Origin of the sequence: Paraburkholderia sp. UCT70 (genome assembly GCF_050434085.1) — a bacterium.
Taxonomy (GTDB): Bacteria; Pseudomonadota; Gammaproteobacteria; order Burkholderiales; family Burkholderiaceae; genus Paraburkholderia; species Paraburkholderia tuberum.
Genome location: NZ_JBNPVZ010000003.1, coordinates 229,482 through 285,825, shown reverse-complemented (window position 1 = coordinate 285,825; position 56,344 = coordinate 229,482). Strand labels below are relative to the sequence as shown.

51 protein-coding genes and 7 pseudogenes (1 of these 58 running past the window's edge) are annotated in these 56,344 nt (G+C 64.6%); 22 read left to right on the top strand and 36 right to left on the bottom strand.

The features are described from left to right. Positions 1-607 carry the final stretch of a CHAD domain-containing protein gene (locus OKW41_RS19110; protein ID WP_429573608.1) on the top strand. Its footprint begins 923 nt before the window's first position, so 607 of the gene's 1,530 nt are visible here — the last part of the coding sequence; its start codon lies beyond the left edge, outside the window; its stop codon occupies positions 605-607. A 91-nt stretch (positions 608-698) separates the two neighbouring features. Here the strand turns inward: OKW41_RS19110 and OKW41_RS19105 are convergent, their stop codons facing one another. The 3 genes from OKW41_RS19105 to OKW41_RS19095 form a co-directional block, all read right to left on the bottom strand. Beyond that, positions 699-1,100 carry a hypothetical protein gene (locus OKW41_RS19105; protein WP_429573607.1) on the bottom strand — a complete coding sequence of 134 codons (402 nt, stop codon included), beginning with the start codon at positions 1,098-1,100 and terminating at the stop codon, positions 699-701. A 120-nt stretch (positions 1,101-1,220) separates the two neighbouring features. Next, entirely contained in the window at positions 1,221-1,394 is a 174-nt protein-coding gene (locus tag OKW41_RS19100) for a hypothetical protein (protein WP_013093753.1), read from the bottom strand. 209 nt (positions 1,395-1,603) lie between these two features. Beyond that, complete coding sequence (locus OKW41_RS19095) at positions 1,604-1,765, bottom strand: hypothetical protein (protein ID WP_429448521.1); 162 nt, start codon at positions 1,763-1,765, stop codon at positions 1,604-1,606. A gap of 8 nt (positions 1,766-1,773) precedes the next feature. Here OKW41_RS19095 and OKW41_RS19090 point away from each other — a divergent pair. Then, positions 1,774-2,025 (top strand): annotated as a pseudogene (locus OKW41_RS19090) (LysR substrate-binding domain-containing protein); the annotation flags it as partial. Between the two features lie 37 nt (positions 2,026-2,062). Here OKW41_RS19090 and OKW41_RS19085 read toward each other — a convergent pair. From OKW41_RS19085 to OKW41_RS19070, 4 genes are all read right to left on the bottom strand, one after another. Beyond that, entirely contained in the window at positions 2,063-2,260 is a 198-nt protein-coding gene (locus OKW41_RS19085) for a DUF3562 domain-containing protein (protein WP_429573606.1), read from the bottom strand. 124 nt (positions 2,261-2,384) lie between these two features. Beyond that, entirely contained in the window at positions 2,385-3,419 is a 1,035-nt protein-coding gene (gene pstS / locus OKW41_RS19080; protein ID WP_429573605.1) for a phosphate ABC transporter substrate-binding protein PstS, read from the bottom strand. 249 nt (positions 3,420-3,668) lie between these two features. Next, entirely contained in the window at positions 3,669-5,384 is a 1,716-nt protein-coding gene (locus tag OKW41_RS19075; protein WP_429574341.1) for a thiamine pyrophosphate-binding protein, read from the bottom strand. Positions 5,385-5,823: 439 nt separating this feature from the next. Further along, positions 5,824-7,563, bottom strand: coding sequence for a methyl-accepting chemotaxis protein (locus OKW41_RS19070; RefSeq protein WP_429573604.1), 1,740 nt, complete (start codon positions 7,561-7,563; stop codon positions 5,824-5,826). 438 nt (positions 7,564-8,001) lie between these two features. On the opposite strand from OKW41_RS19070, the gene OKW41_RS19065 reads away from it, so the two are divergent. From OKW41_RS19065 to OKW41_RS19050, 4 genes and pseudogenes are all read left to right on the top strand, one after another. Then, positions 8,002-9,078, top strand: a complete 1,077-nt coding sequence (locus OKW41_RS19065) for an LLM class flavin-dependent oxidoreductase (protein WP_429573603.1) — start codon at positions 8,002-8,004, stop codon at positions 9,076-9,078. 18 nt (positions 9,079-9,096) lie between these two features. Next, positions 9,097-9,912 carry a class II aldolase/adducin family protein gene (locus OKW41_RS19060; protein WP_429573602.1) on the top strand — a complete coding sequence of 272 codons (816 nt, stop codon included), beginning with the start codon at positions 9,097-9,099 and terminating at the stop codon, positions 9,910-9,912. Next, positions 9,912-10,502, top strand: a complete 591-nt coding sequence (locus OKW41_RS19055; RefSeq protein WP_429573601.1) for a cysteine dioxygenase — start codon at positions 9,912-9,914, stop codon at positions 10,500-10,502. Before OKW41_RS19060 ends, OKW41_RS19055 begins: the two co-directional genes overlap by 1 nt. Then, positions 10,502-12,110: pseudogene (locus OKW41_RS19050) on the top strand (rhodanese-related sulfurtransferase). Before OKW41_RS19055 ends, OKW41_RS19050 begins: the two are co-directional and overlap by 1 nt. 52 nt (positions 12,111-12,162) lie before the next feature. Here OKW41_RS19050 and OKW41_RS19045 read toward each other — a convergent pair. Further along, a complete protein-coding gene (locus tag OKW41_RS19045) occupies positions 12,163-13,074 on the bottom strand; it encodes a LysR family transcriptional regulator (protein ID WP_429573600.1) in 912 nt (303 codons plus the stop codon). A gap of 200 nt (positions 13,075-13,274) precedes the next feature. On the opposite strand from OKW41_RS19045, the gene OKW41_RS19040 reads away from it, so the two are divergent. The 3 genes from OKW41_RS19040 to OKW41_RS19030 are packed head-to-tail and all read left to right on the top strand — an operon-like array spanning position 13,275 to position 16,651. After that, positions 13,275-14,231 carry an ABC transporter substrate-binding protein gene (locus OKW41_RS19040; RefSeq protein WP_429573599.1) on the top strand — a complete coding sequence of 319 codons (957 nt, stop codon included), beginning with the start codon at positions 13,275-13,277 and terminating at the stop codon, positions 14,229-14,231. 47 nt (positions 14,232-14,278) lie between these two features. Continuing rightward, a complete protein-coding gene (locus OKW41_RS19035; RefSeq protein WP_429573598.1) occupies positions 14,279-15,490 on the top strand; it encodes an acyl-CoA dehydrogenase family protein in 1,212 nt (403 codons plus the stop codon). A 57-nt stretch (positions 15,491-15,547) separates the two neighbouring features. Further along, complete coding sequence (locus tag OKW41_RS19030; protein ID WP_429573597.1) at positions 15,548-16,651, top strand: LLM class flavin-dependent oxidoreductase; 1,104 nt, start codon at positions 15,548-15,550, stop codon at positions 16,649-16,651. An 86-nt stretch (positions 16,652-16,737) separates the two neighbouring features. On the opposite strand, the gene OKW41_RS19025 is transcribed toward OKW41_RS19030, so the two are convergent. The 4 genes and pseudogenes from OKW41_RS19025 to OKW41_RS19010 form a co-directional block, all read right to left on the bottom strand. Further along, positions 16,738-17,775 carry an ABC transporter substrate-binding protein gene (locus tag OKW41_RS19025; protein ID WP_429573596.1) on the bottom strand — a complete coding sequence of 346 codons (1,038 nt, stop codon included), beginning with the start codon at positions 17,773-17,775 and terminating at the stop codon, positions 16,738-16,740. A gap of 65 nt (positions 17,776-17,840) precedes the next feature. Beyond that, positions 17,841-18,607 (bottom strand): annotated as a pseudogene (locus OKW41_RS19020) (ABC transporter ATP-binding protein). Next, positions 18,601-19,689, bottom strand: coding sequence for an ABC transporter permease (locus OKW41_RS19015; RefSeq protein WP_429573595.1), 1,089 nt, complete (start codon positions 19,687-19,689; stop codon positions 18,601-18,603). The pseudogene OKW41_RS19020 and the gene OKW41_RS19015 overlap by 7 nt, the downstream one beginning before the upstream one ends. Continuing rightward, entirely contained in the window at positions 19,676-20,668 is a 993-nt protein-coding gene (locus OKW41_RS19010; protein WP_429573594.1) for an ABC transporter substrate-binding protein, read from the bottom strand. The genes OKW41_RS19015 and OKW41_RS19010 overlap by 14 nt, the downstream gene beginning before the upstream one ends. A 162-nt stretch (positions 20,669-20,830) precedes the next feature. On the opposite strand from OKW41_RS19010, the gene OKW41_RS19005 reads away from it, so the two are divergent. Next, on the top strand, positions 20,831-21,334 hold the full coding sequence (locus OKW41_RS19005) for a flavin reductase family protein (RefSeq protein WP_429573593.1): 504 nt from the start codon (positions 20,831-20,833) through the stop codon (positions 21,332-21,334). Positions 21,335-21,354: 20 nt separating this feature from the next. On the opposite strand, the gene OKW41_RS19000 is transcribed toward OKW41_RS19005, so the two are convergent. Beyond that, the gene (locus OKW41_RS19000; protein WP_429573592.1) at positions 21,355-21,756 is read right to left on the bottom strand and encodes a hypothetical protein; all 402 of its coding nucleotides are present in this window, start codon (positions 21,754-21,756) and stop codon (positions 21,355-21,357) included. Positions 21,757-21,933: 177 nt separating this feature from the next. Here OKW41_RS19000 and OKW41_RS18995 point away from each other — a divergent pair, with 177 nt between their 5' ends. Beyond that, positions 21,934-22,440 carry a PRC-barrel domain-containing protein gene (locus OKW41_RS18995; protein WP_429573591.1) on the top strand — a complete coding sequence of 169 codons (507 nt, stop codon included), beginning with the start codon at positions 21,934-21,936 and terminating at the stop codon, positions 22,438-22,440. 80 nt (positions 22,441-22,520) lie between these two features. On the opposite strand, the gene OKW41_RS18990 is transcribed toward OKW41_RS18995, so the two are convergent. Beyond that, complete coding sequence (locus OKW41_RS18990; protein WP_429448555.1) at positions 22,521-22,760, bottom strand: hypothetical protein; 240 nt, start codon at positions 22,758-22,760, stop codon at positions 22,521-22,523. A 349-nt stretch (positions 22,761-23,109) separates the two neighbouring features. Here OKW41_RS18990 and phaZ point away from each other — a divergent pair, with 349 nt between their 5' ends. Then, positions 23,110-24,408 carry a polyhydroxyalkanoate depolymerase gene (gene phaZ / locus OKW41_RS18985; protein WP_429573590.1) on the top strand — a complete coding sequence of 433 codons (1,299 nt, stop codon included), beginning with the start codon at positions 23,110-23,112 and terminating at the stop codon, positions 24,406-24,408. Positions 24,409-24,475: 67 nt separating this feature from the next. On the opposite strand, the gene OKW41_RS18980 is transcribed toward phaZ, so the two are convergent. The 3 genes from OKW41_RS18980 to OKW41_RS18970 form a co-directional block, all read right to left on the bottom strand. Next, positions 24,476-24,790, bottom strand: a complete 315-nt coding sequence (locus OKW41_RS18980) for a hypothetical protein (protein WP_429448559.1) — start codon at positions 24,788-24,790, stop codon at positions 24,476-24,478. A gap of 137 nt (positions 24,791-24,927) precedes the next feature. Then, positions 24,928-25,674, bottom strand: coding sequence for an acetoacetyl-CoA reductase (gene phbB, locus OKW41_RS18975; RefSeq protein ID WP_429573589.1), 747 nt, complete (start codon positions 25,672-25,674; stop codon positions 24,928-24,930). A 64-nt stretch (positions 25,675-25,738) separates the two neighbouring features. Further along, positions 25,739-26,086, bottom strand: coding sequence for a polyketide synthase (locus OKW41_RS18970; protein WP_429448563.1), 348 nt, complete (start codon positions 26,084-26,086; stop codon positions 25,739-25,741). A gap of 203 nt (positions 26,087-26,289) precedes the next feature. On the opposite strand from OKW41_RS18970, the gene OKW41_RS18965 reads away from it, so the two are divergent. After that, entirely contained in the window at positions 26,290-27,129 is an 840-nt protein-coding gene (locus OKW41_RS18965) for a universal stress protein (protein ID WP_429573588.1), read from the top strand. A 23-nt stretch (positions 27,130-27,152) separates the two neighbouring features. Beyond that, positions 27,153-27,656: a universal stress protein gene (locus OKW41_RS18960; RefSeq protein WP_429448565.1), complete on the top strand. Its 504-nt coding sequence runs from the start codon at positions 27,153-27,155 to the stop codon at positions 27,654-27,656. 68 nt (positions 27,657-27,724) lie between these two features. Here the strand turns inward: OKW41_RS18960 and OKW41_RS18955 are convergent, their stop codons facing one another. The 3 genes from OKW41_RS18955 to OKW41_RS18945 form a co-directional block, all read right to left on the bottom strand. After that, positions 27,725-28,186, bottom strand: a complete 462-nt coding sequence (locus OKW41_RS18955; protein ID WP_429448567.1) for a universal stress protein — start codon at positions 28,184-28,186, stop codon at positions 27,725-27,727. A 100-nt stretch (positions 28,187-28,286) separates the two neighbouring features. Continuing rightward, entirely contained in the window at positions 28,287-28,568 is a 282-nt protein-coding gene (locus OKW41_RS18950; protein ID WP_429573587.1) for a PIN domain-containing protein, read from the bottom strand. Further along, a complete protein-coding gene (locus OKW41_RS18945) occupies positions 28,565-28,810 on the bottom strand; it encodes an AbrB/MazE/SpoVT family DNA-binding domain-containing protein (RefSeq protein WP_429573586.1) in 246 nt (81 codons plus the stop codon). The genes OKW41_RS18950 and OKW41_RS18945 overlap by 4 nt, the downstream gene beginning before the upstream one ends. Positions 28,811-29,361: 551 nt before the next feature. On the opposite strand from OKW41_RS18945, the gene OKW41_RS18940 reads away from it, so the two are divergent. After that, entirely contained in the window at positions 29,362-30,270 is a 909-nt protein-coding gene (locus OKW41_RS18940) for a histidine kinase (protein WP_429574340.1), read from the top strand. A 33-nt stretch (positions 30,271-30,303) separates the two neighbouring features. On the opposite strand, the gene OKW41_RS18935 is transcribed toward OKW41_RS18940, so the two are convergent. From OKW41_RS18935 to OKW41_RS18925, 3 genes are all read right to left on the bottom strand, one after another. Then, a complete protein-coding gene (locus OKW41_RS18935) occupies positions 30,304-30,774 on the bottom strand; it encodes a universal stress protein (RefSeq protein ID WP_429573585.1) in 471 nt (156 codons plus the stop codon). A gap of 50 nt (positions 30,775-30,824) precedes the next feature. Then, positions 30,825-31,826, bottom strand: coding sequence for a universal stress protein (locus tag OKW41_RS18930; RefSeq protein ID WP_429573584.1), 1,002 nt, complete (start codon positions 31,824-31,826; stop codon positions 30,825-30,827). Between the two features lie 158 nt (positions 31,827-31,984). Then, positions 31,985-32,974: a zinc-dependent alcohol dehydrogenase family protein gene (locus OKW41_RS18925; RefSeq protein ID WP_429573583.1), complete on the bottom strand. Its 990-nt coding sequence runs from the start codon at positions 32,972-32,974 to the stop codon at positions 31,985-31,987. Positions 32,975-33,308: 334 nt separating this feature from the next. On the opposite strand from OKW41_RS18925, the pseudogene OKW41_RS18920 reads away from it, so the two are divergent. Then, positions 33,309-33,458 (top strand): annotated as a pseudogene (locus tag OKW41_RS18920) (DUF3564 family protein); the annotation flags it as partial. Here the strand turns inward: OKW41_RS18920 and OKW41_RS18915 are convergent. From OKW41_RS18915 to OKW41_RS18890, 6 genes and pseudogenes are all read right to left on the bottom strand, one after another. After that, positions 33,456-33,770: pseudogene (locus OKW41_RS18915) on the bottom strand (sigma factor-like helix-turn-helix DNA-binding protein); the annotation flags it as partial. The pseudogenes OKW41_RS18920 and OKW41_RS18915 overlap by 3 nt on opposite strands. A 10-nt stretch (positions 33,771-33,780) precedes the next feature. Continuing rightward, positions 33,781-33,975, bottom strand: a pseudogene (locus OKW41_RS18910) (DUF4142 domain-containing protein); the annotation flags it as partial. A 113-nt stretch (positions 33,976-34,088) separates the two neighbouring features. Beyond that, positions 34,089-35,507 (bottom strand): FAD-binding oxidoreductase, encoded by a 1,419-nt coding sequence (locus tag OKW41_RS18905; protein ID WP_429573582.1) that lies wholly within the window; start codon positions 35,505-35,507, stop codon positions 34,089-34,091. Positions 35,508-35,646: 139 nt separating this feature from the next. After that, positions 35,647-37,194: a UxaA family hydrolase gene (locus OKW41_RS18900; protein WP_429573581.1), complete on the bottom strand. Its 1,548-nt coding sequence runs from the start codon at positions 37,192-37,194 to the stop codon at positions 35,647-35,649. A gap of 49 nt (positions 37,195-37,243) precedes the next feature. Continuing rightward, positions 37,244-38,530 carry an MFS transporter gene (locus tag OKW41_RS18895; RefSeq protein WP_429573580.1) on the bottom strand — a complete coding sequence of 429 codons (1,287 nt, stop codon included), beginning with the start codon at positions 38,528-38,530 and terminating at the stop codon, positions 37,244-37,246. Positions 38,531-38,648: 118 nt separating this feature from the next. Continuing rightward, positions 38,649-38,804 (bottom strand): annotated as a pseudogene (locus tag OKW41_RS18890) (mannitol dehydrogenase family protein); the annotation flags it as partial. 334 nt (positions 38,805-39,138) lie between these two features. On the opposite strand from OKW41_RS18890, the gene OKW41_RS18885 reads away from it, so the two are divergent. Next, a complete protein-coding gene (locus tag OKW41_RS18885) occupies positions 39,139-39,849 on the top strand; it encodes a FadR/GntR family transcriptional regulator (RefSeq protein ID WP_429448583.1) in 711 nt (236 codons plus the stop codon). Between the two features lie 44 nt (positions 39,850-39,893). Here OKW41_RS18885 and OKW41_RS18880 read toward each other — a convergent pair whose 3' ends face one another. The 6 genes from OKW41_RS18880 to OKW41_RS18855 all read right to left on the bottom strand — a co-directional run bounded on the left by OKW41_RS18880 (position 39,894) and on the right by OKW41_RS18855 (position 49,396). After that, complete coding sequence (locus OKW41_RS18880; protein WP_429573579.1) at positions 39,894-40,373, bottom strand: isoaspartyl peptidase/L-asparaginase; 480 nt, start codon at positions 40,371-40,373, stop codon at positions 39,894-39,896. 27 nt (positions 40,374-40,400) lie between these two features. Next, positions 40,401-41,696 (bottom strand): MFS transporter, encoded by a 1,296-nt coding sequence (locus OKW41_RS18875; protein ID WP_429573578.1) that lies wholly within the window; start codon positions 41,694-41,696, stop codon positions 40,401-40,403. 149 nt (positions 41,697-41,845) lie between these two features. Further along, positions 41,846-43,654: an alpha,alpha-trehalase TreA gene (gene treA, locus OKW41_RS18870; protein ID WP_429573577.1), complete on the bottom strand. Its 1,809-nt coding sequence runs from the start codon at positions 43,652-43,654 to the stop codon at positions 41,846-41,848. 353 nt (positions 43,655-44,007) lie between these two features. After that, positions 44,008-45,504 (bottom strand): alkaline phosphatase family protein, encoded by a 1,497-nt coding sequence (locus tag OKW41_RS18865; protein WP_429573576.1) that lies wholly within the window; start codon positions 45,502-45,504, stop codon positions 44,008-44,010. 346 nt (positions 45,505-45,850) lie between these two features. Then, positions 45,851-47,767: a potassium transporter Kup gene (locus tag OKW41_RS18860; protein WP_429573575.1), complete on the bottom strand. Its 1,917-nt coding sequence runs from the start codon at positions 47,765-47,767 to the stop codon at positions 45,851-45,853. Between the two features lie 360 nt (positions 47,768-48,127). Next, the gene (locus OKW41_RS18855) at positions 48,128-49,396 is read right to left on the bottom strand and encodes a glycosyltransferase (protein WP_429573574.1); all 1,269 of its coding nucleotides are present in this window, start codon (positions 49,394-49,396) and stop codon (positions 48,128-48,130) included. A gap of 366 nt (positions 49,397-49,762) precedes the next feature. Between OKW41_RS18855 and OKW41_RS18850 the strand changes: the two genes are divergently transcribed. The 5 genes from OKW41_RS18850 to OKW41_RS18830 are packed head-to-tail and all read left to right on the top strand — an operon-like array spanning position 49,763 to position 55,084. Beyond that, positions 49,763-50,458 carry a TetR/AcrR family transcriptional regulator gene (locus OKW41_RS18850; RefSeq protein WP_429573573.1) on the top strand — a complete coding sequence of 232 codons (696 nt, stop codon included), beginning with the start codon at positions 49,763-49,765 and terminating at the stop codon, positions 50,456-50,458. Continuing rightward, entirely contained in the window at positions 50,455-51,420 is a 966-nt protein-coding gene (locus tag OKW41_RS18845; protein ID WP_429573572.1) for an HlyD family secretion protein, read from the top strand. Before OKW41_RS18850 ends, OKW41_RS18845 begins: the two co-directional genes overlap by 4 nt. Beyond that, positions 51,417-52,397 carry an ABC transporter ATP-binding protein gene (locus tag OKW41_RS18840; protein ID WP_429573571.1) on the top strand — a complete coding sequence of 327 codons (981 nt, stop codon included), beginning with the start codon at positions 51,417-51,419 and terminating at the stop codon, positions 52,395-52,397. The genes OKW41_RS18845 and OKW41_RS18840 overlap by 4 nt, the downstream gene beginning before the upstream one ends. Before the next feature lie 32 nt (positions 52,398-52,429). Then, positions 52,430-53,545 carry an ABC transporter permease gene (locus OKW41_RS18835; RefSeq protein ID WP_429574339.1) on the top strand — a complete coding sequence of 372 codons (1,116 nt, stop codon included), beginning with the start codon at positions 52,430-52,432 and terminating at the stop codon, positions 53,543-53,545. Between the two features lie 12 nt (positions 53,546-53,557). Then, positions 53,558-55,084, top strand: coding sequence for an efflux transporter outer membrane subunit (locus tag OKW41_RS18830; RefSeq protein WP_429573570.1), 1,527 nt, complete (start codon positions 53,558-53,560; stop codon positions 55,082-55,084). 1 nt (position 55,085) lies between these two features. Here OKW41_RS18830 and OKW41_RS18825 read toward each other — a convergent pair whose 3' ends face one another. Next, the gene (locus OKW41_RS18825) at positions 55,086-56,303 is read right to left on the bottom strand and encodes a benzoate/H(+) symporter BenE family transporter (RefSeq protein ID WP_429573569.1); all 1,218 of its coding nucleotides are present in this window, start codon (positions 56,301-56,303) and stop codon (positions 55,086-55,088) included. Positions 56,304-56,344 lie beyond the last annotated feature (41 nt).

Sequence of the window (56,344 nt, the reverse complement as noted above, 5' to 3'; positions counted from 1 at the left end):
GCTCGAACACGCCGGAGCCGACGGCAATGCGGACGAGATCCGGCCCGTCAGAGAGGCGTGCGAGCAGATTGCCGTCAACAACCGGCAGCGCGCGGCTGCCGCGGTCGAGTCGGTTCGCTACACGCGGCTCGCGCTCCAGTTCGCGCTCTGGTTGAACTGCAAAGGTTGGCGAGATGAGATGTCCGACGAACAGCGCAACGCAATCAGCGGCCCGGTGAAGTCATTCGCCGCCGATGTCCTGCGTCGTCGGCACAAGAAACTGATCAAACGTGGCAAGGGTTTGGCCGATCTGGACGATCACCGTCGTCACCGCGCCCGCATCGCGGCGAAAAAAGTTCGATACGCCACCGAGTTCTTTGCGTCGCTATGCCCGAAGCAGGCCGTTCGCCATTATGTCGACGCGCTCACCGCGCTTCAGGATGATCTCGGCTGGCGCAACGATGCCGTCGTCGCCGATCAGCTTCTGAAGTCGTTGTTGAAAACGTCGCCGGAAGCAGCCTCGGGCGCGGCCTTCGCACGCGGCTTCCTCGCGTCGCGCGTCGCGGCCGATCATCAGACATTGAAGAAGCTGTGGAAGCGCTTCAAACTGCTTTCGTCACCGCACTGAGGCGAACAATTCACCGCGATCTATCCCGGCACGAACGTGTCACGCGCAACACTCATCGTGAGGTCTCACGATGTTCGAGATCGAAATCTTATTATCCGAACAAACGCGACCACACCGCGCGTATGCGGCGCGCGCGGTCCTCGAACAGGTACGACGCAGCGAGCGCGAACAGGCCTGACATGACCCCCGTCGCGACGTGTTCGAGAACATGAGAGCGGTAGTGGCTCAAATGAGAGTAGGCATCGCCGATAGCGGTCAGGCAACCGACGAGCAGCGCGTTGCTATAGCGATTCCCGTACCACTTCGCCGCCGGCGTGAAGGTGAGCAGCAGGGCGAGCACACCGGTGAGCAGCCCGGTTTTGAATGCGATCGCCCAGTGCGTGAGGCTCATGATGTTGCCCCAGCTCCCCGGCATACAGGTCATGCACGCGCTGGTTGGCTGCCAGAAACGCTGGATAAACAGTTTGAAGCGGCGTTTCCATGCGCTTCCCATGAAGTACTCCACGATATCCAGCGCGAGATTTCACGCAGACATGGTACATCGCGAGCGTGCCGTAGCGTGGCGTGTGATGAGCGTTCCCACCTGATGAATCCGACAGGCAAACGCCAAAGGCTATGACGACCGATCGCGATTACGCGCACGCGTGGCGCCCGTAATCACGGCAATGCCGAGCAGGATCACGGCCACGATTGCGATGATGTGCTGCGCGACATGCAGCGCCATCAATCCCCACGCGACGCCGCCAATGAAAATGATCCATCCGACCAGATAGATGAGCAGGGTCATCGATTTCTCCTTGTGGTTTCGGCCAATGGCGCCGGTTGCCTGCGCTGCAAAAATTACCGTGCGCTCCGATGATCCGTTGACGGCATTTCTAGCGGCGCATGGCGCGGTGCACACGACGCCCTCGCCGCAAAAGCAATCACCGGGTCTATTTCCGAGCACATTGCGCGCCTGGCGCCGTCTCGCGTTATGTGGGGCATAGTCTGTGCACGTCATCCAGATATCCTGAGGTCGATCACTATGCTCAGGAGGCGCAAGAGCGTCACCACAGCGGCCAGAATCGCAGCGAGATGCAACCCTTCGGCAAGATGATTGAGCTCCGGCCGCACCATCGAACCGAACAGCCCACGTTGATCAGAAAAATTGCCGGCCAACCGAAGCGGTCGACAATTCTGAAGCGCTGCGACGGGCGGTGTTGCGCGGCATGGGCATCGCAATGCTGCCCGAGATTCTGGTGGCCGCGGATCTGCGAGCGAAGCGGTCGATCGAAGTGCTGCTGGCGTTTGCCGCGCCCGAGCGGCCACAGAATCTGCTGTATCTGCGTGAGCGACAGACGTCGCCGAAGCTTCGGAGCTTTATCGAAATCATGGTCGAGCGCTTCGGCGCGGAGGCGGCATCGCACAACGGCGATTGACCAAAAGCAGACGAGCCTGAACGCTCGGCACCGAGTCTCAATGCGAATCCCGTTGCCGCCTGCGCAGGTCGTCCCGCACACGACGAGCGACCAGCACCGTCAGGTAGTCCGTGATTCGTGCACCTTCGCTGTATTCAATCCACGTCTGCGCGTACATCTGCGAGACCGTTTCCTCGGGAGTCTCGATAGCGGCGGCAATCTGCCTGATGACATCCTCGACGTTGCGCGTGACCATGGCTTGGTCCGAGCGTGCGGTGATAAAAGACCGTTACACACACGTTACCCGCCTCCGCGCGTCAGTCAATTGACTTCGCCCATGCTCGATCACGAGCTGTTTGAGGCGGGTTGCGCCGAGGCCATCACTGAAACACCGGTTTTCCCGATGCGTCCTTGACCTTGGTCTTCCATTGCGCGCGGATTTCCGACACGACCGAATCCGGCAGCGATATGTAGTCGAGATCGCTGGCGGCCTGCCCGCCGTTCTTGAACGCCCAGTCGAAGAACTTCAGCGTTGCCGCGCCTTGCGCCGGCTTGTCCTGCGTCGCATGCAGCAGCACGAAGGTCGCGCCGACGACCGGCCACGCGTCCTTGCCGGGCTCGTTCGTCAGGATCTGGTAGAAGGACGTCTTCCAGTCCGCGCCCGTGGCGGCCGCCTTGAAGGTTTCGGTCTTCGGCGCAACCACGGTACCGGCCGAATTCTTCAGGCTGGTATAGATCATGTTGTTTTGCTTCGCATATGCCCACTCGACGTAACCGACCGCGCCCGGCAGGCGTTGCACGAACGCGGCAACGCCGTCATTGCCCTTGCCGCCCGTACCGGTCGGCCAGTTCACCGTCGTGCCTTCGCCGATCTTCGACTTCCACTCCGGGTTCACCTTCGACAGAAAGTTCGTCCAGATGAAGCTCGTGCCCGAACCGTCGGCGCGGCGCACCACGGCGATGTCCGAATCTGGCAGCTTCATACCCGGATTCAGCGCGGCGATCGCCGGATCGTTCCATTTCTTGATCTTGTTCAGATAGATGTCGCCAAGCACGGCACCCGACAGAATGAGTTGACCCGGCTTCACGCCGGGCAGGTTCACGACCGGCACGACGCCGCCGACCACGGTCGGGAATTGGAACAGGCCAGTCTTCGCCAGTTCGTCGTCCTTCATCGGCGCATCGGAACCTGCGAAATCAACGGTCTTCGCGAGGATCTGCTTGATGCCGCCCGCTGAACCGATGCCTTGGTAGTTGACCTTGCCGCCTCCCGCCTTTTGGTAGGCGTCAGCCCACTTGTTATAGATCGGGGCCGCAAAAGTGCTGCCCGCGCCGGTGATGTTGACGGTTTGCGCTTGCGCGGCCGCGAGCGGTAGAGCAACGGCAAGAACTGCAATTCCTCGTTTGAACAGCATGGTTTGCCTCCACGAGATTGACTGACCGGTTCAATGGTTACAGCAAGCTACGCGCCGCGATCCCTCACTTGCGCATTCCGCAGGCCCGGCGTGCCTCATCGCCGCGTCGAGCCTTGCCATCGGCTCGAACGTCTAAACTTAGGCGGTTCGAATGACATTTCGTTGACAACTGCGGCGCGGCGTTCAGACGGTCTGATTGCGGCGTCGTTCAGCAATGCGGTTGGCTTTGTCGCGTTGAAGGATGGAATCTCACGGACAGGCTTCGGCTTCTGCATAGTACCGGTTCGGCGCGGGAAAAACTCCGGTGATGACTTCGATCAGAAAGGGGCCGTCATATTGACAAGCTTCACTCAATACGCCATCAAGCTCGTCGATGCGCTCAACCGCGCGCGCGGCCACACCGATCGATGATGCAAAAGCCGACCAGCTATGACAGGGCAACTTGGTGAACTGCTCTGAAATCGAACCACTCCTGATAGCGTCGATATGGATTGCGCCATGCGCGGCGTTATTCAGAACCACGTAGATTACCTTCACGCCGTATCGAGCCGCAGTCTGAATCTCCATGCCGTGCATCATCATGCAGCCATCGCCCGTCACCACGACACACGGGCGTTCTGGGGCCGCGAGCTTGACGCCGATTCCGGCTGCGATGGCCCAGCCCATCGGGGCGAGCGAGCTCGACGAAAAGTAGTTGCCCTTACCTGACGACAGCCAGTAATGGGCCATGAAGATGCGGTGGGCTCCGGAATCCACCACGACGTTGCTGTCCTTCGGCAGCATCCGGCACAAGTGCTTAACTACGTCTCCAGGATATAGCGCTTCGTCACCGCTGGAATCTCGGGCTCCTAACTGCTCGAACCGGTGGTCGTACAGGGGGGTCTCGTTGATCTCGGCAATCCACCCCTTTCTTCTTTGCAGTGCCTGCGGCAGCCCGGGAGGGTTGTCCGCGGCTTTCTGGGCCAGCAACCGGAAGCTCGCGGAAATTCCGGAGAAGATTCCTTGACGCGAAATGTGCCCCATCGCCGGTGAATCGAAGCTGTCATCAAAGATGAATAGCTCCTTCCCCCCTGTCAGCCTCCTGCTCCAGTTCATGCTGTCTCGCTGGTTCAGGTCGCTACCAAACACGACTAGTACATCAAGTTCGTCGGAGTTGATCACCCGTGCAGCGCGCGAATGACTTGAAAATCCGTACACACCTAGTGCAAGGGCATGTTGCTCAGGAAATGCACCTTTTCCCGATAGTGTCGTTGCGACTGGAATGTGAAAGCCTTCGGCAACCTCGAGAAGAAGCTTTGCAGTTTCCGCATCATTGCCGCGACTTCCGACCAGAAACGCGACTCTCTTCGACTGAAACAGATACTGATCGCACAGCGCATCCAGAGCGGCGCGGTTCGCGGGCACTTCGCACGCGTTAAATTCGCGGTGAGCGTAGGGTTGCCGTGCCACGTCCTGACCGGGCAGGACGTCCTGCTTTTGAACGTCTACGGGAATACTGATGAATGACTGCGCTCGACGCATCCAGTTCAACCCTTCGGTCGCACGACGCATCTCGGCCTGAGTATTTTCCTTGTTCTTTAGCTCGACGATATCCGTCACCAGACTTCTGACCACGCCGCTTTCAAAAATGCCTCCGGGCGTGGCATCCTGGAACGCCCCTTTACCTTCAGCATGCGACGAGATCCCGCCGGCAATATAGAGCATCGGAATCCGGTCTGCGTGAGCGGCCGCCATGCCGGGAACGAAATTCATCGTGCCTGGGCCGGAAATCCCTGCGCAAACGCCGAATTTCCGGCTGGCGCGGGCATAGCCATCGGCCATGAAAGCACTGCCAGTCTCATGAGCGCCTACGATTCCGCGAATCAAAGGGGAGTTGTCGATTGCGTCCAGCAGCGGATAGATCAGTTTTCCCGGGACCAGGAACACGTGGTCTATTCCGGCGGACTCCAACGAGTTCACAACCATTGTCGAGACATTGAGCGGAGCGTTTGATCCCATAGTTTTGGTTACGATCTCACGAGTTACCGTTAATCGAATCTCACCGCTGCGCATCTGCCCGTCACGCGCTGCATGTCGGAGCGGCACGAGACGAGATCGGCGATGGCCAGTGCGGAGACGGCGAGACGACATTCAAGGCGCTGCACGTCGAGTGCAGTCGCGCATCACGCTATTTCCTCGAACCCGCTTGACCGGCGGGCCCGGGTGTCTCCGTCCACAATCACACGCCCTGGCTGCACTGTTGATCATCCACGCTGCCTCCGTGCCTGAGGCAGTCGCCGCGGCGAATTGATAGCCGTCCGGCGCACGTGTATCGCGGATCTTCGCCCGCTCGACTCCCGCGGGGCTGGCACGCGCCGACGGTATGAATCGACGTCATCCAGCACCCGGAACCGGTCGGAATCGCTCAGAATTTCTGCCAGTCCGTCTCAGTCGCGGCGGCGACGACTACCGGACCTTCTGAAGAGGGGACTGGTCTCCTCGCAACCTTTGCCGGTGTTACAGCAGAGGACGGGGCGCGGTTCAGGGCCGTCCGTTGCGGTACTGCCGCTTGCGTCGTCGCTCGCGATGAAGCAGCCTTCTCGCCGTTGACCTTGAAAAATGCGACCGTCTTGCGCAGGCTTTCCGCTTGCCGTGCCATTGTCTGGGCTGCCGCCGACGCCTCCTCGACAAGCGCAGCGTTTTGCTGTGTGACCTGGTCCATCTGGTTGACTGCCTGATTGACCTGTTCGATACCCGTGCTTTGCTCGCTCGATGCCGACGAGATTTCGCCCACGATGTCGGTCACGCGCTTCACTGACTGCACGATTTCCTTGATCGCACCGCCCGCTTCTTCGACGAGCATCGAGCCTGCCTCCACCCGGCTGACAGAGTCCGAGATCAACTCCTTGATTTCCTTCGCGGCAGTCGCACTGCGCTGCGCGAGCGTGCGGACTTCGCCCGCAACGACAGCGAAGCCCCGTCCCTGTTCTCCCGCGCGGGCCGCTTCGACCGCTGCGTTCAGCGCGAGGATGTTGGTCTGGAAGGCGATGCCTTCGATGACGCCGATAATCTCGGACATCGTGGCCGAGCTGGTGGAGATGTCACGCATTGTGTCCACCACGCGCCCGACGATCTCGCCGCCATGTTGCGCGACGCTCGAGGCTGTGCCGGCGAGCGTGGCAGCCTGCGTTGCATTGTCCGTGTTGTGGCGGACCGCCGCAGTCAGTTCCTCCATGCTGGAAGCCGTTTCTTCGAGCGACGCCGCCTGTTGCTCCGTGCGACTCGACAGATCCAGATTGCCTTGTGCGATCTGCGCACTCGCAGTCGCAACACCTTCGGCGTTCTCGCGCACCTCTGATACGACCTGCACCAGGGCGTCGCACATGGCTTTCAGCGACGCCATCAGGCTGTTCGTGTCGCCTGGCCGCAGGGCGATACTGATGTTCAGGTCGCCGGCCGCCACGCTTCTGGCCACAGCAGCAGCCGTCGCCGGCTCCGTACCCAGTTGCCGCGTTACGCTACGCATCATCCATATGCCAATTCCCACGCCGATCGACACGGACATCGCCACGAAGATCAGCATCAGATTTCGACCCTGCTCGTACACGGCATCGTTGGATTCAGCTGTCCGTTGCGCGTCGGCCTGTTTCAGGGCAACCAGATTGCCCATCAGCACGAGGGTCTTGAAGCCTTTGTGGTGGTACTCGCCCAGCATGTATTCGGTCAGGCTGTCCCGATCCCCTAACGCCGCCGCGTTGATCTTGCCTTTCATTTCATTGAAGGCCTGGATGTAGTCCTGCCAACCTTGATCGAGGTCGGCGAACGTAGCCTTGCCTTTGTCGGTATAGACGAGCGGCTCCGCCTGATTGAGGTGCTCACGTGCCGAGGCAAGGGCCTTGTCAGCCTGATCGAGCGAGCCAGCCCGCTGTGCGGCCGTCGTGGCCAGAACCGCGTTGCGCAGATAGGTGCCGACTCGCAGTACGTCGGTGTTGGCCTGCTGTATCAGGTTGAGCCCGACAAGGTCCTGCCGATACGTCTTGTCTGCGTTCGCACTGATCTGCGCCATGTTGCGCAGCCCGATCCCGCTGACAACAGCGCTGATGATCGAAACCAGGATGAAAGCGCTGATCAGCTTGGCGCCGAGTTTCATATTGCCGAAAGTCATAGTTCGCTTTGTTGAGAATGTCAGAACCCGAACGGATAAGCCGGTTCATCACCGCTTTGGCGCCCGCTGTAACACAAGGCCATGCCGATGCGAAACGCAGTGCCGGACGTAACTGGTTATCGGCAACACGCTCCATTTCTTCAGATGAATAACGGGGTCATCGCAAAGATTTTTTTACATCCCTGAAAGAGAGCAGGAGTGCTCTATTCTGAGCCGATGAAAGTGCCGATCGGTGCACGCACTCGTGCCGCCCGCACTTGTTTGGTGCGAAGCTTTCGGTCGCCCCTAACATGCACGCTCTATATCTTTAGCTAAATATAATATTTATCGTTTGCATAACGCGGTGATAGCCTGAATTCGTCCCGCAGGCGTGCACCGCATCACGTCTGCTTCCGCTTCCATTTCTCCATCGAAACGAATATCCGGAAAGGAGCTACCGTGAGCGTCGAATTCATCGGCATGATCCAGCAACGCAAGGTCTCGGAGACGCATGCTCCGCAAGGTCCCGCGATCGACACCGATTACGTGCGCGGATTCGCGCAAGCCCACGAAAACGCGGGCTTCGACCGCATCCTCGTGCCCCACAGTTCGACCAGTCCCGACGCGACCATCACGATCGCCTATGCGGCGAGCGTGACGTCGCGCGTGCATTTCATGCTCGCACATCGGCCGGGCTTCGTCGCGCCGACTTTGGCCGCGCGTCAGCTTGCGACGCTCGATCATTTTTCCGGCGGCCGCCTCGCGGTGCACTTCATCTCCGGCGGCAGCGACGAAGAGCAGCGGCGCGACGGTGACTTTCTGAGCCATGACGAGCGTTACGCGCGCACCGACGAGTATCTGCAGATCTTGCGCCGGGTCTGGACCGAAGAGCGCCCGTTCGATCACGAAGGCCGTTTCTACCGCTTCGAAAAAGCCTTCTCCGATGTGAAGCCGAAACAGACGCCCCACGTGCCGATCTTTTTCGGTGGTGCGTCGGAACCCGCGCTCGCAGTCGCGGGCAAATACGCGGACGTCTACGCGCTGTGGGGCGAATCGAAACAGCAGGTCCACGAGCAGATCATGCGCGTGCGAGCCGAAGCCGCGAAACATGGCCGTAGCGTGCGCTTTTCGGTGTCGTTCCGGCCGATCCTCGCGTCGACGGAAAAAGCCGCGTGGGAGCGCGCCGAACACATTCTCGACGAGACGCGCCGGCTGCGCGTCGAGCAAGGCTTCGCGCGCGGCGGCCCGCAGCAAAGCGAAGGCGCGCGGCGTCTGCTAGCGGCGGGCGGCGACGGCGTGCGCGCGGACGAGCGTCTGTGGACCGCGGTCGCCAGGGAGATCGGCGGCCGTTCGAATTCGACGGCGCTCGTCGGCACACCGGCACAGGTCGCACAAACGCTCGCCGAATATCAGGCGCTCGGCGTCACGACGTTCCTGATCCGCGGCTTCGACCCGCTCGAAGACGCGATCGACTACGGCCGCGAACTGATTCCCGCCACGCGCGAACTAACGTCGCGCGCCCGCCATGCGGCGTAACCGGAGCGCGACGACCTCATGAGCACCGTACTCGCCGATACGCCCTCGCTTGCGTTGCGCTCCACCCCGCTGCGCAAATTCTGGTTCGACGACGAAGCCGAGCCGCCCCGCTCGCTCGCGCAGGAGCGCCTGCACCGGCAACAGCGCCTCGCCGGCGCGTTCCGTCTATTCGCGCGTTACGGCTTCGCGCAAGGTCTCGCCGGTCACATCACCGCGCGCGATCCCGAATGGACCGATCATTTCTGGGTCAATCCGCTTGGCCGGCATTTCGGCCGCATTTGCGTGTCGGATCTGTTGCTCGTCAACAGTCACGGCGAGATCGTGATCGGCGACGGTCCCGTCAATCAGGCCGCGTTCGCGATTCATGCGGCGATTCACGACGCACGTCCCGACGTGGTGGCCGCCGCGCACACGCATTCCCTGTATGGCAAGGCATGGTCGACGCTCGGGCGCAAGCTCGATCCATTGACGCAGGATTCCTGCGCGTTCTACGAAGACCATGCGCTGTTCGGCGACTTTCGCGGCGTCGTGCTCGACACCTCCGAAGGCGCGCGCATTGCGGACGCGCTCGGCTCGCACAAGGCCGTGATCCTGAAGAACCACGGCGTCCTGACGGCCGGTCCTTCCGTGGAAGCGGCCGCGTGGTGGTACATCGCGCTCGACAACGCGTGCCATGCCCAACTGCTCGCGCAGGCGGCCGGCACGCCGCAGCCGATCCCGCACGACATGGCGGCCCTCACGCATCAGCAGGTCGGCCGCGCGAACGGCGCGCGACACGCGTTCGACAGCCTGTATGAAGGGCTCGTCGAAGCCGAACCGGAACTGCTCGACTGATGGCCATTCACAAACTGCGGCGCTTTGTCGGCGACATCGCGGCACTCGTCGATTCCGGCGTGAACGAAACCGCATTGCTCGAACAAGGCGCACACGCGCTGCGCGAACTGATCCGAGTCGACGACTGGCTGCCGGACGCATACGTGCAGCCGTCCGTCGAGCGCTATCGACAATTCCTGTTGTATGCCGATGCGCGCCAGCGCTTCAGCGTCGTCAGCTTCGTGTGGGGACCGGGCCAGCAGACGCCGATTCACGACCATACGGTGTGGGGCTTGATCGGCGTGCTGCGCGGCGCTGAACTCGCCGCGCCGTACACCCGCGACGAAGGCACGCTGCGTCAGACGGGCGCCGAAGTGCGCCTTGAAGCCGGCGACGTCGAAGCGGTATCGCCGGCGATTGGCGACATTCATCGCGTGCGCAACGCCTACGACGACCGCACGTCGATCGGCATTCACGTGTACGGCGCGAACATCGGCGCGGTGCGCCGCTCGACGTACACGCCCGATGGCCTGCCGAAGCCTTTCATCTCCGGTTATTCGAACGACACCCTCCCCAACCTGTGGGACCTCAGCAAGGAACAGCATCACTGATGACGACCTATCCGGTTCGCACCTACGAAGACGTGCGCGAAGCGCTGCTCGCGCGCCGTGAGATCGCGCTGCTGGACGTGCGCGAAGAAGACCCGCATGCGCAGGCTCATCCGCTGTTCGCGGCCAATTTTCCGCTGTCGAAACTCGAACTCGACGCCTATACGCGTCTGCCGCGCCGCGACGTGCCGATCGTTCTGCTCGACGCCGGTGAAGGACTTGCCGCGCGCGCCGCCGACAAGCTGACGGCGCTCGGCTATACACAGGTCGCGTTGCTCGCGGGCGGCCTCGACGGCTGGATTCGCGCCGGCGGCGAGGTGTTTCGCGACGTCAACGTGCCGAGCAAGGCGTTTGGCGAATTCGTCGAAGCGCATCGGCACACGCCGTCTTTGTCGGCCGAGGCCGTCGAGACGCTGCTCGCCGATGGCGACGACGTCGTCGTGCTCGATGCACGGCGTTTCGACGAATACCAGACGATGAACATCCCCGGCAGCGTCAGCGTGCCCGGCGCCGAACTCGTGCTGCGCGCGCGTGCGCTCGCGCCGGACCCGAACACGCGCGTGATCGTCAATTGCGCGGGACGCACGCGCAGCATCATCGGCGCGCAGTCGCTCGTCAACGCGGGGTTGCCGAATCCGGTGGCGGCGCTGCGCAACGGCACGATCGGCTGGACGCTCGCGGGACAGTCGCTCGAACATGGCGGCAACCGGCAGTTCGATCCGCAAGCAGGGCTCGACGCGAACAATCTCGCCGCTTCACGTGGCGCGGCGCGCGCGCTCGCGGACCGCGCGGGCGTAAGCCGCACGACACTCGACGAAGCCGCGCGCTGGGCCGCCCGAAGCGTCGGGCACCGTCTATCGCTTCGACGTGCGCACGCCCGCCGAATACGAACGCGCGCATGCGCCCGGCTTTCAGGCCGCACCGGGCGGCCAGCTCGTGCAGGAAACCGAGATGTTCGCCCCCGTGCGCGGCGCGCGCGTCGTGCTGTTCGACGACGACGGCGTGCGCGCGAACATGACGGCCTCATGGCTCGCGCAAATGAACCTCGACGTGTATGTCGTCGAGGGGGCGACGCCGCAAGAACTGAGCGCGAGCGGCGCATGGCGCGGCGCGAAGCCAGAGCCGGCGCCCACACCTACCGTGTCCGCTGAAGAACTGGCCACGCTCCTTGCAGACCCAGCGAGCGGCACTGTCGTGATCGACGTGACAACTAGCGCGAGTCATGTGAAAGCCCATATTCCGGGCGCCTGGTGGCTCGTGCGATCGCGACTGTCCAACACCGTCGACGATCTGCGCACGCTCCCCGATGCGAAACGCTACGTGGTCACGTGCGCGACGAGTACGCTCGCGCCGTTCGCGGCACCGGAGATTGCCGCGCTGACGGGCAAGCCCGTGCAGGTGCTCGAAGGCGGCACGTCCGCGTGGATTCGCGCGGGCCAGCCGACCGAAACCGGCGACGCTCATCTCGCGTCGCCGCGCATCGATCGTTACCGGCGTCCGTACGAGGGTACCGACAACGCGCGTGCGGCGATGAACGCGTATCTGGAATGGGAGTACGGCCTCGTCGCGCAGCTCGAGCGCGATGGCACGCATGGCTTTTTCGTGATCTGATCGACGGATTCAACGCGGGCGCCGCATCAAGCGCGCGCCCGCATCGTCGTTGTTATGCCGCGCGCGACAGGCGCGCTGCCCTGAAGCTCTGCTCGACGCTTTCCGACAGCACGGCGAGCGCCGATTGCATCTTGCCGAGCGCGCGCGACCTGACGATCCACACCGCGATCTCGGGCTTGAAGTCGCTGACCTGAATCACGTCGAGCTGCGCGGCATGCGCACTGATGCGCAACAATGGCAGCGGAACCAGCCCCAACCCGACGCCATCGGCGACGAGGCCCAGTTGCAGTTCCGTGCCGAGCGTTTCGAGGTTGAGCTTCAGGGCGTAGCCTTGCGCGGCAAGCGCCTGCTGCAGCCCCGCCCGAAAACCGCAGCCGTCGGGATTCAGCACCCACCCCTGAGACTGGCATTCGGCCAGTGTATGTATGCGCTTTTTCAGACTCCCCTTTTGCGCGACGACAGCGAGCTTCAGTTCGCCGAGCGTTTCTCCGGCCAACGCATCGGGCAACACGCGATTAGCCGGCAACAGCACGATTGCGGCATCGAGTTCGCCGTCCTCGAGCTTCTGCAGCAACGGACTGCCCCAGCCCGTCGACACGCGCGCCCGCAACTCCGGATGCGCGCCGCGCAGCGCATGCAACGACTTCAGCATCGCGACGTCGGCGACCGTCTGCGCGACGCCGAGGCGCAGCACGCCGGCAAGCGGTGCGTCGTCGGTGACGAGATGCCTGAGCGCATCGACTTCACGGACGATCGCGCGGCACTGCTCGTACACGGCGCGGCCCATCGGCGTGGTCTTCAGCGGCTTGGTGTTGCGGTCGAGCAGTTCGACGCCGAGCGCTTCCTCGAAGTTCTGGATGCGTCGCGTGACGGCGGGCTGCGTCAGCGCGAGAGAATCGGCGGCCTGACTCAGCGACTGGCTGCGCACGACGGCGACGAAGGCCTCGATTTCATCGAGTTTCATGGAATGTTGTGTCCCTGGATGAAACGTTGAACGGTGCGCACACGCATGACCTTTGCATGAGCTTAGCGTGTCGACGCACCGATGTTCAAGCGGCGCGCGCTTTCCTCGCTCGCATATTAACAAAGCAGAACAATGCGTTTGCCCTATAAAACGCGCGTACGTATCGTGTGCTTTTCCACATGGTCCCGCGCGTTCTTCCCATGTCCTCTATTGCGAATCGCTTTCTACTGAAGTTTTCCGGTCTTCTGCTCGGCGCGCTCGGCGCGCTCTTACCCTTTGCGGCGATGGCCGATTCCACGCTCAAGGTCGGCGACCAGCAGTTGCAGACTCGCGGCATTCTCGAAGCGTCTGGACAACTGAACAATCTTCCGTACAAGATCGAATGGTTCAACTTCCCGGCCGCGCAACCGCTCGGCGAAGCGCTCAATGCGGGCGCGATCGACGTCGGCGGTCTCGGCGATGCGCCGCTGATCTTCGCCTACGCCGCGGGCGCGCGGGTGCGCGCGGTGGCGGCGACCCGCTCGATACCGCGCGACCTCGCGATCGTCGTGCCCGACGGCTCGCCGATCAAAACGGCTGCCGATCTGAAGGGCAAGCGCATTGCGACGACGCGCGGCTCGATCGGCCACTACCTCGCGATCGCCACGCTGGAGCGCGCCGGCATCAAGCTGTCCGACGTGTCGCTGCGTTTCATGCAGCCGGCCGATGCGAAAGCGGCGCTCGCGTCGGGCAACGTCGATGCATGGTCCACGTGGGACCCGTACGTCGCGCTCGCCGAGCAAAAGGATCATGACCGCAGCATCGCCAACGGCATCGATCTTTCGTCGGGACTCAGTTTTCAGGCGGCGACGCAGACGTCGATCAAGCACAAGCACGCGGAAATCGCCGATTTCCTGAAACGCGTCGCCGCCGGCCAGCGCTGGGCGCTCGCGCATCCGGACGAAGTCGCCGCGATGCAATCGAAGGTGACCGGCTTGCCGCCCGACGTGCTGAAAACGGTCTACCAGCGCGCGCAACTGCACCCCGTTGCGATCGACGACGGCCTGATCGCCGAGCAGCAAAAGACCGCGGACCTGTATCACCGCGCGGACGTGATCAAGACGCGCCTCGATGTCACGCCAAGCTTCGACCGGCGATTTCCGCTCGACGCGCGATGACATCGCAGGCATCCAGGCAACCCGCAAGCGCAACCCATCCCCTCACGATGACGAGCCGTCCCCCTGATAGCGCGCTTGCCGAAGCCGAGCGCGACGCCGCCGCGCTCGATGCGCTCACCGATCTCGACAGTCCGCAGGCCGGCGCGTGGCTCGACGCGCTGACCCGCGAGTTCGCGGCTGGCGCGGCCGCGCTCGACGCAGGCCCGCTGTTCCCGCACGACAACCTCGCGCGCCTGCGTCGCGCGGGGCTGCTGTCGCTGACCGTGCCGCGCGCGCTCGGCGGACGCGAGGCCACGCTCGCGCAAACGCTGCGCGTGGTCGGCGCGGTCGCGCGCGGGGAGCCGTCGACGGCGTTGATCCTCGTCATGCAATGCCTGTATCACCTGCGTCTACAAGCCAATCCGAACTGGCCTGCCGCGCTGAAGGAGCGCATCGCGCGCGATGCCGTCGAGCGTGGCGCGCTGATCAACTCGCTGCGAGTCGAGCCCGAGCTCGGTTCGCCGTCGCGCGGCGGCCTGCCCGCGACGATCGGACGGCGCGAAGACAATCACTGGCTGCTGAACGGCAGCAAGCTCTATTCGACCGGCAGCCCGGGCCTCACATGGTTTGCGGTTTGGGGCCGCACGGACGAGGCGTCGCCGCGCGTCGGTACATGGCTCGTGCATCGCGACACGCCGGGTATCCGCTTCGGCGAGCCCTGGAATCATCTGGGCATGCGCGCGACCGGCAGCCACGAGGTGATCTTCGACAACGTGCGCGTGCCGCTCGACCACGCGGTCGATTTACAACCGCCGCAACAGGCCGCCGGCATGGACCCGCTAACCGGCGTCTGGATGAACGTGCTGCTGCCGTCGATCTACGACGGCGTCGCGCGGGCCGCGCGCGACTGGTTCGTGCAATGGGCCGCGCAGCGCGCGCCCTCCGGGCTCAACGCGCCGCTGTCGAGCCTCGAGCGGTTTCAGCAGACGGCGGGCCGCATTGACGCGCTGTTGTTCAACAACCGCGCGCTGCTCGATGCGGGCGCGGCCGGTCTCGTCGATGCGGCGCAAGCGCCGGCGATCAAGTATCTGGTCAGCCAGCACGCGATCGAAGCCGTGCAGCTCGCGCTCGAAGCGAGCGGCAATCCGGGGCTGAGCCGCAACAACCCGCTGGAGCGCCACTATCGCGACGTGCTGTGTGCGCGCATTCATACGCCGCAGAACGATACGGTGCTCGGCAATCTCGGGCGCTCCGCCTTTGCGGGTGTTGCCTCTTCTTAGACTCGGCCGTGCGCGAAGCGCGCGTCGTCTTGTCCATTTCATTAGGAGAATCCACGGATGAGCATCGAATTCATCGGCTACGTGAGCCATCAGGAATCTAGCGAAATCCACTTGCCGAAAGGTCCGGCCGTCAATCCGGCCTATATCGCCGCGCTCGCGCAGGCACACGAATATGGCGCCTTCGATCGCGTGCTGATCGCGCATTCGAGCGCATCGCCCGATGGCTTCCAGATCGCGTCGTTCGTCGCGCAACAGACGAAACGCCTCGGCATCCTGCTCGCGCATCGGCCTGGTTTCGTTGCACCGACGCTGGCCGCGCGGCAGTTCGCGACGCTCGATCACTTCAGCGCGGGGCGAACGGCAGTGCACATCATCTCGGGCGGCGACGACGTCGAGCAGCAGCGCGACGGTGACTACCTGTCGCACGACGAACGCTACCGACGCACCAATGAATACCTCGACGTCGTCAAACGTTCATGGACGAGCGACGCGCCGTTCGATCACGCGGGCGCGTTCTACCGCGTGAGCGGCCACAAGTCGCAGATCCGGCCGCTGCAACAGCCTCATTTGCCCGTGTACTTCGGCGGTTCGTCCGATGCGGCGATCGACGTGGCGGGCAAGCATGCGGATGTCTACGCTCTGTGGGGCGAATCGCTCGCGGCCGTCGAGGAGACCATCGCGAAGGTGCGTCAAGCAGCCGCACGTCATGGACGCGACGAGCACATTCGCTTCAGCCTGTCGCTGCGCCCCATCATCGCCACGACCGAAGACGCCGCGTGGAGGCTTGCCGAATCCATACTCGCGCGCGCGAAAGACGTGGTCGCCGCGTCGCCGAATTTCACGCGGCGGCCGAAGGACCCGAAGAATGTCGGCTCGCGGCGGCTCCTGGCCGAGGCAAACAAGGGCAATGTCGTCGATCAACGTCTTTGGACCGGCATCACGGCACTCACGCGCGCGGCGGGCAATTCGACGTCGCTCGTGGGCACGCCTCAACAGGTGTGCGACGCGCTGCTCGAATATCACAAGCTCGGCGTATCGACGTTCCTGATCCGCGGCTTCGACCCACTCGAAGACGCGCTCGCTTATGGCCGCGATCTGCTCCCGCTCGTACGCGGCGCTGTCGCGCAACGACAAGGCGCAGCCGAAGCGATTCCGGCGTAAGCGCTACCCGATTCGTAATACGGCGACGAAAGAGCGCGGCGCGTGAGAAGCTCACTCGCCGCGCAATCATTTGAACCAAAACTCTGTCAAGCCAGCACGTCGGAAAACACGCGAGTTGCGAAGCGTTCCGAACTCGTTCCGGCATTGAGCACACCGACCGATTTCAGATCGTCCGCATAAAGCGCGATTTCCCTTCTGAACGCATCGCCAACCGGATGGTGACGATCGGTGTGACTCTTCAGCATCTCGGTCAGTTGCGCGACGTTCGCACCCGGCGCATTCGGCGCGAAGATCGCCGCCGCCTCGGCCGGATGGTTCGCGGTCCATTCGGTCGCTTCGAGCAGCGCCTGCGTGAGTGCCTGCGCGGTCGCGCGGTCCTTGCGGATCAGCGACCCGCGCACGCCCAGCACGCAGCACACGCGGTTCGCGTACTCGCCGCACAGGTTGTTCGATACCTCCTGCAGATGATCGGTCTCGCGCAGCGTCCAGATGGTTGGATCGCCATCGGCGATTGCCTGCACCTCACCCTTCTTGAGCGCCTCGTCGAGCAGCGGCGCCGGATACTGGCGCCAGCGCACGTCGTTGTCGGGATCGATGCCGAGCTTCTTCAGCGTGATCGCGAAGAAATTCCTGGCCGGGCTCGCCATATCGCTGACGCCGACCGTGCGCCCCTTGAGCCCCTGCAGATCGACGATGCCCGACGCGCGCGTGGCGAGCAGCCGCATGCAGCCGCCGTGGATGCCCGCCGTCAGCTTCACGTCGAAGCCCTGTTCGAGCGGCTTGATCCAGCGCAGCGCCATGCCGACGCCGGCGTCGGACTTGCCCGTCGCGATCGCTTCGAGCAACTGGTCGGTCGAGCCCGCGAAGTTGACGAGTTCCACTTGCAGCCCATGCTTGCGGAAAATGCCCTGCTGCGCGGCGACCGGCACCGGCGCCGTGCAGATCGCGCCCGCATTCCACGACAGTTTGAGCGGCTTCAACGCTTCGTCGGCCGATGCCCGTACGCCCGGCAGCCCGAGTGCTGCACCGCCTAACGCGGCCGCGCCCGCGGCCCGTGCCGCACGGCCGAGCCATGCGCGGCGCGCGAGGTTCGTCGGCGCGCGGTCGTCGTCGAAATGGTTCATTGCTGTGCTTTCCCAGAGGTGTGATGTGGTGATGAATGAGCGGCTCGGAGATACCGGCGCGCGTGTCAGGTGTCGAGGCCCAGTTGCGCCAGCACCTGGCGGCGCAGCGCGACGAGCGCGGGATCGTCGCGATGCCGCGGATACGGCGCGTCGTTGGTCGCTCGCTGAGCACGATCACGCGATTCGCGACATACAGCGCTTCCTCGACATCGTGCGTGACGAGCAGCACCGAAAACCCCTGCGCCTGCCACAGCTGCACGAGTTCGCCCTGCATGCGCATGCGCGTCAGCGAATCGAGCTTGCCGAACGGTTCGTCGAGCACCAGTAGTTGCGGATCGTTGACGAGCGCGCGAGCCAGCGCCGCGCGCTGCGCCATCCCGCCCGACAGCTGATGCGGAAACGCGTTCGCGAATGCGGACAGGCCGACCAGGTCGAGCGCGGCATCGATGCGTCCAGCGGCATCGCGCTTCGTGCGACGCGCCTCGGGGCCGAGCCCGACGTTGTCGCGTACGGTCCGCCACGGGAACAGCGTCGGGTCCTGGAACACGACCACGCGCGAGGGGTCCGGTCCGCTGACGCGCTCGCCGTCGGCGTGGATCGCACCCTGCGCCGGCGCTTCCAAGCCGGCCACGAGACGCAGCAACGTCGATTTGCCGCAGCCGCTCGGTCCTAGCAGCGCAACGAATTCGCCGGGCTCGATCGACAGACTGACGTCGTCGAGAACTGGCAACGCGGCGCCACGCAGCGCGAAGCGATGACTGACGTTGCGCAAGTCGATGCGTGCGCCTTGCCGCGTATTGGCGGCGAAGCGCGCTTCGGTAACGGCTACCATTTCAGCATTCCTTTCTGCCAGACCAGCAGACGGTCGCGCACGCGAAACAGCAACGTGATGAGCCCGGAGCACATCAGCGCCATCACGAGCAGTGCGGCATACATGTTCGGATAGGCCGCCCACCCCTGCGCCCATTGCAGGTACCAGCCAAGCCCCGCCTTGACGCCCATCATCTCGGCGACGATCAACACCGCGAACGACGCGCCGAGCCCCATGAACAGGCCCACGAACACGGACGGCAACGCGGCGGGAATCGCGACGCGCAGAATCAGGAACGACGGCCGCGCGCCAAGTGTGCGGGCCACGTCGTAGTAAGCGGAATTGACGCTCGCGACGCCCGACCATGTCAGCACGGCAACCGGAAACGCCGTGGCGAGCGCGATCAGGAACACGCTCGCGCTGAAGCTCGACGGAAAGAAGAAAAACGCGAGTGGCAGCCACGCGGTGGCGGGCAGCGGCCCGATCAGCCGCAGCACCGGATGCACCCAGTAACCGACCGCCTTCGACCAGCCGATCGCGACACCGATCACGAAGCCAGTCAACGCACCGGTGACATAGCCATAAGCAAGCAGCACGACCGAATGCGCGACGCTCGAGGCAAGCCGCGGCAAATCGTCGGCGTAGACGGCGAGCAGGGCTTGCGGCGGCGCGAAGAATGGCCGCGGCAGCCATTCGAGCTGGGCGGTGGCGATTTCCCATCCGGTGATGCCGAGCGACAGCGCGAGCAGCCACGGCGTCGCATCGAGCCATGCGTCGAGACGCGTGCTTGCCGCGGTAGCCGGGCGGAATTTCGACGTGGCGCCAACGCGCCACCCGGCCGCGCCGATTGCCAGCGACGCCGCCGCGAGCACCAGCTTCAGAATCAGCAGTTCGCGCGTGTACGGCCAATCGTCGAGCGCGGGCCACCATTGCGTGAGCGCCGCCCCAGCCAGCCAGCCAAGCGCGGCCAGCACCGCGACGACACGCTTGCCTCGTTCGCGGGCGGCGGGTGCGGCGGCGTCGGGAAAGCCGGCGTGTTCGACAGCGTGAGATTGAGTCGACCGCGCGTCGCGCTCCGTCAAGGTCAGATCATGCGTTGGCAAGATGAGTCTCCGAAATCGCGCGCACGTCGATGCGGCCTGGCAGGATCGCGTCGCGCTGCGCGCGGTCCGCGACTTTTTGCAGCGCGTCGATGTCGCTGTCATTGACGAAATGCTGCTTCAGCGACGCGCGTTTCGTGATTTTCCGCGCGGCGTCGAACGGCGAGCGCGTGAGCGTCGCATAGATTTGCGCGTAGGCCTCGGGGTTGGCGATCGCCCAGTCGCCCGCGCGTTGATAGCGCAGCAGCAGGTCCGCGATCGCGGCGCGCTTGCGCGGGTCCGCGAGAGCCCCGCCCGATGCCGTGATGAAGCCGAGTCCGCTGTTGATGCCGGTGCCGTCGCGCAGCACGCGGCCGCCGCGCTGCACGGCGATGCCGTAGTACGGATCGAACGTCGCCCAAACCTCGATCGAGCCCGATGCGAAGGCGGCGAACGCATCGACGGGCAGAATGAAGCGCACCGATACGTCGTCTTTCGACAAGCCCGCCTCGGCCAGCGCGCCATACAGCTGGAACTGCGAAATGCTGCCGCGCGCCGACGATACGAACACTGTCTTGCCCCTTAGATCGGAGACCGAACCGATCGTGGAGTGCGGCGCGACCAGAATGCCGAGTTGCGCGCCCGATCCCACTCGCGTCGCGACGATTTTCAGCGATGGGTCGCCGACGGCCGCCGCGAGTACCGGCAAGTCGCCCGCCGGCGCGAGATCGACCGAACCGGCGCGTTGCGCTTCGAACAACGGTGCCGCGCCCTGGAAGTTGGCCCAGCGCCACGCGTACGGCGTGCCGTCGAGCACTTTTGCGGCTTCGACGAGGGCGCGCGTGCCACCGGCCTGATCGCCGAGCACGAGGGTGACGTTTTCCGTGGCGCGGGCATCGCTCGTGCTGGCGAATGCGGATACCGCGGCGATTGGCGTCGCGGCCAGCGCACGCACAAGCGTGCGCCGCCGTGTCGAAATGGACGTTGAAGCAGATGCGGTCATAGGTCCTCGCTGTCGATGTGCAACACAGCGTAGCGACGAACAACCGCGTTGAGAATCATTCTATTTCGATATGTTTATATCGATTCAATATTTATGTTTTGCATCTTCCGGAGCAGCCGCACAGGCATGCAACACGCGACGAAATTTTATCGAGGAGGCCCTATGAGCAATTGGATCGCGCAGCTTTTCCGGCATTTGACTGCGGGTGTGTATGTGATCGGCGTCGCGGACGGCGAGCGCCGCAATGCGTTCACCGCAAGCTCGGTGTTGCAGGTTTCGTTTGCACCATTGCTGATCGCGCTCGGCATCAGTCCCGAGCATGAGTCGTACGAACTCCTGCGCAGCGGCGCGGTGTTCGCGATCAGCGTGTTGCGCGCGGATCAACAGAAGCTCGCCGAGCACTTCGGCACGCAGTCGGGCCGAGCCGTCGACAAGCTCGCGGTGGCTCGCTGGCGTACCGGCGTGACCGGCGCGCCGCTGTTGCTCCATGCGCTCGCGCATTTCGACTGCCGGGTGACCGGCGACATCGAGGCGGGAGATCATCGGCTGATAGTTGGCCGCGTCGTCGATGGCGCGCTCGCCGGCGCGGACGGCGACCCGCTGATCTACGCGCAGACTGGCAATCTCGACATGAGCGGGGATCTTTATCCGGAGACGTTTTCGTAGTTGGCTGGCGTGCTGGCTGCTCAATGCCAGTGCCCGCCATGTCCTCCGTGCCAGTGGCCGTAATAGCCGCCATGGCCATGGCCACCGCCCCAGTAGCCTCCGATCACCACTGACGGTCCCCACCATCCGTAGTAGCCCGGCCATGAATAGCCATAGGGATAGCCGTAATAGCCCGGATAACCGTAATACCCGGGATAGCCGTAATAAGCAGGCGCAGGTACCGCGACGTACGTGCAATTCTGTCCCGACAACGGCAAGTCGTTTGGCGTCGCATTCGCGGCCGCCGTACCGCTCGCCGGCACAGGCGCGTTGCCAGACGATGCTTCCGCGGGGCCAGTGGCAGTGGCGCTGGTGCAGGCGTAATAGCCACCGGCCCCCGGATAGTACGAATAAGGACCGTAATAGACGCAGCCAGACAACACACATACGCCCGCCACACCAGTGCATAGACCAACGATTCCACAACGCATGATCGCTCCCCCTATCCGGGCGCAGCGCAGCCGTCTCGACACGGCGTGTTTTTATTCTAGTCTTCGAATCCGGTATCGGGTACGCGTCTTGCGGACGACAGGTATTCCGTGGAAATCAGGAGTTTCGACATGAACCCGCTCGATCCCCTCGACCCGAACGCCTCCGCGACTCCCGCACAGCCCAGCACCGGCGCACGTATCGCCGGCGGCGGCGTCGGCGACGGTCCCGGACCCGAGGTCATGGCCGCCGCGACGCTCGGCGGCAACAAGGTGATCTCTTCCGATGGCCAGGACCTCGGCAAAATCTCCGACATCATGCTCGACGTGCGCAGCGGCCGCATCGCGTATGCGGTGCTGACGGAGGGCGCTTTTCTCGGCATCGGCGGGACCTTGCACGCGATCCCGTGGCGTTCGCTGACGCTCGACACGGACCGCAAGTGCTTCCAGCTGGACGCCACGGCCGAGCAGGTGAAAAGCTCGCCGGGCTTCGACAAGGACCATTGGCCGGCGATGGCCGATCGCGCATGGGGGACGTCGGTCCATCAGTTCTATCATCGCGAACCGTACTGGGAAGCGACGCGCAGTGTCGTCGAAAGCGATCCCGCGACACGTGTCGATCCGACGAACGGAATCTGAAGACACTCATCGCGACGCTCGAGCACCGCTACCTCGCACGCGTTGCCTGTTACGGCGAGTACGCGAGGCGCGGTGCGCTGTTACACCCCGATGGTCCGCGTCGTCTTCAGCGCGATCCACGTCATGCCTTCGCGCAAGCCTTCGAGTACCGCTTCTCTTTCCACGGCGAACACCTGCGACTGATGAAAGGTGCGTTCGAAGTCACCCTCGGGCGACACATGTTTGACATGGATCGTCGACTGAAACCCGCCTTCCTGCGTCTTCTGCGTCTCGACGCTCACGGACCAGGTTCCTGCCTGCGCGTTTGCTGATATGGTCATTGGATGCTCCTCGGGGTTGTCGCGAGCGACTGCCATCGTCAGCGTAATGACCCGCCACGCCTCTCTCGTTGATCCACGTCAACCGTCAACACGAACCATGAGTCACGCTCGACGTCGTTCGCTTTCCCCGATACTTTCAGCTCCGTTTCAGACGCACGCCATCGAGTGAAAACCCTGCCGGGAAAACGCGCAATGCCTCTTGCACGCGGCGTGCTTGGCGCGCCGCGTGCACCGATTTCGCGCCCCTCGCCCCGACGTTTCGCGGTAAGCTTTGCGACGGTATCCGCGTCACGAGTTCGTGCCGGTGCGGCAACGCTGCCCTCATGATCGACGAACGTCGGAGTTCATCATGTGGTACGCCTTCATCGATGCACAGCAACGCCTCGCGCGCGCGATGGTCGGGGGAGTTCTGTCCGAACCGGAGTCGGGGCCGCGCCCGCAAGCGGGCTGGCTCGGCCCGGAACAGGCGGCCGACGCGCTCAGCAACTGGCTGCTGAGATGCGCCTGCGCTTTCGAACGAACGCCGACATTCGCGATCCACTCCGTTGCCGCCAACGGTAGCCGCGTTACCGTCGACGAAAGCGTCGTCGCCTCCTTGCCGCTCGGCGCGCTGCTCAGGTTCAAGCGCAACCCCTCTACGCCCCCTACCGACGCAAAACGGCCGGTGCTGCTGTGCGCGCCCCTCGCCGGACATCACTCAGTCATGCTGCGCGAGACCGTCGAAACGCTGCTCGAGGAACGTGACGTGTTCGTGACCGATTGGGCCGACGCGCGCGACGTGCCGCGCGAAGCGGGCCCGCTATCGCTCGACGACTACGTGCAGGCGCTCGAAAGCTTCGTCGGCGCCGCCCGCGCGTTCGGTTCGCCGGTTCATGTGATCGCGATCTGTCAGGCGAGCGTGCCTGCGCTCGGCGCCGCGGCGCTGCTCGCCATGGACGAGGCGGCGCCCATCGCGAGCCTCTCGCTACTCGGCGGCCCGATCGATACCCGTTTGAACCCGACCGTCACCGACCGCTTCGCCAGTTCCCATTCGCTCGAGTGGTTTCACGACCATGCGATCGATATCGTTCCACCGCCCTATTGCGGCGCGGGGCGTCTCGTGTATCCGGGCTTCATCCAGCAGACCGCGATTTTTGCCGCGCATCCGGAGCGACAGTTGCGACTCGAAGCGGATTACTGGTCCCGATGGCTCGCCGGCGACATGCCCGGTGCGCAGCAGGCGCTGCGTTCGGCAAACGAATATGCCGCGGTGCTCGACATGGCGGAGTGCTACTTCCTCGACATGCTTCGTGTGGTGTTTCACGAACATCAGTTGCCGCGCGATCTGTGGTCGGTCGCCGGGCGCCGGGTACGAATCGCCGCGCTGCGCGATACCCCGCTGTGCACGATCGAGGGTGACAGCGACGAGATCACGGGCGCGGGGCAAACGCATTGCGCGCATGCGCTGTGCGATGCATCGCCGATGCGATCCGCGCGGCAGCTCACCATCGAGCAGTGCAATCACTACGACCTGTTCATCGGGCCGCGTTGGCGCGATGGGGTTCATCCGGGGCTCTGCGAATTCTGGCGCGATGTCGAGCACGCCGCGTTGAAGGTTTGCCGGCCGCGCCGCGCAGCCAGGGGTTCGGCAAACCGCAGATCGGCGTGAGGTGCCGGGAAAACGTCTGCAGTGCGCATCTGGCGATCGTCGAGCGTCACGTCACGACGCAAGTTCGTCAGTTCCCACGCTCGGTGTCGATCGCTTTTTCGAGGATCATCTCCGCCACATCGAACGCGCGACGGATCGCCGCTTTGGCGTCGTCGTCAGCGCAGTGCGCGACGGGCTTGAGTTCGTGCGCGGGCGTGACCAGATCCAGCCGCACGTCATACATCGGATGCGCCGATCCCGGACGCAACGCCTCGATGGCGAGATGGCAGTGCGACACGAGCGCGCCAAACCGCGCGAGACGCACCAGTTGCGCACCTGCTTCCGCTTCGAGCGGAGCGGCACCCGCAAAGCCAAGGTAGACGATCTGCATGTCGATGCCCATCTTCGCCTCCCCTTGCGAGTGTCGATCGAACCTGTTCCGCGCAGACTCAGGGTCCAGGCGCTTGCTATGGGGCTTATCTTGTTCTTGCCAGAAAGGCGGTCATTGACGTGGGTCAAGCGCGGTGAAGGCGAGCACCCTCACTGCATATGCATACCCCCGTTAATCGCAATGTCCGCACCGGTGATAAAAGCCGCCTCCTCTGAGCATAGAAACGCGATCAACGCCGCCACCTCGTCCGGACGTCCCAGCCGGCCAACCGGAATCTGCGGCAGGATCTTCGTGTCGAGGATCTCGCGCGGCACCGCTTCGACCATCGCGGTCGCGAGATAACCGGGCGACACCGTGTTCACCGTGACGCCGTGCTTCGCGGTTTCGAGCGCAAGTGCCTTCGTGAAGCCGTGCACGCCCGCTTTGGCCGCTGAATAATTGGTTTGCCCGTAGGCGCCGCGCGAACCGTTGACCGACCCCACGTTGACGATGCGGCCGTGGCGCCGCTCGAGCATGCCGGGCAACAGCGGCTTGCTCATGTTGAACAGGCCATCGAGATCCGTGCGCAGCACGGCGTCCCAGTGCTCCTTGCTCATCTTCGCGAAGCTCGTGTCGTGCGTGATGCCCGCGTTGTTGATCAGCACGTCTACCGCGCCCAGTTCGGTCAGCACGAGTTGCGCGCAGCGCGCGCATGAATCGAAGTCGGCGATGTCGGCTTCGTACGCGTGAAACTCGCGCCCCGTGTCGCGCTCGTGCTGCAGCCATGTCGACACGTGATCGTTGTGCGTCGAGTGCGTCACCGCGACCGTCATGCCCGCGTCATGAAGCGCCCGGCTGACCGCCGTGCCCAAACCGCCCATCCCGCCTGTGACCAATGCCACGCGATCCGTTCCCATCTGAACTCCTCCTTGCCGTGTCTGCCATTGACGGTGCGCGCGCCGGCCTTGCCGGCTCGCGCGGCTAAACGACGCCCGCGAACGGCAGCGCGTTCTGCGAGCTCCACCACCATGCGCTCAGGCCGCCCGCGAGCGGCGCGACGCCTGGCGCGATGCCGTACACCGCCTGCCACCACGCATACCAGGCGGCGCAAGCGCGGTTGGCCTCGCCGAACCAGTCCGCCTCGCGCTGCGCGACGAAAGCGATCGACTTGCTCCAGTCGGCGACGCACCGCTCGGCGTACTCGTGTGCCGCGCCCTGTGCGGTCTGATACGCCGCCGCGTAGTCGAGCCAGCCTTCGGGCGGTCCGGATGCCGTCGAGGTCCATGGTGAAGCGGGGCGCCCGAGCGGCGCATCGGATTCGGAAACCATGATCGCTGCCCTCCAGAGCAAAGCATAGGATTGCCAGGCGCAGTTGCAAACCGTCGAGTGCGCCTGCCACTGTATCGAGCGCGCGGCGGCCCGCGCTTGATCTGCATCAACAGCCGCGGCCGCCGGGCCCTTAGACTCCATTCGACGACGGGCTCGAGCCTGCTTGCGCCCGTTTCCCCACGTTCTGTCACGGAGCTTTGGCGATGCGCTACAAAAGCATTCTCGTTCACCTCGATACGAGCGTTCGCGCACATCCGCGTCTCGAAATCGCATTGCAGCTCGCACACCGCTTTCATGCGACGCTGACCGGCCTGTTTTCGACTTACGTGCCGCCGCAGCACGCGTTCTTCGTGATGGCCGGCACCGCCGACTACTACGCGGAGCACGAGCGCCTGCGGCACGAGCGTGCCAGCGCGCTGGAGCGGCTGTTTCGTGCCGAACTCGCGCGCGCGAACGTCGACGGTCATTGGATCGCCGCGAACGGCTACGCGAACGACGTCGTGCCGCCCTATGCCCGTCTCGCCGATCTGATCGTGCTCGGGCAGACCGACCCGACCGATCCCGAGGCGTTCGTCGCCGAACAGTTCGTCGAGCACGTCGTGCTGTCGGCCGGGCGGCCGGTGCTGCTGGTGCCGTCGGGCGGCACCTTCGCGGCGCCCGGCCGCCACGTGCTGATCGCGTGGGACGGCAGCCGCGAAGCCACCCGCGCGATCCACGACGCGCTGCCGTTCCTCGCGCACGCGTCCAAAGTGACGCTGCTGACGGTTCATTCGTCGGGTGATCGTCCGCCGCGCGACACGGTTCCGGGCGACGACATCGCACTCACCGTCGCGCGTCACGGCGTCAAAATCGACGTGCGCGAACTGAGCGTCGCGGACGGCACGCCGGTCGGCGACGCGCTGCTGTCGCAGGCGGCCGACCTCGGCTGCGACATGATCGTGATGGGCGCTTACGCGCATTCGCGTCTGCACGAAGTCGTACTGGGCGGCGCGACGCGCACGATGCTCGAGTCGATGACCGTGCCGGTGCTGTTGTCGCACTGAAGTGCGCGCTTAAGGAGTCCGCCATGTTTCACCGCCTGCTCGACGCGCTCGACGGCAGCGACACCGCCTCCCGTGCGTTCGACGCCGCGCTGACCCTTGCCGCCGAATCGGGCGCCGAGCTGCAGCCGCTGTACGTGATCGACGTGCCCGTCATCGCCTACGACGCGCCAGGCTTCGACCCTTGCGTGATCCAGGACGCCTTCATCGAGGAAGGCAAGCGGATCGCGGCCGATGCCCAGAGCAGGATGACCGCGCGCGGGATCAAGGGCACGGCCCGCACCGTCGAAGCCGCGATCACCGGCGAAGACGTCGCGCATCGCATCGTCGAGGCGGCGCTCGAATGGCACGCCGACGCGATCGTGATGGGCACGCACGGCCGCCATGGTGTTCAACGACTGATGCTCGGCAGCGTCGCCGAGCGCGTGCTGCGCAGCGCCAGCTGCCCGGTGCCGATGATTCCCGCGCACGCGAACGGCGCGACGCGCGACCAGTCAGTCCCGGCCTGCGCCGAAAACGAACTCACCTGAGCCGCGAAAACCAGGCTGCTGCGCGGCCGCTCCGACGCGATCGCGCCACGGCTGCGCGACGCGGCGCTTCAGGGCCGCGCGTGCCCGTGTTCCTCATGCCGCACGATCAGCACCGGCTTGTCGGTCGCACGCACGAGCGACTCCGCGACGCTGCCGAGCAGAAAGCGCTGCACGCCGTGGCGACCGTGCGTGCCCATCACGATCAGGTCGGCTTCGATTTCGTCGGCGACGCGCGCGAGCACCGCGGACACGCTTTCGGCGTACGCGTCGATCACCCGCACGCCGCCGGGCACCTGTGCCTCGCGCATCAGCTCGCGCGGCGCATCGAGCGCGCGGCTGGCGAATTCTTGCGCCGCGGCCGCCGGTTCCGGCTCGAAAGCCACATCGGCATTGTCCGACCACTTGCCGTGCCCTACCACGCAGCAGGCTTCGAGTGTGGCGCCCGTCAGCTTCGCGAGCTTCAGCGCCTCGGCAAAGGCGCGCTGCGCGCTGGGACTGTCGTCGAGCGCAACCAGAATTCGTGCATACATGTTGGACTCCCTGTGAAAGCGCTGCCATGAACCGAAGCGGTGCCGTCGCGTGTCTGCACCGACAGTGTGAAGCGCGCGCCGTCGCGCGGCTTGACGCAGGTCAATGGGTCGCCGCTCGGGGTCGCCGCTTGCGAGCGGCGACAACTCCTTCAACGACCAGTTCCTTGCTGCCGATCATCGAGTCGATGATGTCCTTCATCTGCTCGCGCTCGACGCCATAGCAGCGCGCGAGCACCCGCACGACCTCGACCAGGGCGATCTGCGAAACGTACCCCGGCCGTCCGGCCGACAGGGACTCCATCAGCGCCGTCGCCTTCTTCGATCGCACGGCGTCGTTCTGGGCGAAGTAGCGGACCAGAACGTTCGTATCCAGTCCGATCATCGCGCCAATGCCCCCTGCTCGGCGATGGCCCGGTTCATGTCCTCGATCGACACCTGTTTGGCGGGCTTCTTCACGATGCCCTCGAGCGACGCAAGCGAGTGCGTGGCCGGACAGATCTCATAGCGGCCCGTCGCCTCGTTGAAGCTGAATTCGATCCGGTCTCCCGCCTCCAGGCCAAGCTGGTTGCGCACGTCCACCGGGATCGTGACCTGGCCCTTCGAAGTGATAGTTGCTGCTGCCATAGTGGCACCTCCGATGCTCCTAGCATTAAGGTAAGGAGAAGAAAAAGGCAAGGACGAAATGGCCGCACGCCGATGAGGTTTTTAACAGCAGACAGGCTAGAAACGCCGAGCAGCCTCGGAAGGCAGCGTCCGGACGTTATCGTCTATCGTGCCAGCACGGTCTACGATGAGCAGGAGTGGGAAATATCGATAATTTGCATCGTAGGCACGTCTTCCCCGGCAGTAACAAGCATCAGACACTTACCATTCTTCGAATAAATGAAAATACATAATGGCCGGTCTATCGCACAGCTTTCCACTTCTTTAATACCACTTCGTATTAGTATATTTTTCGACGCCGATATGTTCGCCGGTCACTTTTGATTGAAAAGGATGCCAACCTTTGTGGATTAAAAGCTTCCTGGCGCGCAAAAAATTCATGGCGACTATCCTGCGGAAACCATTCGCCGGTTTCGACGTTCAGCGCCATTGCGGACGGCATGGGCGGGAAGTTTGAGTATATTGAATAGGTGATACATCAAAGCAGGCACTCTTCCTTGCCCCCGGGTTTCATCCTGTTTCTGTTGTTCCATTTGACCTCTTCTGATTTTCCAGAAAACACCGGCAAGCCCGCCCGCGAACTGGAAATCGCCGCAGCCGTAGGCCGCGCCGAGGACGAGGGCTGGCGCGTACGTCGCGACGGCTCGCGTTTCTGGGCCAACGTGGTCGTTTCCGCCGTGCACGACGCGTCGGGCGCACTGCTCGGCTTCGCCAAGATCACGCGCGACCTGACCGAGCGTATGCGCCTCGCGGAACTCGAACGCGCGAATCAGGTATCCACCCACGTGCAAATCGCCCGCGAAAACGAGCAGAAACGTATGGCGCGCGAACTGCACGACGATCTCGGCCAACGGCTGACCGCGCTGAAAATGAGCGTCGCGCTGCTCGAAGCGAAGCTGAAAAGCCAGGCCGACACCGAGCCACTGGCCGCGCAGACGCACGAACTGCAAAAGCAGATCGACTGGATGGCCGCTTCGCTGCGGCGTATCGCCGCCGATCTTCGGCCCCCGCTGCTCGACGACCTCGGACTCGCCGCCGCGCCCGACTGGCTGGCCGAAGACTTCACGAACCGCTACAACGTGCGCTCGAGCGTGCATCTCGAACCGGCCGAGCCGGTGTGCGGCGAATTCGCGGCGACGGCGCTGTTTCGCATCGTTCAGGAGGCGTTGACGAACGTCGCGCGGCACGCCAAGGCCAGCCGCGTACGCATCGACATGACCTGCGCGGGCCCCATCGTATCGCTCGATATCGAGGATGACGGCGTGGGTGTCGCGCTGGATCGGTCGCGGGGAACAGATTCATTCGGTTTGCTCGGCATTCGCGAACGCGTGCGGCAGTTGCGCGGCAACGTGTCGTTCACCAGCTCGCCGGGCCATGGCTTCAGGATCTCGATCCAGATACCGGCCGACGCACTCGCGTAATGTTCACGCGCTGCCGCGCCCCGCTGTCGCGGGTTACTCTGCAGGCGCATCCTCGGTGCTTTGCTCGCGCATGAGCAGCACCGGACAGGTCGAGAAACGCAGCACCCGCTCCGCCACGCTGCCGATCACGAGGCGCCGCACGCCGCGTCGCCCATGCGTGCCCAGCACAAGCAGATCGGCGTGGATCTGCTCGCCGTGGCGCAGCACGATCGCGGCGACGTCGTCGGACAGGCTCTCCGACTCGATCATTTCAGGGCGGCAAGGCACATCGGCGGCGGCGCAGGCCTGTTCGGCCTCCTCCAGCACCGATTGGCCGTCCTGGCGCAACGCGTCGACGAGCGTGAGCGGGTCGTAATAGCCGGCATAGGAAAAGAGCGGCGTCTTGTCGACCACATAAACCGGATGCACGACGCCCTTCGTCAACGCGGCGAGATTCACCGCTTCTTTCAGCGCGCGTTTCGAGAAAGTACTGCCGTCTAGCGCGACGAGGATATGTTGGTACATGCCGATTCTCCACTGAGGTTGGATTTGTCAACGCGCGTGGCGCGCTCCTGCTACAGATAAAAGGGCCCGCCCGCACTGCCCAGATACGGCTCCCGCCACTCGCCGTGCGGCACGTCGTCCGCCCGCAATGACGAGGCGCCGCGCGGACACACGAGCACGGGACACGCCGCGTCGCGCAGCGTGCGCGACGTCACGTGCCCCGGCAACGGGTGCGGCGCGCCGCGCATGCCGTGCGAACCCATCACGATCAGGTCCGCGTGCCAGCGTTGCGCTTCGTCGAGAATCGCGGTCGACGCATCGCCGGAATCATCGTCGAACTCGAGCAACGCGGTTTCGGCCGCGCGCCGGCTTTGTTCGAGCATCGCCGCGCCGCGCCGCAAGACATCGATTCGATGCTGCGACACGACTTCGAACGGCAGCCATTCGCACCACGCGAACCGGTCGTCGGCCGCGTAGACGACCTTGATGCGCGCGTCGGGCGGCGCTACCGCGAGCGCGGTGCGCAGCGCGTCGAGCGCGGTGTCGCTGCCATCGATCGCGACCAGCACGCGGCTCACCGCCGAGGCATCGCTCGCGTCGGTCGACCTCGCCGATATGTACAGCACCGGACGCCCGATCGACGCGACCAGTTCCTCGGGATCGATACGGCTGTCCCAGCGATGTTCACGCGGATGCGCGGCCACCGCGACCAGATCCGCGTCCCATTGCGTCGCCGTGTGGGCGAGCGCTTCGGCCGCGCCCTGATGCAGCGCGGTGAGATCGACGATCTCGGCGTCGGTCGCCGCGACGACGCCGTGCAACGCGATCACCGCGTCGCGCAGCGCGGCCTGCGCGCCATGCAGCATCGCGCGATGCGCCTCGCACCAGTCCGGATAGCTGAGCATCAGCGTCGGATAAAGCGCGGCAGGATTGCAAACGATATCGACGAGACGAAAGCGCGCATCCGCCGCGACCAACTGCCGGGCGACGCGCGTGCCGAGCGGCAGTCCGCTGCCGCCCGCGGACGCGATCATGACGCGGTGGAAGGTGTTGCGCTCGGCAGCAGTGTTCATCGGCTCTCCTCGGATCGTCGCACCGCGAGGCGGCGCGTCAACCGCGTCGCTTCACACTTCGGCCCGTGACGGGGACGCCAACGGTTCGCGCTTACATGATGAACGCCAACGCGGCGCGCGGCTTGATCTGTATCAAGCGCCAACGGCTCGCTAGCGGATCACGGGCGGACCGCGAGCACGGCCGCGCCGGTCAGGTTGCCGTTGCGCAGATCATCGAGCGCGCGGTTCGCGTCGCGCAACGCGTAAGTCGTCGTCTCGATCGCGAGCTGCATCTCGGCGGCGCTGCGCATGAACTGAAGCCCATCGTCGCGGGTCAGATTCGCGACCGACACCACCCGCCGCTCGCCCCACAGAAACGCGTACGGGAACGACGGAATGTCGCTCATATGGATGCCGCCGCACACCACCACGCCGCCTTTCGCGACCGCCTGCAACGCCAGCGGCACCAGTGCGCCGACCGGCGCGAACAGCAGCGCGGCGTCGAGTTCGCCGGGCGGTGCCTCGTCGCTGCCGCCGGCCCATGCCGCGCCGAGGCGCAGCGCGAGTTGCTGGGCCGCGTGGTCGCCGGGACGCGTGAACGCATAGACGGTGCGCTGCTGGTGACGCGCCACCTGCGCGACGAGATGCGCGGCCGCGCCGAAACCGTAGATGCCGATCCGTTCGGCGTCGCCCGCCATGCTCAACGTGCGATAGCCGATCAGACCCGCGCACAGTAGCGGCGCGGCCTCGATATCGCTGTAGTGCGGCGGCAGATGAAAGCAGTAGCGGCTATCGGCGACGGTGCGCTCGGCGTAGCCGCCGTCGATCGTGTAGCCGGTGAAGCCAGGGTCGTCGCAGAGATTTTCGCGGGCGGACAGACAGTAGCGGCAGTGGCCGCAGGTGCGCCCGACCCACGGCACGCCGACCCGCTCGCCCACCGTGAAACCGCTGACGCCCGCGCCCAATTCGGCCACCACGCCGACGATTTCGTGGCCGGGAATCACCGGCCGCTTTGGATGCTCGAGCTCGCGGTCGACCAGATGCAGGTCCGTGCGGCACACGCCGCACGCATGAACGTCGATCAGGATCTCGCCGGCACCGGGCCGCGGATCAGGCACTTCCCGCTCGGTCAGCGTCGCCGAGCCGCCGTCGAACACCATCGCTCGCATCGGGTTCTCCTTCAGATGCTTCGGCGACGACAAGCTGCCGTCATGGCAGACAGCGAGGCGCGCGCCGTTCTCATCAGCGTAGGCGCGCCATTGTGTCGCGCGATCGGCCCGCGCGCCGTAGACCGTTTGATCGAAGTCAATAAGGGCGGTTTCGCCGCCCGTACACTGATCTTATTCCTGATACGGGAGTACGTGCCGTGATTGCGCGAATCCGAAACTGTCTGCTCGGGTGCTCGGCGTCCGCGCTGAGGGCCGGCGTTCCCTATGGCGAGCCCGAGCCGAGCGCGATGGCGCCGGCAATGCGAATCAGTCGTGTACATTGCGGAGACATGTCATGCGTTTGACTGTTCATCTCGACACGTTCGATCGTGTCAACCCGATGGCCTTCGCCATTCTCTGGCTCGACAAGGACACGCGGCAATGGTCGCGCGAAGGTCATTTCGGGCTCGAGTTGCCCGAATGGGGCGCGTTGCATATGGATTGCCCCGCCGAATTCGAACACGTCGCGCTCGGCGAGATCGAGTGCCTGAGCAAGCGACTCGCGCAACATGCTGCGCGCGCGAACATGTCGGCTCCGCACCGTCGCTTCGGGAATGTTCAGACACCGCGCGGTCTCCTCGACGCTCATTTCCTCGATCGAGCGCAGCACGAATACGACGCGAAACAGCTCGGGCAATTCATCGCGTTTGCGTTCGAGCAGCGCGCGCACTTGCGAACGCGCAAACGCCTGGTCGGGGGCATCGTCGTCGTGCGTGGTCATTGCATCGGCATGTTCGATGGATTCGGGCGCGTCGATCACGCTTTCATATCTGCTGCGCGAACGCCTTTACGTCCTTCGATTTCGTTTTGGTTTCCGCGAGCTTGCCCGCGTCGATATCGACCTGATTGGCCGTCACGACGATCGCGGCAATCTGCGGATCGCTCGGCCCGGAGCCTTGCGCATTAGACGCGATGCTCGCTAACGCGAGCGCCGCCGCCAGCACTGTGTGGATGAGTTTCACATGACATCGCCCATACTCCGTTGCGGATACGGGATTGGATGTCACGTCGGAGAAGCGCGTTCCCGAGCGGCTGAAAGCGCCGTGGCTGCGCACGCAGATTCGCGCCGCGCACACTACATCGCGATCACCTTGCCCGGGTTCAGGATATTGTGCGGATCGAGCGCGAGCTTGATCGCCTTCATCGCGGCGAGTTCGGCCGGCGAGCGTGACAGGCCGAGCACGCCCAGCTTCTCCTCGCCGATCCCATGCTCGGCCGATACCGAACCGCCCATTTCCCCCGTCAGTTCATAGACGACGCGCTTGACGTCGTCGATGGCCTCGTCGATCCAGCCAGGTTCTTGCACCACTACGTGCAGATTGCCGTCGCCGAGATGCCCATAGACGAGGATCGTCGCTTGCGGCCAGCGCGCGCGCAATCGCTCGTCGCAACGCTGCGCCGCGTCGCCCGCCTGCGCGACCGCGAAGCTGATGTCGAACGAGATGCGTCCCGGGATCAGGCGCGGATATTCGGCTGGCGCGTCGCGAATCGCCCAGAACGCCGCGGCGTCCGCGTCCGATTGCGCGATGGCGGCGTCGGCGATCACGCCGGCGTTCAACATGTCGGCGAGGAATTCCTCGAAAGCCGCCGACTGCCGTTCCGGGTCCGCGCCGCAAGTCTCGAGCAATACGTAGTAGGCGTGATCGCTCGCGAGCGGCACACGCAGCTCGGGCAGGCGTTGCCGCACGAAGTCGCAATAGCTGGGCCACATGACCTCGAACGCGGACACGCCGGCCGGCAGCCGCTCCTGCGCGCGGCCGAGCAGCGTGGTCACCGCCGCGTAGTCCGGCATGCCGCACCATGCGGTCGAGATCGCGCGCGGCTTGGCCCGCAGGCGCAGCACCGCGCGCGTGATGACCGCGAGCGTGCCCTCGCTGCCCGTCAGCAGGTTGCGCAGGTCGTAGCCGGTATTGTTCTTGATCATCTTGCGCTCGCCGCCGATCACGCTGCCGTCGGCGAGCACCGCTTCGACGTCGAGCACCTGGTCGCGCATCATCCCGTAGCGGATCACGCGATTGCCGCCCGCATTGGTCGCGATGTTGCCGCCGATCGTGCAACTGCCGCGTGCGCCGAGGTCGAGCGCGAACATGAAGCCGGCGTGATCGGCCGCTTCCTGCACGACCTGCAGCGGTGTGCCCGCGAACACGGTCATCGTCGCGCTGACCGGATCGATGTCGATGACGCCGTTCATCCGCTCGACGCTCAGCGCGACCTCCCCGCCAAGCACGCAGGCACCGCCCGCGTGCCCGGTCATGCCGCCTTGCGTGACGACCGGCTGCCGGAATTGATGGCAGATCCTGAGCGCGGTGGCGACCTCTTCGGTCGTGCGCGGGCGGATCAGCGCGATCGGATCGGTCGATGGCGTGCCGCTCCAGTCCGTGAACTGCCGCCCGCCAAATTCGGCCGGCAGGCTCACGATGTCCGCGCCGAGCGCCGCGCGCAGCGCGGCGACGGCTTCGTTACCACGGGTCGCGGAGATCGGTTCGTGCTGCATCGGATATCTCCAGTTCGTCAGACGGGCAGAGCCGCTGCGCGCGCTTCACGTCGCGGCCTGAATAAAGGCGGCGTTCCAATTGCATCCTCCAATGCGTGATCCATTCGGCTATTCGGTTGTGTCGCTGCAATGCACCCGCTCAGGTCACCACGCCGACCTGCCACGGCACGAACTCGCTTTGCCCATAGCCGTGCAGCTCGCTCTTCGTGCGCGTGCCGGACGCGCAGTCGAGCATCATGCGAAAGATCGCTTCGCCGAGTTCGTCGATGCTCGCGCTGCCGTCGATCACACCGCCGCAATTGATATCGATGTCGTCCTGCTGGCGCTCCCACAACGCGGTGTTGGTCGCCAGCTTCAACGACGGCGACGGCGCGCAGCCATAGGCGGAGCCGCGCCCGGTCGTGAAGCAGATCAGGTTCGCGCCCGAGGCGACCTGTCCCGTCGCCGACACCGGATCGTAGCCGGGCGAATCCATGAATACGAAGCCCTTCGCGGCGATCGGCTGCGCGTATTCGTAGACGTCGACCAGATTTGTCGTGCCGCCCTTCGCGACCGCGCCGAGCGATTTTTCGAGGATCGTCGTCAGGCCGCCCACCTTGTTGCCCGCCGATGGGTTGTTGTCCATCGCGCCGCCATTGCGCGCGCAATAGTCCTGCCACCATGCGATGCGCGCGAGCAGCTTGTCGCCGACCGCGGCGCTCACCGCACGCCGCGTCAGCAGATGCTCGGCGCCGTAGATTTCCGGCGTTTCCGACAGGATCGCGGTGCCGCCATGCCGCACCAGCCGATCGACCGCGGCGCCGAGCGCCGGATTCGCGGAGATGCCCGAATAGCCGTCCGAGCCGCCGCATTGCAGACCGACGCATAGATACGAGGCCGGCACCGGCACGCGCCGCACGCGGTTCGCGTCGGCGAGCATCTCGCGCACCGTCGCGATCCCGCGTTCGATCGTCTTGCGAGTACCGCCGCTGTCCTGGATCGTGAAGCTGCGCAGCTTCGTCGTATTGGCGTCGAGCCCGCCCGCCGCGAGCACGCCGGCGATCTGGTTCGTCTCGCAGCCTAGCCCGACGAACAGCACCGACGCGAAGTTCGGATGCACCGCGTAACCGGCAAGCGTGCGGCGCAGGATCGCGATCCCCTCGCCCTGCATGTCGATGCCGCAACCGAGCCCGTGCGTCAAGGCGATCACACCGTCGACGTTCGGATAGTCGGCGAGCGCGTCGGGACGCACGTCGCGCCGGAAATGATCGGCGATCGCGCGCGCGACCGTCGCCGAGCAGTTCACACTGGTCAGAATGCCGATGTAATTGCGCGTCGCGATGCGGCCGTCGTCGCGACGAATGCCCATGAAATGCGCGGGCTCGTCGACATAGACAGTCGGCTGCGCATCGACGCCGAACGCGTGCTCGCGGGAGAACTCGGACATGCCGAGATTGTGCGTGTGAACATGCTGGCCGCGCGCGATCGCTTCACGCGCGACGCCGATGATCTGGTTGTAGCGCTTGACCGGCTCGCCTTGCGCGATGTTGCGCGTCGCGATCTTGTGCCCCGGTGGAATCAGCCCGGCGACGACCAGTTGTTCCGCCTCGATGCGCGTGCCCGGCAACAACTGTCGGGTCGCGATGATGACGTCGTCGCCGGGATGCAGGCGGATGATCGCGGACGTGACGCTAGCTTGAGTCGACATGAGAAGCCTCGATAGCAGGGTTATTCGAATGCGTTGGAAACAGAATACGTCAGATCGTGGAGCCCGCGCCCTTCGGCAGCTCGCGGCTTTCCGATTCCAGCGACAGCGGCTCGATGCGTCCCACGATCACCAGATAGCTGAACGCGCCAAGGAAGAAGAAACCACCTGCCACGACGAGCGGAATCGTGAATGAGCCCTTCGTCATCGCGACCATCACGCCGGTGAACGTCGTGATCACGATCCCCGCCAGATTCGACGCGAAGTTCTGGATGCCGCCGATCGACGCGACATGGCGCGGCGTCGGCGCGACGTCGCAGGGCAACGACCAGATGCTCGCCGCGGCGAACGCGAGGCTGCCATAGGCGATGCCGAAGAACGCGAGCATCAGATACGTGTTCTCCGTGAACGCCGACAGCGTGATCACCGACGACAACAGCATGCCGCCGACCATGCAGGTCTTGCGCGCAGCGGTCAGGCTCCAGCCGCGCCGGAACAGCGCGTCGGACACAAAGCCGCCGAGCCAGCCGCCCGGAATCGCGATCAGCGCCGGAATCATGCCGAGCGTGCCGAGCGATTTCAGCGAGAAGCCGCGCGTCTGCACGAGATAGCTCGGAAACCACGTAATGAAGAAGTAGATCACGAAGTTCAGGCAGAAGAAGCCGAGCATCATGCCCCACAGCGTGCGATGGCGAAACAGCGATGCCCAGGTCACGTTGTCCTGGCCGCCTCTCGCTTGAGCCGCCGGCGCAGCGTTGCGCGCGGTCTCCAGCGCGTCCTGCACGGGATTCCGATAGATCACGAACCAGCCGACGATCCACACCGCGCCGAGCAAGCCAGTGAGGACAAAAGCGGCCTTCCAGCCGAGCGTGCCGATGATCAGCGCGACCACGGGAATCGACAGCGCGGAGCCGACCCGCGAGCCGCTATCGAAGATGCTGGTCGCGATCGCGCGCTCCTTTGGCTCGAACCATTGGCTGACGAGCTTCGTGCAGGACGGATACGCGCCCGCCTCGCCGACGCCGAGCAACAGGCGGCAGCCGAACATGCCCGCGACGCTGGTCGTGACCGCGGTGGCCGCGGTAAACACCGACCACCACCCGACCGCGAGTGGCAACGCGATGCGCGCGCCGACACGATCGACGAACCAGCCGAACGGCATCTGCATCAACGCGTAGGTCCAGAAGAATCCGCTCAGGATGAAGCCCATCTCGGCGGGGCCGATGCCGAGCGCCTTTTCGATTTGCGGCGCGGCGACCGCGAGATTCGCACGATCGATGTAGTTCACCGCGATCGCGAGAAAGCACAGAAAAATCACTACCCAACGCATCTTCTTCATGAAACCGTCTCCTCCTGGGCTGGCATCTACTCTATTTGGATGAACCATGCGGCCTCGTGGCCGCCGGTGTGCTGCCGGGGTCTGCTACAGATCTACTGCGGATTTGCGGCCCGCGTCGTTAGCCGTCGTGCGCGCACGCGGCAAGCGCCGCGTTCAGACGCGGTTGCTCGACACGCACGCCAAGCTCGCGCGCGAGTTCGATCACCGGCTTGAAACGCCGCTCTTTCTTTTGCTCGTGATTGCGCGCGATGTCGGCGAGGCGATGATCGAGGAACCGCCGGCATCGCGCGTTCGGCGAGCGCGAGTTGGCCGGGTTGTTCGCAAATGACAGTCTTCGTCGTCATGGAGAAATTGATCGGGTGTCGGGATGCGGAGCGACCAGCAGGGCTGCACGGCTGGCGTCTCCGTGGCGTCGATCTGGCCTTACCAATTTGCAAAAATAACGGCGCGTGCGATACTGGTCAAGCCAATTCGCACGGAGTTGGGGAAACCCCGAACACTGTCGCCGCGCCGCCCGAGCGGGCACGATTTGCGCGCCGGGCGCTTCGATCTACAATCGGCGCTCGCCTTATGGGGCTTGCACAAGCTACATCGCCGGGAATCGTTTCGTGACCACCAGACCTGCCGACACTCGCCGCCTTTATCTTCAGATCGCGGAAAAATTGCGCGATCTGATCGCTCAGCCGAAGTTCGCGCCGAACGGCCGGCTGCCGTCCGAGCGCGCGCTGGCGGAGACGCTCGGCGTGTCGCGGCCGTCGGTGCGCGAGGCGCTGGTCGCGCTGGAACTGGAAGGGCTCGTCGAGATTCGCATGGGCTCGGGCGTCTATCTGTGCGCGACGCCGTCCGCGCAAAGTGATGCGTCGCTGTCGCAGGCCGAACTCGGCGATAGCCTGCTCGACATCCTCGGCGCGCGCTGCCTGATCGAAGGCTCGATCATCGCGAGCGTCGCACCGTTCTGCAAACCGAAAGACCTGAAGATGCTGCGCGCCATTTACAACGAGATGGAGCGCGAAGTAAAGGCCGGCAGAATTCCGGTCGCGTCCGATCGCGCGTTCCATCTCGCGATCGCGCAAATGTCCGGCAACGAAGTGCTGGTGCGCACCGTCAGCTCGCTATTCGATGCGCGGCATAGTCCGCTGTCGGAAAAGCTGCGCGGCCACTTCGAAAACGAGACGACGTGGGGCGCCGTGCCCGACGAACATCTTGTAATTCTGGAAGCGCTGGAGGCGCATGATGCGATTCAGGCGCAGGCGGCGATGCAGCGTCACTTGAAGCTGTCGTTGGAGCGGGTGATTGCGGGGGGGCAGCGGACGTCTTAGGTGTCGCGGCGGGAATACCGCTGATTCATCAGTGCGCGTCACCCTCACACGTCGGTATAAACCTGCATCGCAATCCGCTTGCTCTGCGGCTCACCCTCCGAGATCTGGATCAGCTCGCAAGCACGGCGCTCCGGCTGCGCCATGACTGGCGTCCACACCCAGTAGTGATTGCCCGGCAAGCCATTGACCGCCACCACGCGGTGATTGCCCGCGGCATCGATCGCATGGATCGTCACGCGGCTGATCAAGCCACCCTTGAGCGCGCGCATATCGTCGACCGCTTCGCTGACCGCGCGCTCGACGCTCATCCCCATTTTCATGTAGAGCACCACCGCGCGCGCCGTGCCGGCGCGGATCGTCATCTCTCCGGCACCCGTGCAGGCGCTGGCGCCGTAACGGCTATCGGCATAGGAACCCGCGCCGATCACGGGACTGTCGCCGAGACGGCCCGGATATTTCCAGCCCCATCCCGATGTACTCGTGCCGGTCGCCCAGGGGGAAAGGTGTTTGCGCCGGAATGGCAAACGCGTTGACCGTCGAGGTGCCTTGTATCAGCGCGCCAACGCTGCCCGTGCCCTGCCCGACTTCACGCGCCAGTTCGCGAGCGCGCCGAGCGCCATCAGCATGCTGGTGCCAAGAAACACCGCGCGCATGCCGACGTGTCCGCCGACGAAACCGCCCAGCAACGGGCCAGCCACCTGCCCCGCGTATTGCGACGACACCGAGTATCCAAGGATCGCGCCCGTCACGCTCGCCGGCACGTTATGGCGGATCACGCTCGCGATGCACGGCAACAGCCCGCCCAGTGCCATCCCCATCAGGAAACGCAGCACGATCAGCTGCCAGCTCGCGGTGACGAACGCCTGCGGAACGAGCAACACCGCCGATACGGCGAGGCAGCCGACGATCACATTCCAGTGCCCGGCGCGATCGGCGAACTTGCCGAGACGCGACGACGAGATCACGCTGCCGAGCGCCGCGCCCGACATCACGAAGCCCGCGATCATCGTCACGCTTTGAGGCTTCGTGAGCTGGGCGACGTAGACGGTGATGATCGGCTCGATCGACATATTCGCGACCATCAGCAGCAGACCCGTGGCAAGCATCGCGATGGCCGGCCCCTTGTCGTCAACCGAGGCCCACGCGCCCTGCTTCGGCGCGCTGTCGGCGCGCTTGCTAACCGGCATTTCGCGAATCAGAAACGCCGTCGCGAGAAAGGCGACGAGGATCGCCGCGCCCGAGGCCCAGAAGGTCGCGCGGATGCCGATCAACGGCGGCAGGAAGCCGCCGATCAGCGGGCCGACCAGATTGCCCGCCATGATCCCCGACGACAGCACGCCGAGCGCCGAGCCCGAACGCGCCTTCGGCGTCTGCGTCGCGACGAGGATCATCGAGCCCGACGCATAGCCGCCAAGCAACCCGGCGAGCAGCCGCAACGCGACCAGCTGCCACGCCGAGTGCGCCATGCCGATCAGCGACATCGCGACCGCCATGCCGAGGCTCGAGCGGATCAGCATCAGCTTGCGGCCGTAGAGGTCCGCAAGCTTGCCCCACAGGGGCGCGACGAGCGCGGCGCTGAAGAAGGTCGCGCCGAACGCGGCGCCGGACCACTGCACGATCGCCGCATGATCCTTTACGCCGAGCTGCTCGACATAGAGCGGCAGGAACGGCAGCAGCAGCGTCATCGCGACGATGGTCGTGAACGAGCCGAACACGCACACGCACAGATTGCGCTGCCAATGCGCGGCGGCTTCATCGCCGGCCGGCGGGGCGACCTTGGCTGTCGCCGTGGCCTGCGCCTGCGGCGGCACCGGTTCGGCCGATGGTACGTCGAGCTTGCGATTCATCTTCGAGGCTTTCCAGGGTGACGAGGGTCTGTTCGAGCTATCCAAAGCATCGTAACGGGCTGCGCCGCCGCCAGGCAGTCAACCCATCATCCTGGTATCGCTACTACCTCTTCGGAACGCGCGGGCCTGGCTGCGCGCCTCCTTTGCAACTAGTGGCCCGCGGGCGACGTGCTGTGCGACGTCTGCGGCGCGGCCGCCGCCGATGCCGCCGCATCCGACACCCCCACCGCGCCGCCCGGCAGATCGGCCGGCTTCGTCGAACTCACCGCATCCGGATAGAGCTGCATCAGCACGCGCAGCACGCCATTGGTCCAGCCAAAGCCGTCCTGCAGCGGATACTCGCCGCCCCCCGCCGACTTGCCGCTCGCGTCGACGTCGTACTTCTCGACCAGCTTGCCGGTGCGCTGGTAGTACGCGACGTCGGTGCGGATCCAGCGTGTCGCGATATCGCGCGCGAGCTCCGGCTCGCTATAGCGGCGCAGCCCGATCACCGCGAGGTACTGCAGCGGCGCCCAGCCGTTCGGTTCGTCCCACTGCTGGCCGGTGTTGGTCCGCGTCGTCGCGAGACCGCCCGGACGCAGCAGATCGCGCCGGATCGTCTGCGCCACTTCGCGCGCGTCGTTGCGTGTCGCGACGCCGGCGTAAAGTGGGTACACCGTCGCGGCAGTAAGCCGGTGCGTGAGCGTGCGGTGCACGAAGTCGTAGTCGCCGAAAGCGTGCAGTTGCGGATCCCACAGCACCCGGCGGATCGCATCGGCGCGCACCCGGGCACGTACTTCGAAATTCTCGGCGCGGCCTGCATCGCCAGTCACACGGTAGGCTTTCGCGAGCGTGCGTTCGAGGTCCACCATCAGGCAGTTCAGGTCCACTGGCACTAGCGAGGTCACGTCGATGCTCGCGAGCGTCCTGCCGTCGGCGAACCAGCGCGAGCTGAAGTCCCAGCCGGTTTCGCCGCCCGCGCGCAGGTTGCGCCACAAATCCTGCGCATCGCGTTGCGGCATCCGCTGCGCCGTCATCACATCCTCGCGGTACGACTCGTCGCGCGGCGCCGCGCGCTCGTCCCAGTAGCGATTGAGCAGCGTGCCGTCGGCGAGGCGCACGAGATGGTGCGCCGCGTTGCCCGGCGCGAGACGGTCGCTGCCGGCCATCCAGTACGCGTATTCACGGCGCAGCTCGGGCAGATAGCGGGCGTAGACCTGATCGCCCTCCTTCCGCGCGACGAGCTGCACCATCTGCGCGAAGAACGGCGGCTGCGAACGGCTCAGGTAATACGTGCGATTGCCGTTGGGGATGTGGCCATAGCGGTCGATCAACGTCGAGAAATTGTTCAGCTCGTCGTCGACGAGCGCGTGCTGGCCGCTCGCGTCGAGCCCCAGCAGGATGAAGTACGAATCCCAGTAGTAGATCTCGTCGAAGCGGTCGCCCGGCACGATGTACGGCGACGGCAGCGGCAACAGCGACGAGTACGGGCTCGCGCTCGCATCCGGTTCGCGACGCAGCACGTTCCACAGCGTATCGATGTGCGCGGTGACGCTCTCGTCAGGATCGGACGCGTAGCGCTTCGGCGCGCGCGGGGGCAGCGTGAAGCGCTGTTCGACAAATTGTTTCAGGTCGAAGCGCGGCTGAGCACGCTGGCTGTCGTAGTCGGCGATGACCTGGGCCGGCGGCTCGCCTGGCGACATATCGGCAAACGTCTTGCTGTCCGGGTAAAGATGCGCGAGTTCGACGTCGCGATACAGCTCGCCGTACAGCTCGGACGGCGGCGTCGGCACGACCGGCGACGGCTGCGCGTGATCCGTGTTTTCGACGTGCCGGTCCGCGGCGCTGCTGGCGGGATTCGCGGCGGCGGCCGATGCGGGCAGCGTAACGGCCGGCACGGCCGGCTGGGTCTGGGCGACCGTCGGCGCGGATTGCGCAATGACGCTGGTGCTTGCGGCGAGCGCCAGCGCGGCGGCCACGTTGGCTACAACGCGGCGGTATGGCCGCTCGCGGGAACACCAAACGGGAAGATCGTAACGAAATGGCATCGGCGGACCCGTTGAGGACGACGCGGTGACGTCGACGTAGGCGGCCCGCCGCGCGCGCCGATGACATGCTGCACGCTACCGCGGGGCTTCGAGACGGTCTCGCCAGCAAGTGCGGGACCCGCTTCGCAAAACGATGTCGCGCGCAAGCGTTCCTCACCAAACTGCGCTCAAGGCATGAGCCTTCATCAGGCCGTGCATCCCGCCGTGCGCGATGACATTCAGAATCCAGCGCGGCCCGGTCCGGCGCCGGCTTGCGGCCCGCTCATTTTAAGCGGAAACCCAGCTTAGCCTCCGGTCCGGAATCCTGATGAAGCTGCCTTCGCGCGCAGTGCCGCGAAGGGGTCCGCCGCCGGGTTGATCGCGCGCTGTTGCGACTGATCGATCGCCGATACCGAGCTGGACGGCGCAGGCACGATCGCCCCCAGGCACGCGCCGGCGAACGGCCCTTGGGCGATCGTGAACTTTGGGGCGTCGGTGCGCGGCGCGTCGGTGAAATCGAGCGCGTAGGCGAGATTGACCGTCGCCGGATCGCTGCCGCGCACGCCGAGCGGCTGCAGACCAAAGCGCCATTGCAGCAGTGCGTGAATCGAGCTGGGGTCGAACGGATAGCGCGTGACCGAGCCTGCGCGCACGCGCGGGCCAAGCAGCGCGAGCGGCACGCGAAAACCGAGCTTGCCGTCGTTGCCGAGTTTGAACTCGTCATTGCTGATCGGCCTCGTGGGCGGCACCACGTGCTCCAGAAACCCGCCCCATTCGTCATAGACGATGATCATCAGCGTGCGGCTCCATGTCGGGCTCGTGCGCAGCGCCTCGTAGACCTGGCCGAGAAACGCCTCGCCATCGCGGATGTCCGCATGCGGATGATCGTCGGTGGAAACTCCTTCGGGCTCGCCCGTGAAAGACGGCTCGACCATGCAGAATGACGGCAGCGTCCCCGTCGACGCATTCAACAGGAACTCCGCGAATGGGCGCGAAATGCCGAGATACTTCGTGCCATAAAGCGCCGTGAACGGCACGTCGTGGTAGTAGTAGTTGCAATCGACATTCGCGTCGCTCAGCTTGTCCCAGATCGTCGCGAGCGAGGACGTATCGGTGCGGTCATCGAGCCGGTCCGTCGCACCGCTATGCAGGTAGAGGCGATTGGGAAACGTGCTGGTCAGGATGCCGCTGAAGTAGAAATCGCCGATCGTGTAGCTGCTCGCCACGGCTTTGAAGAATGGCAGATCGGCCGAGGTGTAGTAACCGATAGGCAGCAGGTCGCCCGGGATCAGGCTCGTGCCCGGCGTGAGCAGCCAGCCATTCATCGCACCCGATGCCAGTTGCGTGCGCGCCCCCGAGAAGCCGTGATTGGGGTCCTGGTAGGCGCACGCCTGATAGCCGTACGCGGCATTCGCCGCGAGGGAAAACGGCGTTTGTGTCGCGCCGAACGCGTCCTTGAAGTGCTGGTTCGCGGGCATGCCCTCGGCCCCCGGCACCCAGCCGAGGAAATGGTCGAAGGAACGATTTTCCATCGTGACCAGCACGATGAAGTCGATGCCCGAACTGGCCGGCGCGGGCAACGCCGGGCGCGGCAGGCTGTAGCGGTCGGCGGCGTTGGGCGATGGAATGTCGGTAATCGAGGACGCGGGGTCGCCGGCGCTCCCGCCGCCCGGTTGGTCGTCTCCGCCCAATCCACCGCCGCCTCCGCAACCCGATAGCGCAACGCTGCCGGCCACCGCGGCCACGCCCGCAAGAAAGCGGCGGCGGTCGTGTCCATGATTCTGGTGAGTCTCGTCGCCCATGACACGTCTCCTCGTTGGATGCGGCGCGGGCATCCGACCATGCCGGCCTGCCGCGAAGCAAAACGCGCGCGCCGATTCGAGCGACGGGTTGGTCGTGGGCAGCAAGTTTCGAACCCGAGGTATCCGAGGGCCGTTGCGAAGCGGCGCTCAACGGTAGCGTGGGACAAGGGCGATTCGCCTCCGCCTCGCGTGACTGCGCAGGCGCGGCGGTTACGGTGCTCACGCAGCCGGGTCACGCCAACCAGACTTACGAACTTACAGGAGACCACTCCTACTCGATGCCCGAATTGGCCGAGGAGTATCGAAGCAGGCCGGCCGCTTCTCCACGCTTGCTGAACGGCGCGCTCTAGATCTCCACGCGCGCGCCGACTTCGATCACGCGATTGGCCGGTAGTTTGAAGAACGCCGCGATATTGCCCACGTTGTGCAGCATCACCGCGAAAAGCCGCTCGCGCCATAGCGCCATGCCGTGGCCGCGTTTGGGCACGACGTCCGCGCGGCTCAGGAACCACGATGTGTCGTCCAGGTTGAAGGTCAGTTCCGGCGTTTTGTAGGCGGCCAGCGTGCGCGGCAAGTCCACTTCGTCCTTGAATCCGTACTTCACCGTTGCATGCCAGCAGCCCGCGCACAGCGGCTCGATCCGCACGCGCTCGCTGTCGGCCACCCAAGGCACGCTCTTCGTGACCACGCTCAGAAAAACCGTGCGCTCATGCAGCACGCGGTTGTGTCGCAAGTTGTTGACGAGCGCGTGCGGCACCGCTTCGGCATTCGGCGTCAGGAAGATCGCGGTCCCGCCCACGCGCGTCGGCGAGGTGTCGAGCAGCGAAGTCAGATACGGCTTGAGCGGCGTCTTTCCCGCCCGCACGCGCGCTTCGGCCATCATCATTTCCCAGCCGCGTCCCCAAGTCGCCATCACCGTGAACACGATCGCGCCGACCACGAGCGGGAACCAGCCGCCATCGACGATCTTGAGCAGATTTGCCGAGAAGAACAACGCGTCGATCACGAAGAAGAACGCGGTGGACAGCAGGCACAGCAGCCAGTTGTAGCGCCACGCGTAATGCACGACGAAGAACGTCAGGAACGTGGTGATGAGCATCGTGCCGGTCACGGCGATCCCATATGCGGACCCGAGCGCCGTGGACGAGCGGAAGCCCAACACCGCCGCAACCACGGCGATCAACAGGATCCAGTTGATGCCGGGCACGTAGATTTGCCCGATCTCGCGTTCCGACGTATGCACGATGTTCATGCGCGGCAGGAAGGACAACTGCATCGCCTGCATCGTCATCGAATAGGTGCCCGAAATAACGGCCTGCGATGCGATCACCGTGGCGATTGTCGCGAGCACGATCATCGGCACGATGGCCCATTGCGGAAAGAGCCGGTAGAACGGGTTTTGCACCGCGCCGGGGTTCGCCAGCAGCAGCGCGCCCTGGCCCAGATAGTTGAGCGCGAGCGCGGGAAAAACGACGCCGAACCAGGTAAGGCGGATGGGTCGCTTGCCGAAATGGCCCATGTCGGCGTAGAGCGCCTCGGCGCCCGTCAGCGAGAGCACCACGGCGCCGAGCGCGACGAACGCGAGCCAGCGGTGATGCATGACGAAGCCCAGCCCTTCCAGCGGATTGAGCGCATACAGCACGACCGGCGCGGACATGATGTTCGCGACGCCGGCCACGCCGATCACGACGAACCAGAGCACCATCACGGGCCCGAACACGGCGCCGATGCCGCCCGTGCCGTGCTTTTGCGTGACGAACAGAATGATGAGCGCGGCGAGCGTCACTGGAATCACATAGGTCTTGAGTGCGGGCTCGACGACTTCGAGCCCTTCCACGGCGCTCAGCACGGAAATGGCCGGCGTGATCACGCTATCGCCGAAGAACAGCGCCGCGCCCATGACGCCCACCACGAGGAGGCCGCGACGCAAACGCGGCCGCGACGCGATCGACGACGCCGCGAGCGCGAGCAGCGCCATGATGCCGCCTTCGCCATGATTATTCGCCCGCAGGATCAGGACGACGTACTTGAGCGAAACGACGATCATCAGCGACCAGAAGATCAGCGAGACGATGCCGACGATATTGAAAGCATTGAGCGTGAGACCGTTGCTGGGATCGAACACGGTGGCGAGCGTATAGAGCGGGCTCGTGCCGATGTCACCGTAGACCACGCCAAGCGCTGCCAGCGCGAGCGCTGGCAGCGCCGGCGACGCTTCGCCGTGGCCTTCCTTCGCCGGCGCGGCGGATGCGGAATGTGCCATGTCTGCCTCCTCATACGAATCGCGCGTGAGCCGTGAGGGCCGCGCCGCGGGTTCGCTTCGATTCTTTCGTTTCGTTGACGTGAATTCGTTTGGGTCGTACGGGCTGGATCGTGCCAGGTGTGCGCTAGAGAAAGTATAGAAATTTCCGGCGAAAATGCGCTTCGCGCGGGGATGCCAGCTGCCGTCCATTGTCAGCTTGACGTCAGTCGGAACGGCGAAAGCGAAGCTGGTCGCGATAGCGCATTGAGCGTTAGTGACAGTCTGCGAATGGGCACGCCAGATCGAATATTCAGTCAAGGGCTTATTCAGCGAAGCCGTCAAACGACAGAAGGTGCTGCTCACCGAGTCCGGCGCAGCGCGTCAGCAGACCGCCTCGTCGGTCCGCCTCGAAGGCGCCGTGCCGGCCTGCTCGCCGAGTTCCATGATTTCCGCGAGCCGCTGCTGGTAGTGCTCTGGCAGATACTCCGCGAGCGAATACCTTCTGCCCTTGTCCGCCAGATGCATCGCCAGTCGATCCAGTGCCAGCTTGAGGCTCTCCGGCTGCGACCGAAATTTGATCTTGTTGCCCACCGCGTCGCCAGTCGACGCCATGCTGCCGCCGTCGTGGACGAGGGCAGGCAAGCCGAGCATGGCGGCCTCGATAATGACGAGCGGCGCATTTTCGGCTCCCAACGATGGCACGACGACCGCGTCGGCAAATCGCCGCATCTGCGGAAACAATTCTTCTTGCGGCAATCTGCCGAAAAAAACCACTTTGCCGCGCTCGATAAGCGACGTGAAGCGCCGCTCCATGGCACGACGATCCGGACCGTCCCCGTAAACGCCTATTACGTCGATGCGATGAAAGTTCACACTCTCTGCGAGTTCGATAAATTCCGCGAGTCCTTTTTCCTGTGAAATCCTGCCGACAAAGGCAATCTTGAATCTCTGCCTGCCAGCAGCGCTCGAAGGCTGAAGCGCGACCGGTACTGAAGAGGGATTAAAAACGACCCTCGTATTCGTGATGCCACTGCGATGCAGCGCTTCTTCCATGAAAGCGCTTGGACATACGATCGTCTCGAAGATCTCCGTGGGAGGGAATGCCTCGCGTACTGCGTGCCAGTAACACTTCGTCATCAGGTCGTGCACAAGGCCTTTCGTCGTCGACCGATGGGTCAGCGCTGCGCGCGTGCCCAACATCTCCAGCGGCAGAATCACCGGGCGCCTCTTATCGAAGTATTGCAGTGCCGGGTTGTAATAGACGAGATGATAGTCGTGGCTCGTGTGATATGCGCGAAAACCGAGCTTTCGCTTTTGACGCGCGATAACGCTCAGTATCGAATTCGATAGCGCGTTATGGTAGTTGTGCACCATCACTCGATGCGGACGGAAACCGACAATGGTCTCTTCGAGCGCACGCGCGGCCGCGATATTCCAGGACCTGGACCACTTGGTGGTTCCAACCGGAAAGCGGGTGTCGTCGAAGCGTTCAACTTCGACCCCGGGCAATCGACTCAGAAGGTCTGCCGATTGTTGATAAACAACTTCCGCGCCGCCCATCGACGCATAATCGTTGACTACCAATACCCTGCAGCGCTTCATATCGAGGCCCGTTTCTGGTGCACGACTCACGACGTCGAGTACATGCATGATGGTGGTCAATTCGTCGGGAATTTTATGAAGTCATTTTCGACGACTGTGTGTGAGAACGCACCAAGCAAGTAGCCATTCTCTTACCGCGTCTTACAGGCCAGGATCATTTCAGAAGAGTTAATACGCTGCGAAAATTGAGAATGCCAATTAACGGGAAAATGGACAGTAATCGTTAAGCTTTCGGCCAGCGTATGGACGAACCGCAAGCGCTGAAAGATCAGCGTCTATCCAGAGAACAAAGGCCGCCCGCCGCCAGGGTTTCCCCTCCTTCGCCATACCGGAAAATATCCTAGTATCAATGAGTTAAAACTAACTAACTCATCAATTAGTCCAGTGTCCGTGCAGCAACCCGCCCGTTCCCGAATGGGTCGCCGTCCTCATCCGCAGGACTTCGACGCACGCGAACATCTGCTCGATGTCGCGGTGGCGCTGTTCGCCGAGCGCGGTATCGCCAACACGACGGTTGCGCAGATCGCGGCGGCGAGCGGCGTGACGTCCGCGATGGTGCATTACTGGTTCCAGACGCGCGAAAAGCTGCTCGACGCGTTGTTCGAGGAAAGGCTCGTCGCCGCGTTCGGCGCGATCTGGGACCCGGTCGATCCCGAACACGACGAACCGCTCGCGCTGACGCAAGGCATCGTCAAGCGCATGTTCGATGTCACTGAAACCATGCCGTGGCTGCCTTCACTCTGGCTGCGCGAGATCGTCAACGAAGGCGGTTTGCTGCGCGAGCGCGCGTTTGCGCGCATCCCCGTGCAAAAGCTCGCCGCGTTCGGTCAGAACATCGCGCGTGGCTGCGCGTCGGGTCAGTTGAACGCTCAGCTCGAACCGTTGCTGCTGTTCAACTCGGTGCTCGCTCTGGTGATGCTGCCGCAGGCAACCGCGAGGATCTGGCAGCGCCTGAATCCGCACACCTCGTTCGATCGCGCGACGCTCGAACGCCATGTCGTCGCGCTGCTCGCGCAGGGTATGAGCGCAACCACGGCGGTCGAGACCAACGCCAAGGCCGGAACCGGGGCGACGTCCACCGCACGCCGCGCGAAGGGAAAGCCGTCATGATCGTGTTCGCCAGCTCATCCCGACGTGCCGCGTTGCTCGCTCTGTGCATCGCGTGCGCAAGCTGTTCGCGACCACCAGCGAACACGTGGCAAGGCTATGTGGAAGGCGAGTTCCTGTACCTCGCGTCTTCGCAGGCGGGACAGTTGACCGAGCTCGCGGTCTCGCGCGGGCAGACCGTCGCGCAGAACACGCCGCTCTTCGCGCTCGAAGCGCAGAACGAAACCGACGCCGTCGCGCAGGCGGGCGAGCAACTGCGCTCGGCCCGTGCCCAGCTTGCCGACCTTGGAACCGGCAAGCGTCCGCCGGAAGTCGATGTGACGCGCGCGCAACTCGTGCAGGCCGAAGCCGATGCGACGCGCGCCGCGACGCAGTTCCGCCGCGACCAACAGCAATTCGGCGCGGGCGGCATCGCGCAAAGCCAGCTCGACGACTCGCGCGCGACCGCGTTGTCGAGCGCCGCGCGCGTGCGTGAGTTGCAAAGCCAGCTGGCCGTCGCGCGTCTGCCTGGGCGGATCGAACAGATCCGCGCGCAGCAGGCGCAGGTCGACGCGGCGCAGGCCCAGCTCGGCCAGGCCCAATGGAAGCTCGATCAGAAAAGCGTGCACGCGCCGCACGCCGGCCTCGTGTTCGACACGATCTATCGCAGCGGCGAATGGGTGCCGGCCGGCAGCCCCGTCGTGCGCATGCTGCCGCCGGAGAACGTCAAGGTGCGCTTTTTCGTGCCCCAGGGAGTGGTCGGTTCGCTCGCGCCGGGCCGTCGCGTATCGATTCATTGCGACGGTTGCGCGGCCGATGTGCCGGCCGTGCTCAGCTTCATTTCGGACCAGGCGGAGTTCACGCCGCCGGTGATCTTCAGCAACGAAAGCCGCGCGAAACTCGTGTTCATGGTCGAAGCCCGACCTCAGACCGCCGATGCGCCGAAGCTGCGGCCCGGCCAGCCCGTCACGGTCACGCTGCAATGAGTGCGCCCGCGCCCCCCGGCAATGCCAGCGACCCCGTGTACGCGATCGACGTGCAGGGGCTGAACAAGCATTTCGGCACCAAGCACGTGGTCAACGATGTCACGATGCGCGTGCAGCGCGGTGAGATTTTCGGCTTTCTCGGCCCCAACGGCAGTGGCAAGACCACCTGCATCCGCATGATGTGCGGACTGCTGACGCCCGACTCCGGCAGCGGCACGTGTCTCGGCTACGACATCGTGCGGGACAGCGCGCAGATCAAGCGGCGCACCGGTTATATGACGCAGCGCTTCTCCTATTGGGATGATCTGACGATCCGCGAAAACCTCGACTTCGTTGCGCGCATCTACGAAATGAAGAACCGCCGCGAGGCGGTCGATCGCGCGCTCGAACAGCTTGGCCTTCAAAGCCGTGCGAAGCAGTTGGCCGGCGCACTGTCGGGCGGATGGAAGCAGCGTCTCGCGCTGGCCGCGTGCATGCTCCATGAGCCGGAACTGCTGCTGCTCGACGAACCGACCGCAGGTGTCGACCCGAGCGCGCGCCGCGACTTCTGGGAAGAGTTGCATCGCCTCGCGGCGCGCGGCATCTCGGTGCTCGTCAGCACGCACTATATGGACGAAGCGGAACGCTGCCACAAGCTCGCTTATATCGCCTACGGCAAGCTGCTCGCGCAGGGCACGTCGAAACAGGTCATCGATTCGCAAGGGCTCGTGACGTGGGCCGTGTGCGGCCAGAATCTCGTCGAGCTCGGCGACCGGCTGCGCCGCTCGCCCGGCGTCGAGCAGACGGTGGCGTTCGGTTCGTCGCTGCACGTGAGCGGTCCGGACACGCCCGAACTCCACGCCACGATCGACCAGCTGGCTCATTCGGACCCAGCGTTGCGGATCGAAAGACAGGAAACCGGCCTCGAGGATGTGTTCATCTTCATGATGAACCGCTCGACCGACAATTACGCCACCCCTTCGGGCAAAGCATCGTGAATTCCGCGCGCCGACTTCCACGCTTTTCGCTGATGCGTTGGTGGAGCGTCGTGCGCAAGGAGTTTTTGCAACTGAAGCGCGACCGCATCACGTTTGCGATGATGATCGTGCTGCCGATCATGCAGATGGCGCTGTTCGGCTTCGCGATCAATACCGACCCCAAGCATCTGCCGACCGCCGTCATCGCCGCCGATCACAGCGAGTTCACGCGCAGTTTCCTGATGGCGATGCGCAACTCCGATTACTTCGACATCGTATCGACGCTGCCCGACGAAGAATCCGGTCGCCGCGCGCTCGCGCAGGGCAAGGTGCTGTTCGTGCTGAATATCCCCGTCGGTTTCACGCGCGATCTGGCCAAGGGTGCGCGGCCATCGCTGCTCGTCGAAGCCGACGCGACGGACCCCACCGCGGTGGGTACCGCGCTCGGCGCGCTGCCGTCGATCGCGCAGTCGGTGTTGCAGAAGGACCTCAGGGGTCCGCTGTCGACGCTCGCGGTCGGCCCGGCCGCTTTCGACGTTCAATTGCACCGGCTCTACAACCCCGAAAGCCTGACCCAGTACAACGTGGTGCCCGGCCTGATGGGCGTGATCCTGACGATGACGATGGTGATGATGACGGGCCTCGCGATCACGCGTGAACGCGAGCGCGGCACGATGGAAAATCTGCTCGCCACGCCGGTACTGCCGCTCGAAGTGATGACCGGCAAGATCGTGCCTTACGTGGCGATCGGCCTGGTGCAGGTCAGCATCATTCTCGCGGCGGCGCGCTTCGTGTTCAACGTGCCGTTCGAAGGCAGTCTGATCGCGCTGTATCTGTCCGCTCTATTGTTCGTCGCGGCCAATCTGACGATCGGCATTACGCTGTCGTCGCTCGCGCAGAACCAGTTGCAGGCCATGCAACTGACGATGTTCTATTTTCTGCCCAACATCCTGCTGTCGGGTTTCATGTTTCCGTTCGCGGGCATGCCGAAGTGGGCGCAGTACATCGGCAACCTGTTGCCGCTCACCTACTTCAACCGGCTCGTGCGCGGCATTCTGCTCAAGGGCGTCGGTTGGGCCGACATGTGGCCGCATGTATGGCCGCTGCTGATCTTTCTGTTCGTCGTAATGGGTATCGCCGTGAAGTTCTATCGGCGCACGCTCGATTGAGGAAGGCCTGCAATGTGTTCCGCTCCTGGCTTTCGTGACGTGGTTTTTCATCGCGCGGCTTGTTGGTTCCAGCGTTCCGCCATGCGCCGGCTGGCCGCCTTCTGCGCAAGCGCGGCATTGTGCGCGTGCAGCGTCGGTCCGGATTTCCATCGACCCGACGTGACCAGCGTGTCGAGCTATACCGCCGCGCCGCTTGCGGCGAGCACCGTCGGGGCCGATGGTCCCGGCGGCGCCGCGCAACACTTCGTGCCGACCGAGGTGCCCGGCGACGGCTGGTGGCGCGCTTTCGGCTCGCCGGCGCTGGACGCACTCGTGCAACAGGCGCTCGACGACAGCCCGACTCTCGCGCAAGCCCGCGCGAAACTCGACGCAGCGCAGCAGGACTATCGCGCGCAGGCGGGCGGCACGCTATGGCCGCAAGTCGATGCGAACCTGTCGACCACGCGCGAGAAGATCGATCCCGAGGCGCTCGGCTTCGGTCAGCTGACGCAGGGCCGCGCGTTTGCGCCGTTCACGCTGTACAGCGCACAGGTCACGGTGTCGTACACGCTCGATCTGTTCGGCGCGAATCGCCGCGCGCTCGAAGCAGTGGCCGCGCAGGTCGACTATCAGCAATACGAACTCGAGGCCGCGCGTTTGACGGTCGCGGGCAACGTCGTGACGGCGGCGATCCGGCGCGCGTCGCTTGCGCGGCAGATCGCCCTCACCGAAGCGCTGCTCGCCAACCAGATGCAGCAACTCGATATCGCCGAACGCCGCTATGGTGCGGGCGGCATCTCCGAGGTCGATCTGCTGAGCCAGCGCACGCTCGTGCAGCAAACCCGCGCGACGTTACCGCCATTGCGCACGCAGCTTGCGCAGACCGATCATCAACTCGCGATCTATCTGGGACGCGCGCCGGCGGAATTGGCCACCACCCACGACCTCGCCGCGCTCGACCTCGACACGCTAGTGCTGCCGGCCGATCTGCCACTGACCTTGCCGTCGACGCTCGCGCGGCAGCGGCCCGACATTCGCGCGTCCGAGGCGCTGTTGCATCAGGCGAGCGCGAACATCGGCGTCGCGACCGCGAACCTGTATCCGCGCATCACGCTGTCGGGCAGCGCGGCGACCGAACGCGTCAACGTGTCCGATCTGCTGACGGGCTTCAACGTGTGGAATTTTGGTGCGGGTCTCACGCAGCCGCTGTTCCACGGCGGTGAACTGCTGGCGCGCAAGCGCTCGTCGGAGGCGGCCTGGCAAGCGGCGCTCGCCGTCTACAAGCAAACCGTGCTGCAGGGACTGCAACAGGTCGCCGACGCGCTGCGCGCGCTCGATCAGGACGCGATTGCATTGCAGGCGCTCGACGCTGCGCAGCGCAGCGCGCAACACAGCGCAGGGATCGCCAGCCAGCGGTATGCCGCGGGCGGCATCAGTCAACTAACCCTGCTCGATACGCAGCGCCAGGAATTGCAGACCGGACTCGATCGCACCAAAGCCGCCGCGCAGCGTTATGCCGATACCGCCGCGCTCTATCAGGCGCTCGGGGCGCGGCCCTGAGTCATCGGTTTGCAGGCGTCTCGCGCCGCACCTTGTTCAGCACGAGGTACGCGAACGAGCCGATCACGATGCCCCAGAACGCGGAGCCGAGCCCGAGGAACGTCACACCGGATGCGGTCGCGAGAAACGTGATGACGGAGGCCTCGCGATGGTCTTCGTCCTGGATCGCGCCCATCACGTTCGACGTGATCGCACCGATCAACGCGAGGCCCGCCAGAATCGCGACGAACTCCTGCGGCAGCATCGTGAACAGCGCGACGATCGCGCCGGCGAACGTGCCGCCGATCAGATAGAACACGCCGTTCGCAATGCCCGCGATATAGCGCTTGTCCGGGTCGTCGTGCGCATCCTTGCCCGTGCACAACGCCGCCGTGATCGCGGCGATCACGATCGTGATGCCACCGAAAAACGCCACGCCGATCGACGCGATGCTCGTCGCGGTGATGATCGGCCGGGCCGGCGTGTGATAGCCGGACACGCGCAGAATCGCCATCCCCGGCAGAAACTGCCCGGTCAGACTGACGACCACGAGCGGCAACGCAAGACTCAGCGTCGAACTCAGCGTCCATTCGGGTTTGATGAAGATCGGCCGCGTGACTTGCAGCGGCAGCGCGCCCAGGTGCGCGGCGCCGAGCGCGATGGCGAGCACCGTGCCCGTCAACAGCACCAGCACGATGCAATAGCGCGGCAGCAGGCGCCTGAACACGAGGTACGCGCCGATCATGCCGAACGCCAATGCAGGCATCGACGCCGCCGCCTTGAACGCATGCGTGCCGAACTGCAGCAGAATGCCGGCCATCATCCCGCAGGCGATGCCCTTCGGAATGCTGCGCACCATGCGGTCGAAATAGCCCGAGATACCGATCAGCAGAATGATCACGGCGGCGGTCAGATACGCGCCCACCGCCTGATGCAGCGTCAACGCGGGAAACAGTCCGAGCAGCAGCGCGGTGCCGGGCGCCGACCACGCGGTCACGACCGGCACTTTCAGCTTCCAGCTCGCGAAGATGCCGGAGACGGCCGCGCCGATCGAGATGCCCCATACCCACGACGCGACCATCTCGTTGGGCATGTGGGCCGCTTGCGCCGCCTGGAAGAAGATCACGAGCGGGCCCGCGTACGAAATCAGCACGGCCAGAAAGCCGGCCACGACGGCGGACACGGACCAGTCGGCCGCAACGGCGCGCGTGGTCGGCGCCTGGCTAGGGGTGGGATTCATCGTCGATGTGGGTCAGGGCGGCCCGCTGTCGGTGACGCGCG

Excerpts from the sequence above, each read along its gene's own strand:
- OKW41_RS19100 (WP_013093753.1), bottom strand. The coding sequence starts at position 1,394 with ATGACCCTGCTCATCTATCTGGTCGGATGGATCATTTTCATTGGCGGC.
- OKW41_RS18980 (WP_429448559.1), bottom strand. The coding sequence starts at position 24,790 with ATGGGCATCGACATGCAGATCGTCTACCTTGGCTTTGCGGGTGCCGCT.
- OKW41_RS18865 (WP_429573576.1), bottom strand. The coding sequence starts at position 45,504 with ATGGGCGACGAGACTCACCAGAATCATGGACACGACCGCCGCCGCTTT.
- OKW41_RS18935 (WP_429573585.1), bottom strand. The coding sequence starts at position 30,774 with ATGTACCAACATATCCTCGTCGCGCTAGACGGCAGTACTTTCTCGAAA.
- OKW41_RS18970 (WP_429448563.1), bottom strand. The coding sequence starts at position 26,086 with ATGGTTTCCGAATCCGATGCGCCGCTCGGGCGCCCCGCTTCACCATGG.
- OKW41_RS19105 (WP_429573607.1), bottom strand. The coding sequence starts at position 1,100 with ATGGGAAGCGCATGGAAACGCCGCTTCAAACTGTTTATCCAGCGTTTC.
- OKW41_RS18930 (WP_429573584.1), bottom strand. The coding sequence starts at position 31,826 with ATGAACACTGCTGCCGAGCGCAACACCTTCCACCGCGTCATGATCGCG.
- OKW41_RS19055 (WP_429573601.1), top strand. The coding sequence starts at position 9,912 with ATGGCCATTCACAAACTGCGGCGCTTTGTCGGCGACATCGCGGCACTC.
- OKW41_RS19025 (WP_429573596.1), bottom strand. The coding sequence starts at position 17,775 with ATGAACCATTTCGACGACGACCGCGCGCCGACGAACCTCGCGCGCCGC.
- OKW41_RS18905 (WP_429573582.1), bottom strand. The coding sequence starts at position 35,507 with ATGCAGCACGAACCGATCTCCGCGACCCGTGGTAACGAAGCCGTCGCC.
- OKW41_RS18925 (WP_429573583.1), bottom strand. The coding sequence starts at position 32,974 with ATGCGAGCGATGGTGTTCGACGGCGGCTCGGCGACGCTGACCGAGCGG.
- OKW41_RS19030 (WP_429573597.1), top strand. The coding sequence starts at position 15,548 with ATGAGCATCGAATTCATCGGCTACGTGAGCCATCAGGAATCTAGCGAA.
- OKW41_RS18855 (WP_429573574.1), bottom strand. The coding sequence starts at position 49,396 with ATGCATGTACTCGACGTCGTGAGTCGTGCACCAGAAACGGGCCTCGAT.
- OKW41_RS19035 (WP_429573598.1), top strand. The coding sequence starts at position 14,279 with ATGACGAGCCGTCCCCCTGATAGCGCGCTTGCCGAAGCCGAGCGCGAC.
- OKW41_RS18840 (WP_429573571.1), top strand. The coding sequence starts at position 51,417 with ATGAGTGCGCCCGCGCCCCCCGGCAATGCCAGCGACCCCGTGTACGCG.
- OKW41_RS18990 (WP_429448555.1), bottom strand. The coding sequence starts at position 22,760 with ATGACCATATCAGCAAACGCGCAGGCAGGAACCTGGTCCGTGAGCGTC.
- OKW41_RS18900 (WP_429573581.1), bottom strand. The coding sequence starts at position 37,194 with ATGTCGACTCAAGCTAGCGTCACGTCCGCGATCATCCGCCTGCATCCC.
- OKW41_RS19070 (WP_429573604.1), bottom strand. The coding sequence starts at position 7,563 with ATGACTTTCGGCAATATGAAACTCGGCGCCAAGCTGATCAGCGCTTTC.
- OKW41_RS18850 (WP_429573573.1), top strand. The coding sequence starts at position 49,763 with ATGGGTCGCCGTCCTCATCCGCAGGACTTCGACGCACGCGAACATCTG.
- OKW41_RS18965 (WP_429573588.1), top strand. The coding sequence starts at position 26,290 with ATGCGCTACAAAAGCATTCTCGTTCACCTCGATACGAGCGTTCGCGCA.
- OKW41_RS18860 (WP_429573575.1), bottom strand. The coding sequence starts at position 47,767 with ATGGCACATTCCGCATCCGCCGCGCCGGCGAAGGAAGGCCACGGCGAA.
- OKW41_RS19075 (WP_429574341.1), bottom strand. The coding sequence starts at position 5,384 with ATGGTTGTGAACTCGTTGGAGTCCGCCGGAATAGACCACGTGTTCCTG.
- OKW41_RS18835 (WP_429574339.1), top strand. The coding sequence starts at position 52,430 with ATGCGTTGGTGGAGCGTCGTGCGCAAGGAGTTTTTGCAACTGAAGCGC.
- OKW41_RS19005 (WP_429573593.1), top strand. The coding sequence starts at position 20,831 with ATGAGCAATTGGATCGCGCAGCTTTTCCGGCATTTGACTGCGGGTGTG.
- pstS (WP_429573605.1), bottom strand. The coding sequence starts at position 3,419 with ATGCTGTTCAAACGAGGAATTGCAGTTCTTGCCGTTGCTCTACCGCTC.
- OKW41_RS19010 (WP_429573594.1), bottom strand. The coding sequence starts at position 20,668 with ATGACCGCATCTGCTTCAACGTCCATTTCGACACGGCGGCGCACGCTT.
- phaZ (WP_429573590.1), top strand. The coding sequence starts at position 23,110 with ATGTGGTACGCCTTCATCGATGCACAGCAACGCCTCGCGCGCGCGATG.
- OKW41_RS18845 (WP_429573572.1), top strand. The coding sequence starts at position 50,455 with ATGATCGTGTTCGCCAGCTCATCCCGACGTGCCGCGTTGCTCGCTCTG.
- OKW41_RS18950 (WP_429573587.1), bottom strand. The coding sequence starts at position 28,568 with ATGATCGGACTGGATACGAACGTTCTGGTCCGCTACTTCGCCCAGAAC.
- OKW41_RS19045 (WP_429573600.1), bottom strand. The coding sequence starts at position 13,074 with ATGAAACTCGATGAAATCGAGGCCTTCGTCGCCGTCGTGCGCAGCCAG.
- OKW41_RS18995 (WP_429573591.1), top strand. The coding sequence starts at position 21,934 with ATGAACCCGCTCGATCCCCTCGACCCGAACGCCTCCGCGACTCCCGCA.
- OKW41_RS18830 (WP_429573570.1), top strand. The coding sequence starts at position 53,558 with ATGTGTTCCGCTCCTGGCTTTCGTGACGTGGTTTTTCATCGCGCGGCT.
- OKW41_RS19040 (WP_429573599.1), top strand. The coding sequence starts at position 13,275 with ATGTCCTCTATTGCGAATCGCTTTCTACTGAAGTTTTCCGGTCTTCTG.
- OKW41_RS18945 (WP_429573586.1), bottom strand. The coding sequence starts at position 28,810 with ATGGCAGCAGCAACTATCACTTCGAAGGGCCAGGTCACGATCCCGGTG.
- OKW41_RS19085 (WP_429573606.1), bottom strand. The coding sequence starts at position 2,260 with ATGGTCACGCGCAACGTCGAGGATGTCATCAGGCAGATTGCCGCCGCT.
- OKW41_RS18825 (WP_429573569.1), bottom strand. The coding sequence starts at position 56,303 with ATGAATCCCACCCCTAGCCAGGCGCCGACCACGCGCGCCGTTGCGGCC.
- OKW41_RS18960 (WP_429448565.1), top strand. The coding sequence starts at position 27,153 with ATGTTTCACCGCCTGCTCGACGCGCTCGACGGCAGCGACACCGCCTCC.
- phbB (WP_429573589.1), bottom strand. The coding sequence starts at position 25,674 with ATGGGAACGGATCGCGTGGCATTGGTCACAGGCGGGATGGGCGGTTTG.
- OKW41_RS18955 (WP_429448567.1), bottom strand. The coding sequence starts at position 28,186 with ATGTATGCACGAATTCTGGTTGCGCTCGACGACAGTCCCAGCGCGCAG.
- OKW41_RS18875 (WP_429573578.1), bottom strand. The coding sequence starts at position 41,696 with ATGAATCGCAAGCTCGACGTACCATCGGCCGAACCGGTGCCGCCGCAG.
- OKW41_RS18895 (WP_429573580.1), bottom strand. The coding sequence starts at position 38,530 with ATGAAGAAGATGCGTTGGGTAGTGATTTTTCTGTGCTTTCTCGCGATC.
- OKW41_RS19060 (WP_429573602.1), top strand. The coding sequence starts at position 9,097 with ATGAGCACCGTACTCGCCGATACGCCCTCGCTTGCGTTGCGCTCCACC.